Genomic DNA, 57,671 nt, shown 5'->3' on the forward strand with positions numbered 1-57,671 from the left:
CACCGACGAAACCGCCCTGCCCACCGAACTCACCGCATAGCCTCGCAACAAGATCACCGAGTGGCCGTCGATACACCACTCCAGCGGACGTGACCCGGGCCGCTGCCGGTAGCAGGCCGGTATCCTGAGCCGTCGCTTGGCGACGAGGGGGGCGTGATGGCGAACGAAGGGTTGATGTCGTTCGGGGCGCAATTGCGCGGGCACCGGCGGCGAGTCGGGCTCAGCCAGCGGGAGCTGGCCGAGCGGGCAGGACTCGGCGTGACCACCGTGCGTGACCTGGAGCAGGGCCGCACCCGGCAGCCCCAGCCGCCCTCGGTGCGGGCGTTGGCCACGGCGCTCGGGCTCGACGGGCCCGAAGCGGCCGCGCTGCGTCATGCCGCCGTCGCGGAGGAGGCGGTACGGGAGCACGCGGAGGCCGCCGAGCAGCAGGGCATGGTGCGGGTCGGACTGCTCGGGCCGCTGACGCTGCGTCGCGGAACGACTGAGGTCGCACCGGGGCGCGGCGGGCGTCGCCTGGTCCTGGCCCGGCTGGCGTTGAGCGCCAACGCCACGGTGCCGGTGCACGAACTCGTCGACCTGCTGTGGGGTGACCACCCGCCCCCCGATGCCCACCAACTCCTTCAGACCTACGTGTCACGCTTGCGCTCGGCCCTCGATCCGGCGAGGTCGGGTCGGGCTCCCGGCGCCGTACTGAACCTGGGCGCGGGCGGCTACCGGCTGGCGCTGTCCGAGCAGCAGTCGGATGTGGGCGAGTTCCGCGGGCTGGTCGGTGCGGCGCGCCGGGCTGAGACACCGGACGCACTGGTGCTGCTGGAGCGGGCGTTGGGGCTGTGGCGCGGCGCTCCGCTGGCCGATGTGCCCGAGATGTCTGCGCACCCACTGGCCACCGCGCTGGTGGATGAGCAGGTGGCGGTCGCGCTGCGGTACGCCGACCTCGCCGCGCTGTCGGGCGGGTACGGGCGGGCACTTCCCCTGCTGCGGGCGCTGGCCGCCGCGCATCCGCTGCATGAACCCCTGCATGCCCGGCTGATCACGGCGCTGGCCGGCGCAGGCCTGCAAGCCGACGCGCTGACGGCGTATGACAGCATCCGGCGGCGGCTGGCCGACGACCTGGGCATAGACCCCGGCGCGGAACTGGCCGCGGCTCAAGGCAGGGTGCTGCGGCAGGAGATCACCGCCGCCGGCGCCCACCCGGCCGATGGCCGGACCGCGCCCGACCCGCCCGGACCCGCGTACCCCGTGCCGAGGCAACTGCCGGCGCCGCCCCGGCTGTTGACCGGTCGGATGGAGGAGCTGGCCGACCTGGGCAGCCTGCACGACACGTCCACGGTGGTCATCACCGCGATCGACGGCATGGCAGGCGTGGGCAAGACCGCGCTGGCCGTGCAGGCGGCGCACCGGATGGCCCACCGGTATCCCGACGGGCAGTTGTTCATCGACCTGCACGGGTACACCGACGGGGTGGTGCCGGTCGAGCCGGGCGAGGCGCTGGGCTGGATGCTTCGCTCGCTCGGGGTTGCGGACGAGCGGATCCCGGCCGACGTCGACCAGCGTGCCGGGCTGTACCGCAGCCTGCTGGCCGACCAGCGCCTACTGATCGTGCTGGACAACGCCGTCACCGAGGCCCAGGTGACGCCGCTGCTGCCCGGGGCTTCCGGCTGCCTCGTACTGATCACCAGCCGGCGCCGGCTGTCCGGTCTCGACCACGCCCAGACCCTGTCGCTTGACGTCCTGCCGCCGTCCGACGCCGTCGCGCTGCTGCGCCAGGCCGCCGGTGAGCACCGGCTGACCGGCCAACGACCGGATCTGGCAGCCGAATTGGTCGAGCTGTGCGGCCGCCTGCCGCTGGCGATCTGGATCGCCGCCGCCCGGCTGCGGTCGCACCCCACCTGGGATCTGGAGCACCTGGTGGGGCGGCTCCGCGACCGGCAGCACCTGCTCGTCGAGCTGACGGCCGGGCAGCGAAGCGTCACCGCCACGCTCGACCTGTCCTACCAGGACCTCAGTACCGACCTGCGGCGCGCCTACCGGCGGCTGGGCCTGCACCTCGGTCCTGACGTCGACCGGTACGCGGCGGCCGCGCTGCTGGACGCCGGTGTACAGGAAACGGGCCGGACGCTGGAACAACTGCTGGAGGCCCATCTGCTGCAGGAGCCCGTCCCGGGCCGTTACCGTTTCCACGACCTGGCCCGTGCGCACGCGGTCCGCACCGCGACCGAGGACGAGGACGAGGCCGACGCGCGCAGGGCGCTGGACAGGCTGCTCGACTATTACCGGCACACCGCGGCGGTGGCCATGGACGCCGCTCATCCGTACGACCGTGGACAGCGTCCGCAGGTCCCCGCCGCGCACACCCCCTGCCCTCACCTGCCTGATCCGGCGGCGGCACTGAGCTGGTTGGACGACGAGTGGCACACCCTGCTGGCCGCCGCGAGGTACGCCGCAGAACACGACAGGCCGGAGTACCTGTTGCAGCTGGCCACCATCGTGTCCCGGCACCTTTACACCCGCGGTCGCTACCACGACGCCGAGGCGCTCCACGAGCGGGCGTTGGCCACCGCCCGTGCGACCGGCCATCGCGGAGCCGAACTGGGTGCCCTGGCGGGCCTCGGCAAGATCTACTGGCATCTGGGCCGCTACGACCAGGCCGGCGACCGCCACCAGCAGGCCCTGCGGCTGGCCCGCGCCACCGGCAACCGGATCAGTGAGCCGACCGCGCTGGTCGGCCTCGGCCTCCTCCACCTCGCGCAGGGCCGGTACGAGCAGGCCACGGACCACTACGAGCAGGCCCTGCGACTCGCCCGCGCCACCGGCAACCACGCGGCCGAACTGGACGCTTTGGCGGGACTCGGCCATATCCATCGCCTGTTGGGCCGGTACGACCGGGCCACCGACTGCTACGAGCGGGCTCTGCCGCTCGGCCGTAAGACCGGGCACATCAGCGGCGAGTTGAACGCGCTGGTCGGCCTCGGCCATATCCACGTCGCGCAGGGCCGGTACGAGAAGGCCACCGACTGCTACGAGAAGGCCCTGCGGCTCGGCCGTAAGACCGGGCATATCAGCGGCGAGTTGAACGCGTTGGTCGGCCTCGGCCACGTGAACCTCGCGCAGGGCCGGTACGAGCAGACCGCAGAGCTGTACCAGAGGTTGCACGACATCGCCCACGAAAGCGGCGCCCGCAACTGGCAGTTCGAAGCGTGGCAGGGCCTGGGTCGACTGGAGCAGGCCATCGGCCACCCGGACGTCGCCCTCACCCACCACGAGCGGGCTCTCGCACTCGCCATCGAACTCGACCACCCTGAGGACCAGGCACGCGCCCACGACGGCCTCGCTCATGCCCATGAGGCCCTGGGCCGGCACGACCAGGCCCGCACGCACTGGCAACACGCCCTGGAAATCCTCGGCCGCCTCGGCGTGGACCAGGCCGACGGGGAGACCACCCTCGCCTCCATCCGCGCCCGCCTGGCCGACGCGGCGACCGCGGGGAGTGCGTGAGGACCGGCTTCGCCGGTTGCCGTCGCCCCTGAGCGCGGCCGACGGCAGGGTGGCGGAAGAAGCGTCACCCTCCGACATGCGGACCCGCTCACCCCGGCCGGGAGATCGGCAGCGCGCCCGGCTCGGTCAGCGGCAGCAGCGGGACGCCCTCCGGGCGGTCCAGCGCGTGCCGCAGCGCGAGGGAAGCGGGGTCGTCGCCGGGGGCGGCCTCCTGGTAGCTCTCGTCGAGGAACGCGCGTACGACATCCGGTGCGACGGTCCCTGCGCCGGCCCCCGCGCACTCCGGCGCAAGGAAGAGGACGGTCAGCAGCATCCCGTACACGCGCGCCGAGCCGGGGCGCAGCGAGGGCTGGAAGTAGGGGATGTCCAGCGCCCTGGCACCGTGCCGCGCGTAGAAGCGCAGCCGGGCGGCGGGGTCGCCGTGGGCCGTGCTGGCCGAGTTGGCGAGGGGGTGCTCGATCTCGGCGAAGGTCGCGCGGGGCCGGAGGCGCTGCTGCCAGGTGCCGGTGACCTCGCCGAGCAGGAGCCCGCCCGTTCCCCCGCTCCGGCTGCCGGGCAGCACCGCGAGGTAGACCAGCAGGAGGGTACGCGCCCCGGGGGACCACTGGCCGATCGCCGCCCCGACGGCCGACCCGCCCTGGTCGACCGCGGCCGCGACGAGCAGGGTGCCGTCCGCCACGCCCGACCGCAACCACTCGGCGGTCTCCAGCTCGTCCGGTGGGAAGGACGGGGAGAGGACATCCGTGTAGAGCGACTCAAGGAGCGGACCGTTGTCCCGCACATGGACGACGCGGATCGTCATCGTCACCACGCCGCCTGACCAGCCATGCCCCGATGCTACGCCTGAGGCGGTGTCATCTGCGGGGAGGCGCGGGTGACCTGGATGCGAACAGCCGCCGACGGCAGGGCCTCAGCGCGTGCCGCCCGGGCGGCCCCCCTGGTGCCCGCCGGCCGACCACCAGAAGAAGCCGCCGATGATCACGGACAGGACCACGATGGCCGAGATGGTGACCAGCGAGCCCTGCTCTCCGAAGCCGTAGCCGCCCTGGAGGATCTGGCCGAGCCCGGACAGGCCGATGGCGGCGATCACGGCGAGGAGCGTGTCCAGTTTGGCCCGCTGGCGCTGCCCGTTGCGTGCCTCCACCGCGCTCTCCTGCTCCTGGAGTTGGCGGGCGAGTTTCTCGATGCTCAGCGCCAGCCGCTCGTCGAGAACCTCCTCGACGGTCACCTCCAGGTCCCTGATCCGCCGCGCGAAGTCGGACCACTCCAGGAGGAGTGCCAGCATCGAGGCCGCAACCGGCGAAGCGACCAGCGACGGTGAGCGGATCAGGCCGACCGCGGACCTGGTCTCGATCGCGAAGTCACGCAGCCGGATCTTCTCCCGCTCCAGGTCGTCGGCCAGCTCGCGCATGGCCTGGACGGTCGTCCTGCGGGCCTCCTCCGGGCCGGGCAGGCGTTCCTGGAGCCGCTTGACGCTCTGGTAGTGCCCGGCGAGTTCGCTCGACCAGCCGGCGAGGAGGCCTTCGAGGGAAGCGACGAACTCCGCCACCGTCTCCCGGGTGCCGGTGCCCCACAGGGGCAGCCCGAGCCCGGCTATCAGCGTGGTGTTGCTCGTGCACACCAGCCATTCCTCGGCGAGCACGCGCGCGTCCCTTGCCAGGCCGTGCTCGGGCGCGTACCGGATCCACTCCGCCATCGAGCCCACCAGGAAGGTGACCGGATTGGTCAGTATCGGGCCGCCGACGAGATTCGCGAGGTCGTGCGCGGCCCGGATCTCCCGCACCTCGGTACGCCCCCCGGAACGGCGCACCTGGGACGCGGCATTCACCGAGATCACCAGGCGGAACATCCCCGGGCGGGTGATCACGTGCACTCCCGCCTCGGCTCCCCCCAGCCGCTCGCCCAGGTCCTGCGTGAGCCGGACCGCCAGATCCGACAGCCGGGTCGGGCAGCGGTCCGCCCCCGCGGTGCCCGCCGCCACGCCGTCGAACGCGATCTCCGTGGTGCCGGATTCCGGCGCGGCGCGCAGGGTCATGGCGTAGATGTCGGCGGGTGAGGCTCCGGCGAGATCCGCCTCGAACCGCACGCAGTGGTTGCCCAGGACGGACAGCCGCAACTGCGCGCGGACCGACTGGATCCGCTCGCCGTCGAGCCGTATGACCGCGTCCGGCAGCCCGATGTGGGTGCCGTCGTAGCGGCGGCCCAGCGAGTCGGAGCCGTCCCAGACGTCGTCGAGGTTGAGGGACTGGTGCACCTCCACCGGCCGGGCGCCGCCCAGCAGCCAGTCCTTCGCCTGCTGCGCCGCGGTCAGCACCACGTCGGAGGCCGTCTTCCCCCGGATCGCGAACGGGTAGAGGTAGGCGATCCTCCCGCGGTCCACTCGCAGCCACCCCCGGGTCCCGGCGTCGGCCAGGGCGGTCAGGCTGAACCTGTGGGCCTGGAGGCAGCTGCGCGCACGCAGGTCGCCCCCGAGCAGCTCCTCGGCAGCGGACAGGGCGGCGATGGCCGGGGCCAGCGAAGTGCCCGAGTCGAGGAAGTCCGCCAGGGCGCCGGCGGCGGTGGCGAGCGCCCTGTTGTAGGTCTCGCGCGCCCTGGCCAGCCCGACGACGTACGCGGTGAACCACGGCATCGCCGGTTCGACCCGTGCCGCCAGGTCCGCCGCAAGGGCCGCCTTGTCCGCGGCCGCGGTGGCGGCCAGTGCCAGTGCGCCGGGCACCGAGCACGCCAGCGCGTTCTCCGCGCGGATCTCCGCGTCCAGGCTCTCGATCAGCGCCAGGGCCGACGCCACCGCGATCCCCTCGTCGTCATCCGCCGCCATCGGATGGGCGGCGAAGTGGTCGACCGCCGCGCCCAGCGTGTCCCACAGCAAGCCGAAGTGGTAGGAGACCTCCCAGGCCTCGGCGACCTCGTAGCGCAGGTAGAGCAGCAGGCAGGGGACGCCGCCGGGGGTGCCCGTGACCTTCGGCACCTGGACGGCCAGCTCGTCGGCGGCCTGTTCCCTCCGGCTGACCCGCCGCCGCATCGAGGGCGCCCCGGCCGACTCGTCCTCCGCATTCCACCGCGGCAGGCACCACAGCTTTTCCGGCTCCACACCGCGGGCCGCCAACCACTCACGCAGCAGCCGGGTGTCTCCCCTGGGCAACGCTTCGAGTAAGTCCCCCATCATCCGACAACCATATCCACTCCTACCCGGATATTCAGTCGCTTCGCGACACCTACCGCCCGCCCGCGCCGGGCCTCGGAGCGCCTGCTCCTCCGGGCTCACCCGCTCGGCGGGAACCCACTGCGGCGTGCGCGGCAGAATGGGGCTCATGGCCCCCCTGGAGACCACTCCGACGATCCGTGCCCGGATGAGCAGGCAGCGCAGCCGCGACACGGACATCGAGATGGCCCTCCGCAGGTCGCTGCATGCCGCAGGGCTCCGCTACCGGGTCCACCGCAGGCCGCTCAAGGGCGTGCGCCGCGAGGCGGACATCCTTTTCGGGCCCGCCCGTGTCGCGGTCTTCGTCGACGGCTGCTTCTGGCACGGCTGCCCCGAGCACTCGACATGGCCGAGGAACAACGCCGACTTCTGGCGCGAGAAGATCGAGAAGAACCGCGCGCGTGACCGTGACACCGACTCCCGTCTCGCAGAGGCGGGTTGGGCGTCCGTGCGGGTCTGGGAGCACGAGGCCGCCGCCGCTGCCGCCGAGCGGATATCCGTCCTGGTGCGGGATCGCCGCCGTCCGGCGTAGGGCGGGCGGGGCAATCGGCCCGCCGACCGACGGAGCGTATTTCTTTCGGGCCGGCGCCGGCCGCCGGCCGGCTCAGGTCGCGGCGAGTGGCCGCTCGCCGCTGGCCGCTCGCCGCGGGGGCCGGGGATCTGGTAGCGGCTCGGCGGTCCCGGTGGCCGGCGGGCAGCCGTCGCAGGGCCGCGCGAGTGTCGCCCCTGTCACGCTCGTTCGCTGCCTGCTGCCTGCTGCCTGCTGCCTGCTGCCTGCTGCCTGCTGCCGCTGCCTGCTGCCGCTGCCTGCTGCCGCTGCCTGCTGCCGCTGCCTGCTGCCGCTGCCTGCTGCCGCTGCCTGCTGCCGCTGCCCGCTGCCGCTGCCCGCTGCCGCTGCCTGCTGCCGCTGCCTGCTGCCGCTGCCTGCTGCCGCTGCCTGCTGCCGCTGCCCGCTGCCGCGGACCGCTGCCGCTGCCCGCTGCCGCTGCCCGCTGCCGCGGACCGTCGCAGGTCAGAGGAAGGCAGGCGATCCGCCTGCTGTCAGCGGCGGGGCTTCGGTCGCCGATCGGGCGGCGGCGAGGAACCCTGGAAGCATGAACGCTTCATCGGAGAACAACCCGGACGACACCTATGACGTGATCGTGCTCGGGGCGGGTCCCGTCGGGCAGAACGTCGCGGAGCAGGCGCGGGCGGCCGGGCTGACCGTCGCCGTGACCGAACGCGAGCTCGTGGGCGGTGAGTGCTCGTACTGGGCGTGCGTGCCGAGCAAGGCCCTGCTGCGGCCGGTGATCGCCGTCGCGGACGTCCGCCGGGTGGACGGTGCCCGGCAGGCCGTCACCGGGGAGATCGACACCGCCCGGGTCTTCGCCCGCCGTGACCATTACGTCACCGACTGGGACGACTCGGGCCAGGCCGCCTGGGTGAAGTCCATCGGCGCCGACCTCCACCGCGGGCACGCCAGGCTCGACGGGCCCCGCCGGGTGGCCGTCACCTCGGCCGACGGTGCGATCCGCGTCCTGACCGCACGGCACGCGGTCGCCGTCGCCACCGGCAGCGGGCCGGTCCTGCCCGACGTGCCGGGGCTGGCGGAGGCCCGCCCCTGGACCAACCGCAAGGGCACCGACTCCAGCCGGGTGCCCGACCGGCTCGCCATCGTCGGCGGCGGCGGAGTGGGCGTGGAGATGGCGACGCTGTGGCAGCGGCTCGGCGCCCAGGTCACCGTCCTGGCCCGCGGCCCGCTGCTGGCCCGCATGGAGCCCTTCGTCGGCGACATGGTCGCCCAGGGGCTCACGGAAGCCGGCGCCGACGTACGCATCGGCGTCTCGGTGACGGGACTGAGCCGGCCCGACCCGGCAGGCCCGGTGACGCTGAGCCTGGACGACGGGACCGAACTGGAGGCCGACGAGGTCATGTTCGCCACCGGGCGGACGCCGCACACCGGCGACATCGGCCTGGACACCGTGGGGCTGACCCCCGGGTCGTGGCTCGACGTCGACGCGACCTGCCTGGTCGAGGGCGTCGAGGGCGACTGGCTCTACGCCCTCGGCGACGTCAACCACCGCGCGCTGCTCACCCACCAGGGCAAGTACCAGGGCCGCACGGCGGGCGACGCCATCGGCGCCCGGGCCAAGGGGCGGCCGCTGGACGACGGGCCCTGGGGCGACCACGCCACCACCGCCGACCAGCACGCGGTGCCGCAGGTCTTCTTCACCGACCCCGAGGCCGCGGCGGTCGGCCTGTCCGCCGAGCAGGCGACCGCGGCCGGCCACAGGACCAAGGTGGTCGACGTCGACTTCGCCACGGTCCAGGGCGCCAACCTGTTCGCGGACGGCTACCAGGGCCGGGCCCGTATGGTCGTCGACCTCGACCGCGAGGTCATCCTCGGCGTGACCTTCGTCGGCCCCGGCGTCAGCGAACTGCTGCACTCCGCCACGGTCGCCGTCGCGGGCGAGGTCCCCCTCAAGCGCCTCCGGCACGCCGTCGCCTGCTTCCCCACCGTCAGCGAGATCTGGCTGTTCCTGCTGAAGGCCTACGCGGCCGGCTAGCGCGGCGACCGCGAAGCTGCGCGGCCGGGGTTCGGCAGAACGGCAGGATCGGCTCAGCGGCCGGGCATGCCGCCGTGCGGGCTGCTGACCACCAGCGATTCCGAGCCTTCGGCAAGGTAGTAGTGCCCGGGGAAGTAGTCGATGTGGAGGTGGAGTCCCTCCTCCGCGGACGCCACATCGCGCAGATTGCCGGCGAGCACCGCCCTGCCGGCGCTGTCGCCGCTGATCACCAGGATGCGCCGCTCGGGATCGAGGCGGACGAGCACCCCGGGGCCGGAGGACTTCCTCACCTCGAGCCCTGCCAGGACATCGCCCTCGGGATTGTCCGAGGCGCTGAGCAGCCCCTCGCCGTCGGCGACGGCACCTGCCAGGCGGGTCAGCTCGTCCGCCGAGGCCGTGATGTCCACTTCGCCGAAGACGGGGTCGCGGACGAGTCTCATGATGGGCGCTCCTTCACGGTCGGATCCCCATGATGCCGCCGGGCAGTGCGCGGCTGTCGGGTATGTCGCGTCGGACCCGGTCGCCCGGAGACGACGCCGATCGTCCGGCGGCGGCTTCAGGGGCGGAGGTCCGCGCTGTCGATCCACTCGGGCGAGACGAGGACGTCGCCGCCCGTGGGCGCGTCCAGGGCCTCCAGCAGGGACCAGGTGCGGGCTTCCTCGACCAGGTCGTTCCAGGGCGCCGTCCAGTCGGGCCACCGGTCGGAGTCCGGGCCCGGGACCCGGATCGTCCGCTCGCGCGTCTGCTGCCAGAACTGCGCGTAGAGGATCAACTGGCCGTGGTCGGCGAGGTCGTTGACGACCTCGGTGTACCGTGCCGCAGGCCAGCAGGGGCCGATCCTGCCGACGGCACCCGCTGGGATCCGCAGGCGGGCGGTGAGCGGGGGCACGACGGGGATACGGGCGCCGAGGCTGGTCAGGGCCCCGCGGATGGCGATCGGCTCGCCCAGATCCGGGGCGTCCCCCCGCGCCTGGCAGGCACGGTGGGCGCGGCGCAGCGGTTCGACGGCGCCGCCGATGCCCAGGACGCCCAGGGTGTGGGCCGACCACTCGCGGACGTCGGGATTGTCGCTGTCCAGCAGGCCGATCAGGGCGGGACCGCACCGCGGGTCCGCGACCTCGTCGAAGACCTCGATGGCGGTCAACTGACCGAAGACTCCGAGGGAGTCCAGCCCTTCGATGATCGCGGGGACGGCTTCCGCCCCGATCCCGACCAGCTCCGCACGGGCTTCGTAGGACACTTCGGCCTCGCAGTCCAGCCGCCTGACCAGTTCCTCGACGCGGGAGGTCGAGCCGGCCGGGGGGCATGCAGAAGGGCCGCTCGGCGGGACTCTTCGCGGATCGCTCACCTCCGCAGTCTCGGTCACCGACTCTGCTCGCGCCATGGAGATTCCGTCCGCGGGAGTCCGCGCGCCGCCCGCCCCTGCCGCATACCAGGCCGCCCGGATTTTCCGGCAAACACCCGGACTTGCGGCCGCTTCGCCGGGATCGGGCCCGCCGGCGGAGGGGGTCGGGAAGACTGGGCGGATGCCGACCGCGCGAGCTGATGTGGAACGGATGCTGGCGCGCTGCGAGGCGTCCTGGTCACCCGAGGTGGAGCGGTGGGTGGCCGCTGCGGAGGGCGGGGTGGACCGGCTGCTGCCCGCCGCGCAGGGCCTGTTGCGCGCGTCCTGGAACGACGGCGGCCGGGCGGCCGCCGTCGCGGCGGTCGCGCTGCTGGAGTCCGCGCTCGACACCGGCGCCCGAGACCACCCCCAACGGCCGCGCTGGGTACTGGACTTGTGGCTGGCCGAGCGCACCCTGTCGCTGCGCCACGACGATTTCCGGCTGTCCCGCGACATCCACCACCACCTGGGGGCGCAGACCCAGGGGCGTTCGGCCGACGACCCCGTCGCGGTCGCGGCGGTCTACCCGATGGAGCCGCTGCCGCGCTACGGCGAGCCGGTGCGGCCGGTCGAGCACGGGGCGGTCCGGCTCGCGAACGCGCTGCCGCCGGACGACGCGGCCCGCCGCAGCCTCCTGCTGCGGCTGGCGCAGGCCGCTCTCTTCCGCTTCGAATCAGGGGACGCGGCCGCCCTCCCCGACGCCTGGGACCGGGGCCGCGCCGCGTACGACGGTCTCACCGTCGACCACGTCGAGGCATGGACGGTGGCGAGTACGGCGGCGGCCGTGAGCGCCGTCTGGTTCCGCGCCCACCAGGACGACCGGAGCGCCGCAGAACTCGGGGTGCGGGCGGCGCAGTCGGCGCTCGACGCCATCGCGCACCGGCGGGACCACGGCGCGACGTCCGTCGGATACGAGTCCGGGCTGGCGCACTTCGCCATGGCGCAGGCGCTGCTGGGGGCCGCCTCGTGGGACCTGCGCGGCGAGACGATGGACGCGGTCGTCGGGCACTTGGACGCCTTCAGGGCCGACGGGCCGCCGGACGACGGCGGCACCTATGCCGTGAACATGGCGTCGGCGCTGGCCGCGCGGGCCTTCGTCACCGGCTCGCGCGACGACATCGCCCGCGCGGGCACGCTCCTGGCCGACCTGGAGCGGGATCTCGGTCCTGGCCATCCGATGCTTCCGCACATTGCCCAGAAGCGCGCCGCCTGCGCCGAGATGCCGCGGCTGATGAGGATGCTCCCGTTCAAGACCGTAGGGCTGATGCGGAAGTTGCGTCCGCACCTGGGCGCGCTGATGGTCCCCACGGCGCTTCCCCCGGTCCAGGTCTTCGCGCCGCTGCCCAGCCCCGGCTACACCTCCCCCGGCCCCGGTCCGGAGGACGTCCGCGCGCGCTTCGGAGGCGCGGGCGGGGGTGCGGGCGTCGGGGGAGCAGCCGTACCGGGACCGCGAAGCAACGGTGCCGCGCCCGCGCAGGGCGTGCGGTGGACCTGGCCGCCGGCGCCGGGGCCCGCGCCGGAAGCGGGCCTGCCGCAGCCGGCGGACCTGACCGGGCTGCCGCCGGAGGCGGCGGCCGTGCTCGGCGCGCTCACCGGCAAGAGCGGCACCCCGCTCGACCCTCGCCAACTGGAAGCCGCGGAGTCGCAGTTGCGGGCACGCCTGGCGGAGCCCGGCCTCGACGAGGGCCGGCGTGGCTGGACGGCGAACGTGCTGGTGCTGGTGCTGTCGGCAGGATTCGTCTCGGAACGCGACGTGGACAGCCTGGAAAAGGCGGTCCACGCGGGCGACGAGGCGCTGGCCACGCTGTCGCCCTCGGGTTCCCGCTACCTCGGCCTGCTCTGCACGGTGGAGGAGCAGCGGCTCGTCCTGGGCACCTTCGTCGAGGATGAGGCGACCGTCGTCAGGGCCGGCGACGCCCTGCGCTGGGCCCTGGACCGTGCTCCCGGCTCCTCGAACCTCTGGGTGCAGTGCGCATCCCTGCGCGGTATGGCGCTCGCCCAGATCGGGGTCCGGCGCCGCGACCCGGCGGCGTCACAGGAGGCGAACAGGCTGCTGGCCGAGGCGAGCCGGCTGACGGACGCCCTGGCGCGGGAGGCCGCGCCGTTTCCGGAGACGGCCGCCGAGGTGGCGCGGATGCGCGTGTACGTCGACCGCGCGGCGGCGATGGTCAAGGCGTCCGACGAGGAACTGCGCATGGACCGCTACGGGCTGGAGGAGACGGAACTTCCCTGGGACCGCGCGGCCGAGGCCGGTCTGCCGACGGCAGCGCGCTTCCACAACGCGCGGGCCGCGATGGGTACGGCGATGGAGCGCCGCGACTGGGCGGGCGCCACGGACGCGGCGGAGGCCGCGCTCGAAGTGCTGCCGCTGCTCACCTCGCGGGCGCTGGACCGCGGCGACCGCCAGAACGCCCTCAGGTCGGCCCTGCTCGGCGGGCGCTACCCCGCCCCTTCGGGACCGGGGGGCCGCCGCGAGCTGCCCGACCAGCTCGCCGGGACCAGCCTGGGCCGCACGGGGTGCGCGGCGGCGCTCGCCATGGGCGCCGTCGACCGGGCCGCGGTCCTGCTGGAGCAGGGCCGGGCCGTCCTGATGAACCAGGACCTCGAAGCGCGCGCCGACCTCACCGACCTGGCCGCCGCAGATCCGGACCTGGCGGCGCGGTTCGCGGCGGCGGCCGAGCGGCTGAGCCGCGCGGAGGAGGCCGCCGCCGACCCGGGCGGCCACCGGGGCCCTTCGCGGCCCGTGTACGGCTCGGGCGCCGGGCACGGGCAGGAATCGGGCGCCGGGCACGAGCAGCGGATCCGCGAGCAGCACGAGGCGGCCGGGCGCTGGCGGCGGCTGCTCGACGAGATCAGGGCCCGCCCCGACTGCACCGGATTCCTGCTGCCGCCGACGGCCGAGGCGATCCGCGCCGAGGCGGACGAGGGGCCGATCGTGCTGATCAACGTGGACCGGCTGCGCTGCGACGCGCTCGTCGTCACCACGGGAGCCATCACCCTGGTGCCGCTCGAAGGGATCAGCGAGGGCCTGGTGGCCCGCAAGGCGCAGGACTTCCTGGCCGCCGTCGCGGTCGACGACCTCTTCGGCGACGAGGCGGCGGCGGCACGCGAGACGGTCTTCGGCACGCTGGAGTGGCTCTGGGACGAGGTGGCAGAGCCGGTGCTGCGGGCCGCGGGCCTCGCGGAACCCGTCCCGCGGGAGACGCCCTGGCAGCAGTACCCCCGGCTGTGGTGGTCGGCATCGGGGCCGCTGGCCCACCTGCCGCTGCACGCCGCCGGATACCAGCGCAAGGGCCGCCTCGGCGAGCGGCGTTCGGTGCTCGACCGGGTGGCGTCGTCGTACACGCCCAGCATCCGGGCGCTGCGCCACGCCCGCCAGGCTTCCGCGCCGCGCCCGGACGGGGGTCCCTACCTCGCCGTCGGGCAGCCGACTGGCGAGGGGGGTGCCGAGGGCGCGTCCACGGAGGAGATCGCCCTGGTGGCCCGCAAGCTGGGCGGGGCGACGGTCCTGGACGGCGACAGGGCCGCGGTGGCCGCCGTGCTGTCCGCGCTGCCGCCGGCGGCGACCGTGCACTTCGCCTGCCACGGCGTCAGCGACCCCGCCGATCCGTCGCGCAGCCGGCTCGACCTCGCCGACGGACCGCTCGCGGTGACCGCCGTCTCCCGGCTGCGGCTGCGGCACGCCCAGCTGGCGGTGCTCCTGGCCTGCCACACCGCGCGCACGGACCGGCTCCCGGACGAGGCGATCCACCTCACGTCGGCCTTCCAGACCGCCGGGTATCCGCAGGTCGTCGGGGCGCTGTGGGAGGCCGCCGACCTCGTCTCGCGCCGCTTCGCCGACGACCTCTACCGAGCGCTGCGACGCTACGGGGGCGGCCTCGACCTGAGCCTGGCCGCCCGTGCGGTCAACGCCAACGTCAGGGAGCTGCGGGCCGTGTACTCTTCCGCCCCCGCCGCCTGGGCCGCGTACATCCACACCGGCCGATGACCCGGAAGGCGGCCGGGACACGGCCGGGAGAGGGCCGGGAAAGGGCCAGGACACGCAATCGCACTCACCGCACTCACCGCACCCACCGCACGAGAGAACCGGAGTACGACATGACCCCCTCGCATGGCGCCGCGCCACGTATCGGCAGGAGGCGGACCGAGCGACTGCTGCCCGTCCTGCGGACCGTGCGGCGATGGCGGTTGGCACCCGAGCGGTGGATCGTGGCGGACGGGCTGCTCGCGGAACTCGCCGTGGCGGTCGAGGCGGGGGACGTCGGGACGGTCGACGAGAAGACCGCGGAGTTGGAGCTGATCGGCAGACGGGTCGGCCGGATCGCCCCCGACGAGCCCCCGCCTGCCGACGACGGGAAGATGCCGGCGCCCGACACCGTACGGGACCGGGTGGTCGCGCTGGTGCACGTACTCGACCCCGAGGGGGCGCCGCCCGCCGCGAGTGCGGAACAGCGCTGAACGGGCCCGATGCTGGCGGCTGTTCCACGGGTGTCCGCAGGCCGTAGGGTGTGCGCGGACCAGGGGAGACGCGTGAACCATTCCGCCGCGCGGGCTTCGCGGGGGATGCGGGGGCGGTCCGCGAGGACCGCCGCGGGGGAGGGGGGCGACCATCGTCTCGGTACTGGCTAACATCGCGATCGGCCTGCTCACCAGTCTCGTCGGCGGTGCGCTGGTGTGGCTGTGGGAGCGGGGCAAGCGCACCCGGGTGGTGAACAAGAAGGCGGACTTCTTCGGCGTCCGGCCGGGCGAGACCTGCCTGATCGTGCTTGCCGAGAAGCACAACGCGCCTGGCAGCTCGCAGCGCGGGGACGTCCGGGCCACCGTCGAACTCGCCATGCTCGCGGGCGAACTCGGCTGCGACGTGCTGCTGGAGTCCGGCGCCTTCCGCGGCAGCAACGGCGCCAGAACCGAGTTCTGCGTGGGCGGCCCGCTCGGCGGTGCCAACGTCCGCACCGGCGGCCACCTCGCCGCCCACCTGCCCGGCGTGACCATCCACCCCTTCGGCAGCGGCCCCGACTCGGTCGCCATCGCCGTCGGCGGCGAGCGCTATCGCTACGACCACGACCACCAGGAGTACGCGCTGGTGGCAAAGTTCACCCCGGCCGAGTCCAGCCGTCCCGTGGTGCTGGTCTGCGGGCAGAGCTCGCTGGCGAACCAGGCCGCGATCCACTTCCTGCGGCGGGAGTACGCCTCGGTCGCCGAGGGGCTGGAGTCCGTCGACCGGTTCTGCCTGCTGATCAGGATCTCCGACATCGGGACGTACGCCTTCCACCGGACCACGCTCGAACGGGACGTCACGCAGGCGGCGTTCGCGCCCGCGTGACGTCCCGGGGGCACGGTCAGATGCCCGTGTACCGGACCGAGCTGTCCACCGTCGCGAGCGCGTCGACGTACCGCCGGATCTTGCGGTTCGCCTTGAGGCCCAGGGCCCCGATGTTCTTCCCGACGCCGAGCAGGATCTCCCGGTGCGAGCCGCGGTCCCACATGTTCATGTGGACGGCGGACTTCTGGATGTCGGTGCCGCCTCCACCGAGCACCGCCATCACCGCGAAGTCGGGCTGGTCGCCGTCGAGCCGGTCGAAGACCGAGCTCCTCGGCTCCTCGAACGCGGTTCCGGCGCCGCGGAACTCGCTCCACCAGCTCACGCGCATGGCGCGCTGGAAAAGGGCGGCTGCCTCCTCCATGGAGGCGGCGGTGCTTATCTCCACCGGTTGCCTTGCCATTGGTTCACTCCTGATCTGAAACGTGTCGGCGTGCATGGTGCGACGATGCCGACCGCGGTGGGACATCCCCCCGGGCCGTGCGTGATCACTTGGGCTCGAATACCTTTTCGTTGAAGCGGTACCGCTTGCCGCTGTCGATGTAGTTCTTGCAGGCGGGATTTCCGCATTCGTAGACGACCCATGTGCCCATGGGCTCGGGCCGCTGGCTTTTGACGCTCATGCGCTGCCTGCACACCTGGCAGCTGAGTCCTTTCGGCATGGTGGTGTTCTCCTTTCGCGAGTCCCGTGCCCGGTTCAGACAGTGGGCGCGGGGAGCGGGATGAAGGGGGCCAGTTCTTCGGACACCCAGTGGGCGGGCACCTGGAGCGCCTCGCCGACGCGGACGTAGAGGTCGTAGAGGGCCGGCGCCCCGAACCACTCGAAGACCGAGCGGGTGGGGTCGGTGTCGCTCGCCGCCGCCTCCACGATCACCTGGAAGCCCGCGCCCGCGGCCCGTACGAAGAGCACGTTGGAGTCCGGCGCGCTGGTGATCACCGCGATCGGCCGTGTCTCGCCCGGGGCGAGCGGGGCGATCCCTGCGGCCTCAGGCGCGGGCCTGGGCCGGCCGACGAGCCACGGCTCGTCCCCCCGGTGGCGCTGCCAGAAGGACCAGTCGTTGGCGGTCAGCCGGTTCTTGGGCACCCCGTTGGCGCGGAAGAACTCCAAGGCGGCCATCCGCACCGTGTCGTAGGCGGGGTGCGAGAAGTCGGAGCCCAGCAGATTCCACACGGTGCGCGCGGCACCGTAGAGCGCGAACCCGCCGGCCGGCAGCACCTCGGCGACCAGCGCCGAGGTGAACCTGTCCGGTTCCGCCTGCGCGAAGTCGAGGAAAGGCGCCTGGAGTTCACTCCACACCACGGTCGCGTCCAGGTCCGAGTCCAGTGGAGCGAACTCGAAACGGCCGAACCGCTCCATCCTCGGCACGACGTTGCCAGGAAGCCGGCCCGTACTCGGACCCCTTCGGAATACGGTCATGATCTCCCCTGTGCTGCACCGGTTCCCCGCGGCGGTTGCGCTTCTTCCGCTTCCGCCGCCGAAACCCGGTCTAGCAACGGGCGGGGAACGGGCACAACGATTTCCCGGCGGCACCGGACGATCTCCGGAAAACCCGCGGAAAACGCGACGGCGCCCGTGCGGGCCTGTGGAACACTTGGCCTGAAGCCGTTGCGGCGGAACGGAGTTCGCGATCATGGGTCGTCCCGAGAAACCCCTCAGCCCCGACGGACCACCGGCCCTGCTTTTCGCCTACTGGCTGCGCGAACTGCGTGACGACAGCGGAATGAGCTACAAGGCGCTGGTGAACCGCACCGGTTACGGCAAGACCACGCTCAACGACGCGATGGGCGGCCGGAAACAGCCCAGCCGCGCGGTGACCATGGCGATCGTCGCCGCGTGCGGCGGGGACAGCCGGCGGTGGGCGGCCTTCTGGAGCGAGGTGCGCAGGGCGCTCGACCCGCAGGCGGTCGGCCCGGTGGAGATCCACCCGCCGCCGTGGGACGCCAGGCCGCCCGCGCGCGGCGGTGTCCACAGCGAGCAGTGCCCGCCCGGTTGCGCGTCGACAGAACCGCACGGCTGGTACACCGCCTCCGTCCTCACCCAGCTGACGCTGGACACCCCGACCCCCGAGGCGGTCGAGCGCCGCGTCGTCGTCGCCACCTGCGACGGCCTCGCCCGCATCCCGCTGGCCTTCAGCGTCCCGCGCCACTCCGCCGACGCCGCCCCCCGGCACGGCCTCGACGTCAGCGTCCGCCGCGGCGGGCGCCTGGCCCCGGGGGAGCAGCCGTACGAGAGCTTCTTCCGGCACGAACTGGTGCTGCCCGCGCCGCTGCGGGCGGGGGAGCGCCACGAGTACGTGCTGCGGCTGCGGATTCCGCCGAAGCAGCCGATGGCGCCGCACTTCGTCCATGTGCCGCTCACCCGCAGCGAGCGGTTCGGCCTGCGCGTCCGGTTCGACCCCGCCCGGCCGCCGCGCGCGGTCTGGCGGCTCACCGGTGTGCCCACCGCCGTGATCTACCAGCGCACCCCCGGCACCGCCCTGCTCCGCCCCGACCAGGACTCCTGCGTCACCGTCGACTTCGACGGCATGCGGGTCGGCTACGGCTACGGCCTGTGCTGGCGGGACGCCTGACCCGGCCCTACGGCAGGGTCGGGGCGTCAGCCGCCTGGGCGGTCTCCAGTTTCGCGCGGACCGGCCGCGCGTCCGGGTGGTAGAGGCCGTCCAGCACGTCGAGCGCCCGCGTCCGCAGGGCACGGGACTCGTCGTGGCGGCCGGCAGCGGCATGGGTGTCGGCGAGGTGGTCGAGGGCATGGGCCTCGCGGTAGCGGTCGCCGAGCGCCCGGTCCAGGGCAAGGGACCGCTCGTAGGTGCCGACCGCCTCGGAGTACCGCCCCAGCGCGTGCTCGCAGCGGCCGATGCCGAGCAGGATGCCCGCCTCGCCCTCCAGATGCCCGAGCCGCTCGTACAACTCCAGCGCGCCGCGGGCGTTCTCCAGCGCCTCGGCGGGGCGGCCGAGGCGCTCCTGCTGCTGCGCCACCGCCGTGAGGCCGTCGGCGAGGGCGCAAGGGTCGCCGCTCCGCCCGCCCATGGCCAGCGCCAGCCGCGCCTGCGCCAGCGCCCGCCGGTGGTCGCCGGCCGACGCGTACGCCCGCACCAGCGACAGCCGCACCTCCCGTACGCCCTCCGAGTCGCCGAGATCGTGGCAGGCGCGCAGCGCCGAGTACAGCAACTCCCGTGCCTCGGCCGGCCGGTCCAGCCGGGACACCGCGTCCCCCAGCTGGCGGGTGGCGGTGCACCACGCGGCCCGGTCGCCTGCCCGCTCCGCGGCCTCGCGCGCCAGGCCGTGCACGAGCCCCCGCTGGAACCGCCGTCCTGACCTGCGCAGATGGAGCGCGCACGCGCGGGCCAGCCGCCAGGCGTACGACTCGAGTCCTTCGGTGGCCGCCGCCTGCGCGATCACCGCTTGCAGGGTGGCGAGTTCGGTCTCGAACCAGGCCACGGCGGCCGCGTGGCCGTCGATCCGCGGCAGCTTGGCCTCCGGCGCGCGTCCCGCGGTGGCCGCGGTGCCGGCGTCGCCGCCGGGGCCCGGGTCGGGAGCGGGCGGCCGCCAGGGCTCCAGGTGCCGGTCGGCGAGACGTGCGGCGGCCAGGGTGTGCCGCAGCAGGCGTTCCGTGCCCGCCAGCCGCTCGGCGGGCGGCCCGCTGCCGGCCAGCTCGCCCGCGTAGACCCGCAGCAGGTCGTGCAGCGCGTAGCGGCCGGGTGCCCGCTGCCGCAGCAGGTGCGCGCCGGTGAGCGCGTCGAGCAGCGGGCGCGGCGGATCCGCGGTCCCGGCCAGGGCGGCGCACGCCGACTCGTCGATCTCGGGACCCGGGTGGCACCCCAGCAGCCGGAAGAGCCGGCCGGCAGGCGGCGGCAGGAGGGCGTAGGACCCCTGGAAGACGGTACGCAGGTCGACGTCCGCGTCCGGCTGGCCGAGCACGTCCAACCTGGCCTGGGCCTGCCGGAGCTCGGTCACCAGGAGGTTCACCGAGCCGGTCGGGGCGGCCGCGGCCCGCGCCGCCGCGACGCTCAGCGCGAGCGGCAACCGCGCGCACAGCTCGACCAGTTCGTCGGCCGCGCGCGGCTCGCGGGCCAGCCGGTCCGTGCCGATCAGCCGCTCCAGCAGGGTCCTGGCCGCGTAGCGCGGCAGCACGTCGAGGGTGACCCGCAGCGCCCCCTCGCGCACCACCAGGCCGTCGAGCCGGTTGCGGCTGGTGACGATCGCCAGGCAGCCGGGTCCGCTGGGCAGCAGCGGCCGCACCTGGTCGGCGGAGCGGGCGTTGTCGAGCACGAGCAGCAGCCGGCGCCCGGTGAGCAGGGTGCGCAGCAGCGCGGACGCGACCGGCTCCCTGGCCGGGACCGCGCCGGGGGCCACTCCGAGCGCCAGCAGGAAGCCGTGCAGCGCCTCCGCGGCCTCCACCGGCGCGGCCGAACCGAACCCCCTCAGGTCGACGTGGAGTTGGCCGTCCGGGAAGTGCTCGCCCACCCGGTGCGCCCACTGGAGGGCCAGCGTGGTCTTGCCGACGCCCGCCGTGCCCTCGATGGTGGTCACCACGGCAGGAGGCGGCGCCAAGTCGTCCGCTGCATCGGCCAGCAGCGCGTCCAGGCGGCGCATCTCGGCCTCGCGGCCGACGAACTGCGGGTACGAGGCGGGGAGTTGCCGCGGTACGACGGGCGGCCTCGGGCCGGGCGCGGCATCCGTCGCGGAGGGTTCGGAAGGCCGCCCCCTGCCGTGTGCGGCTCGCAGCCTGCGGGCCGTCTCCGCCGCGTCCCGCAGGGTGCCGAGCCGGCCCGCCTCCCGGCCCGTCACGCCGAGCGCGTCCAGCAGCTCGCCGAAGATCACGGTGCCCGCGAGCGTGGTCCCGTTGAGATACGCGTACAGGCTGCTCGGCGAGACGTTCAGCCGGCGTGCCATTTCCGTACGGTCGACCGCCCGCCCGAGGCGCTTCTCCGCTCGCACCACGGCCGCGGTCAGTTCCGCGGCCAGCCGCTCGCGGAGTGCCCGGGCCTCGTCCGCACCGCCCGGGACAGCTCTGTCGCCCACCACGTGCCCCTCCGTACACCGCCCATGAGCCGCCCCCCCCGCAGACGCCGCTGGCCCGGCACCGCGGGGTCCGGGCCGCCGCCTTTCCGGACTTTTCCAGTCTGTTCCAGAACGGCCGGGAGCGTGGCCCGTCCTGCTGGTCCCGTGGACACCGCCGGCGGACATTCGGCGCCGGTGATGCCCTCGCGAGAGGAGAGAGCCGTGCAGACCCACTGATCCGGACCCCACGGTCGCCGCCGCCGACGCACCCGCCGGCCGCCCCGCTCCCCGCACGGGCCTTCCCCGCATGGCCCTCATACCGCGCGGGCCGGGGCGGCCCGGAGCATGCCCCGTGGAAGGCGGCGTCAGCCGTCCGCGCAGCCGAGCACGCGGGCGGCCGCGTCCGCCCACGTCACCTTCTCCGCCATCATCCGCTGGAGCGCTCCCGCCCTGACGAAGGCGTGCGGCAGGTCGTACATGATGTTGCTGATCTTCGCGGTCCAGCGGGCCACGTCCTCCTCCAGGCGCTCCTTCTGGCCTGCGACGTCCACCACCACCTGCTCGGCCCAGTCGGCGGGAAGCACCGAGCGCAGCAGCATGCCGAGACCGCTGCGCCCGCTGATCAGGGCGGGCACCGCGTTGCTCACCGCGTCGACCCCCACGAGGCCGAAGGAGTCAGCGCGGGAGGGCATCAGCACCAGGCTCGAACGCGCCAGGTCGCCTTCGACCAGCGCCAGTTCGGGGGTGTAGGGGTGCACGGTCACATCGATCGCCGGATTGTCGACGAGCTTCTCGACGGCGGAGTGCACCTGGTCCGAGGTGTCCTCCAGAGCGCCGCGGACCAGCAGCTCCCACTGCCCGAATTCCGACCTCTCCGGCGCCGCGCGGCCGAGCGCCCGGCTCGCGATGTTCAGCCCCTTGCCGTCGTCGTCCTGCATCCGCCCCATCAGCAGGAACTGCGGCACCCCGGCCGGGGTGGGGTGCGGCCCCGGGCGGCCGTCGTCGAACCCCGGGTCGATCCGCACCGAGGTCAGATCCCGGTACTTCGGGATCTGGCGCTCACGCGCGACCATGGCCTCGAGGCGCGGCCCCACCGGCAGCACCCGCCAGGCGCCGAGGGCGTGTTCGAACTCCAGCCAGGTGCGCTGAGCGGCGCGGGCACCCGGGTCGCCGCTCCTGCCGCCCTTGAACCACTCGTTCCTGTTGGGCTCGACATGCACGAAGTGCAGCCGCCGTGCGGTGACGAAATGGTCCTCGGTCTGGGCCTTGGCCGCGAGGCCGGTCAGCCTGCCGTGGCCGATGACGAGGTCGGGGACCACCCCCGGTGGCAGCGGCGCCCGGCGCATCAGCGACTCCCTGCCGGGCAGGTCCGGCCGTTCCGCGTCCACCAGGACGACGTGCTTGTCCAGCGCGTCGTCCCGCTCCGCCCGGGTGGCCCTGGGCAGCAGGACGTAGACCTCGGCGCCGGCGGCCACCAGCGCGATGCACAGCTTCCGGTTCAGGGCGCTGACGCCGCCGTTCGCCGGCAGCCACTCGTCGATCACCGAGAGCACCCTTACCGGCCGCCGCGTCCCCGCGCCATGGGCCATCGGCTGCGCCTTCCGGGCCAACTGCTCCCCCGCCACTTTGCGTTCGTCCTGGCTGCCGCCCCCGTCGGCCAGCCGCAGCAGTGCCGCGTGGTCGGAGAGGTCCCGCGTGAACCAGTGGACGAAGTCCCGGTCGTCGTCGAGCACCCGCCGGTCGGCGAGTCCGGCCATGCCGTGCGCTTCGCAGTGCCGCAGGGCCTGTTCCGCGTTCTCCCACGCGGCGCCGACCGCAGCGCGCAGCGCACTCAACCGGTCCTCGGGAGTGTCCAGCGTCCGGAAATCCGTGTCGCCGTACGGCACGCCGATGACGGCTCGCGGGCGCTCGCCTCCCTGCGGCACCCGCCGGGCGAACCGGCCGTGCGCGCGCAACTGGTGGCGCACGGCGGCCATGTGCATCAGATACCGCACGAAGACCGGCATGGCGTCGCTCCGGGAGGCCGACCAGGCCAGCGCCGACAGGTCGCCGTCCCGCCCGGTCCTTCCCACCAGCCGCAGCCGGCGCAGGCTGCGGGTGTCGTCGCCCCGGTCCTGTTCCGCCAGGTCCAGCGTGCTGGGCCCGGTGTCGGCGGTCTTGCCGAGCGACAGCACCGCGGCGCCGAGGACATCCGGGCCCGGCGCCCCGAGGATCCCGTCCATCCGCCGCTCCAGCGCCGCCCAGGTCCGCCCCGGTGCCGTGCCCAGCAGCATCGAGAGGTTCAGCACCTCGCGGTCGCGGCGCACGATCATCTGGTCGAGCCCCGCGGTGTCCTGTACGCCGGCGACCGTCACCGGGCCGTGCACCGGTGCCTCCGGCAGCTCGGCGGGACGTTCGGCCGGTGTCGTCGCCCCCAACGGCCGGTCCGCGCGCTGCGCCTGCCGGAACCGGTCCCACATCGCCCACAGCGCCGCCTGCGCCGCCTCAGCGGCCGGGCTGTCCAGCCGTACGAAGACGTGGGCGGTGACCTCCTGCTCCACCACGGGCAGTTCGGGCATTCGGAGTTCACCCTCCGCAGTCCGTGAAGCGGCCGCTACCTTGAGTGCGTGAATTCTACGGGCGGTTCGCCGGATTCGGGTATCAAGGCCGCAACTCGCGCCCGGGCGCACGTGCTGCTCGCCGACGTCCTCGAATGGCGGCGCCGCCCCGACCGGTGGGAGCGCCCCGCCGCCGCGGTCGCCGCCGTGGCCGCCGCGCTCGCGGCAGACGACGACCAGGCCCTCGACGCCGCCAACGCCAGGCTGGAGCGCGCGGCGGACCCGCGCGTCGAGCGGATCGACCCCGACGCCGTACCGCCGCCCGAGCCGCTGCGCGAACGCACCGTCGTCCTCGTCCACGACACCGCACCCGAGGACGAGCGGAGCTCCCGCCCGCCGGCCGCGGACTCCTGAGCGGCCGATGGCCTCGCGACGGCCCCGGTGGTTCCTGTGGGTGCTGCGGCAGCCCGCGCTACGGCGGGCGACGCGGGTGACCGTGCGGGAAAGATACCCGCGCCGGATCGACCGGCTGGTCGCGCGCTGGGAGGCGCTGGCCGCGACGGCAGGGCGGGAGCAGCGGGTGCGGCTGCTCGAAGCGGTGGCCGCGCTGCACGGCGAGTCGGCACGGCGGGGCGACCCGGCGGCATGGGCACGGGCCGTGGACACGCTGGAGCGCGCTGCCGTGGTGGCGCTGCCGGACGCCTCCGGTGGAGCCGCGCTGCCCGCCGCTGCCGCGGTACTCGTCGAACTCGCCGAGGCCCGGATGGAGTCGGCCGAGGCGACCGGTGACACCGGGATGGTGCGGGAGGCCGTCGCGTCGGTACGGCGGGGCGTGGACGCCGTCGGTGACGACCGGGCCACCCGGATCATGGTGCTCTCCGCCGCGGGAGTCGTCCTGCTGCGCGCGGGAAGTGCCCTGGCGGAACCCGGGCTGCTCGCCGAGGCGGCCGGTGCGGTGACCGACGCCCTTGCCGCGGGCGGCGGTTCACGGCTGAACCTGGCATACGCGTGGCGGCTGCGCTACGAATTCACCGGCGACGCCGATGATCTCGGCAGAGCCGAGCAGGCCGCCTCCGAGGCGGTGGCCGAGTGCCTGGAGCACGGGCTCGACGTGGCCGAGGAGTACGCGGAACTCGCCCAGGTGCTGCGCTACCGCTTCGCCGAGGACGGTGACCGGGAGACGGCCGAGAGGGCCACGCAAGCGGCCCGCGGCGCCCTCGCCGCCACCGGCCCCGCGGACGGCGTGGAAGGACTCCGCCGCGCCTGCCTGCTGGCGGGCTTGCTCACCGAACGCCACGCGGCCGGCCACCCCGACGCCCTCACCGAGGCCGTCACCCTGGTCCGCGCCGCACTGTCCGCCGGCGGCTCCGCCGGGGCGGCCGGGGAGCCCGGCTGCGGGGCCGGGGAGGCCGTCGCGGGCGCCGGTTCACGGGTGGCGGAGGGGGCCGCGGGTGCCCCGGGGGAGCCCGGCGGCTTCGGGGCCGCGGGTGCGGGCGCGGGTTCACGGGAGGGTGCCGCGGGTGCCGTGGGGGAGCCCGGCTTCGGGGTCGCGGGTACGGGCGCGGGTTCGCGGGAGGGGGCCGGGGGTGCCGTGGGGGAGTCCGGCGGCTTCGGGGCCGGGGGTGCGGGCGCGGGTTCGCGGGAGGGGGCCGCGGGTGCCGCGGGGGAGTGCGGCGCGGGTGCGGGCGCCGGTTCGCGGGTGGCGGAGGGGGCCGGGGAGGGGCCCGACTTCCAGGTGGCGCAGGTCGCCGCGGCCGTGCTCACCGCCTGGGCCGCCGAGCGGCAGGACACCGGTGTCTCGCGGGAGGCGGAGGCAGCGGCACGTGCCGCCGTGTCCGCCGCGGGGGAGGACGAGGAGCGGCGGGCGGTCGCTCTCGACACCCTGGCCGATGTGCTGCACGCCCGCTTCCGCCTCACCGACGAGGTCGGCCTGCTGGACGAGGCGATCACGCTGGGCGAGGCCGCGGCTGCCCTCGCCGTCGGCATACCCGCCGACCGGGCCGGCTACCTCGGCAACCTCGGCATCGCCCACTTCGACCGCTACGGCGCCACCGGCACCGCGGCCGACCTCGCTGCCGCGATCCGGCGGCACCGCCAGGCGCTCGAACTGACCGGCCCCGGCCACCCCGGCTCCGGCATGCACCTGAACAACCTCGGTCTCGCCCTCACCGCACGCGCCCGCGCCGGCGACCGGGCCGCGGCGGACGACGCGATCGGGGCCGCACGCGCCGCGGTGGAGCGCGCCGCCCCCGGCACCGACCTGGCGCACCGCCTCAGCAACCTCGGCGGCGCCCTCTACGAGCGCTACACGCGGTTCGGCGATCTTGCCGATCTCGACGAGGACATCGACTCCCAGCGGGCCGCGGTGGCGGCGGCCGAGAGCGCCGCGGGCCACCCCGACCTGCCCGGCCTGCGCAGCAACCTCGCGACCGCCCTCACCGAGCGCTACGACTGCCTGGGCACCAGGGACGACCTCGCGGAGGCCGTCGCGGAGCTGCGTACGGCGCTGGCAGGACCCGCCCGGCCACCGGACTTCGCGACGATCAGCGACGCCTACGGCATGGCACTGCACTCCTGGTACGAGGCGACCGGCGAGGAAGCCGCACTCGGCGAGGCGGTATTGCGTCTGCGTGCGGCGGTCGCCGGCAGCCTGGCCGGCGACCCTGACCTGCCGCTGCGCATCAACAACCTCGTCGTCTCGCTGCGCGCCTCGTCCGCTCGGCTGGGCGGTGCGGCGGGCGAGGCGGGGGGCGATGCCGCGGAGGAGGCGGTCGGGACGGCCAGAGCGGCGCTCGCGGCACTCGCCGAGCGCCATACCGCGACGCCGGGCGCGTCCGAGGCCGGCGGGCCGGGCCGCGCGCTGCGGTCCGCACTGGCGCTTGCCCTGCACGCGCGGGGGCGGGACGGGGACCTGGACGAGGCGGTGGACCTGTCGACCTCCCTGGTGGCGGACATTCCCGCGGACGAGCCGCTGCGGGCGCAGGAACTGGCCAACCTCGCCTTCCTCCTGGACGCCCGCCACACGCGGTCGGCCGACCGCGACGACGTCTTCCGCGCCATGACCGCGCTGCGTGCCGCGGCACTCGCCGAGGCGGGCAACCCCGGTGTGCGGATGAGGGCCGCGCGGTCGTGGGGGCGGCTGGCGGCGGAGCGCGGGCTCCCCGCACAAGCGGCGCGGGCCTTCGCACTGGCCGTCGAACTCCTGCCCGCCGCGGCCCCCCGCCGCCTCGAACGCCCCGACGCGCAGCGGTGGCTGACCGAGTTCGCCGGGCTGGCGAGCGACGCCGCCGCGATGGCGCTCGCGTGCGACGACCCCGAACGGGCCCTGGCGCTGCTGGAGTCGGGCCGCGGCGTCCTCCTCAACCGGACCCTCGGTATCCGCACCGACACCGCGGAGGTCAGAGCAGCGGCTCCCGCGCTCGCCGACCGCTTCGACGCCCTGCGCGACGAACTCGACGCGCTCGACGCCCACCGGGCCACCGGCGCGCAGCCCCACGGCGGGGCGCACCGGGAGCGACGGCGTGACCTGGAGCGCGAACTCGCCCTCGTCGTCGAGGCCGTGCGGTCCCTTCCGGTCCAGGGGGCGGCCCGCTTCCAGCGGCTGCCGGACGTCGCGGAGCTGCTGGAGGAGGCCGCGGAGGGGCCGGTGGCGGTGGTGAACATCAGCTCCTACCGCTGCGACGCGCTGCTGCTCACCGGCGGCGGGCTGCGGACCGTACCGCTGCCTGGCCTGGACGCCGACGGGTTGGAGGAGACGGTGGCCCGTTTCCACCGGGACGCCAGGACCGCCGGCGACGGCGAACTCCCCGAGGACGACCCCGCTGCCGAGGCGGCCAGGGAAAGGGTGACGACCACGCTGGACCTGCTGTGGCACGCGGTGGCCGCACCGGTCCTGGACGCGCTGCTCCCGCATCCCGCCGAACCGGCCGCGACAGCCGCGGGTGCGGGCGCGGACCCGGCCCCGAGCGCCGGTGCGGAGCGCCGACTGTGGTGGGTGCCGACCCAGGCGCTGTGCCAACTGCCCCTGCACGCCGCCACCGACCGGGACACCGGAGCGTGCGTGCTCGACGTGACCGTGCCCTCGTACACCCCGACGGTGACGGCGCTGCACCACGCGCGGCGGCGCGCCGGCGCGGAGCCCGAGGCGTACGAGGCCGCGGTGATCCACGTCGGCGGCGCCACAGCGGACGGGGTGGCGCTGCCCGCCGCCGCACGCGAAGTACGGCATGTGGCGGGCCTGTTCGGGGTCGAGCCGATGGACGCGGCGCGGGCGCCGCGTGAGGCTCTGACCGCCGCGGTGGCCACCTGCACGCACCTGCATCTGGCCTTGCACGCGAAGGCCGACCCCGACGACCCGGGCGACAGCCGCTTCCTGCTGCCCCGGCTCCATCTGACCGTCGGGGAGATCGCCGCCCTGCGCAACACGGCAGGCCGGCTCGCGTACCTGTCCGCGTGCGAGACCACCCACACCGTGGCGCACCTCGTGGATGAGGCGGTGCACCTCACCTCCGCGCTGCAACTCGTGGGGTTCGCCGAGGTGATCGGCACGCAGTGGCGGATCCCCGACCCGGTGGCGGAGTGGGCGGCCCGGCACTTCTACGCCGAGCTCGCCGGCTGCCCGGGCGACGCCTCCGTGGCGCTGGCCCGCACCGCCCGCAGGCTCCGCGACCGCTTCGCGCCCTACCCCGAGGTGTGGGCGCCCCTGCACCATGCGGGCCGGTGACATGCCGTGACACGAAGCGCCACGACCGCCGCCACGGGCACAGGCACAGAGGTGGGCACAGGCTCGGGCACGGAGGCCACGCGGGCACGGAGGCGGGCACAGGCACAGAAGCGGGCACAGGCTCGGGCACGGAGGCGCACGCGGGCACGGAGGCGGGCGGGGACACCACCGTCGGCCACAGGCCCGAGCCCGCCTGTCAGTGGTGACTGCCAGAATCCCCCCCATGTCCCACGTGATGGAACGAGGCGCCTGATGGACCTCGCACCCCGGCTGATGCGTGCACTGACCGACCCGGAGTTCGACCTCGACTTCCGGTATTCCGAGCTGTCGGAGCTGTCCGACGTGGAGCTCGGCGGTCTGCTCCCTGCGGCCTACCGGGTGGGCCGTTCCGCCCCGTATCCGATGACGCGGGTCCGCATGGCGGTCGAGGACGAGGGCAAGGGGCGGCAGCCGCGCTACACGCCCGAGGCCTGCCGCGCGATGTTCGAGGCGCTGGTCGCCCAGCAGGAGGAGCGCGACTGGTCGGACCTCGCCCGCGCGGCGGGCGCGCTGCTGCGCTGCACCGGGCCGTGGCCCGATGTCGCCGATCACGCCAGCGAGTTGATCGCCTTCCGGCTGGAGAAGGACGACACGCGCCAGCCGTACGCGCTGCTCGCGGTGGCGGGGCTCGCGGGCGACGGGGCGCTGCGTGCGGTGGTGGAGCGCGTCGACCGCGGCGGCGGCCGGCTCGCGAGCGACGAGACCGCGGTCCTCGCCGGCCTCACCCCGGCCGAGCAGGCGCTGCTGTCCGAGACCGACCTGCGCGAGTCCTACACGTCGCCGCCGCCCCTCGACGACGTGTGGCGGCGGATCGCGGACATCCCGGCCTACGCCGCCTTCGCCCGCCGCGCCCTCGAGGCGGCGGCCGACCGCGCCGACGCTGTTCAGGCCGGCACGATTCCGTACGTGGCGGACAAGGCCTTCGGCCCGCGGGAGGTCGTCGCGCTCGGGCACGCCGCGCGGGTCGCACTGCTGCGGGACGAGCCCTGGCTGCCGGGGCTGCTCGACCGGCTGCTGCCCGCCATCACGGTCGCCCCGACACCGGCGAAGACCCTCCCGTCGCAGGCGCTGCTGTACGAGTTGGTCCGTGCCGGGCAGGACTTCCCGACGCCGGAATTGGCCACCGCGATACGCACCGCCCGCGCGGCCGTCAGGCACGCGGGAGTGCCCAAGCAGCTCGACAGGATGCTCAAGCACGTCGACGCGGCGCTGGCCGGGCGGACCGATGTCGCGCTGCGGCTCCCGACGCTCGGCTTCGACGCCGACGGGGTGCTGCGCCGGGCGGCCGCGGGGTACGAGGCCGTCGTCACCGTCACCGACACCGCCGTGCTGACCTGGGCGAAGGACGGCCGGCCGCTGCGCGGCGCACCGGCGCCCGTCCGCCGCGAGCACGGCGACCTCGTCAAGGAGCTGCGCGACCTGGTCAAGCGGGTGGGGGTCCAGCTCGGCACGCTCGCACGGGCGCTGGAGGGCGGCTTCCCCGTCGGTGCCGTCCAGCCGTACGGCCGCTGGCGCACCGAGCTGGCCGGGCATCCGCTCGCCCGGGCCGTGGTGGGCCGGCTGATATGGGAGGTCGAGGCCGCTCCCGGCGAGTGGCGGGCCTTCCTGCCCGAGGCGGGCGCTCTGCCCGACGCACCAGGCGACCGCCCGGTCCGCCTGTGGCACCCGATCCGCTCGGACCCCGGCGCGACAAGGGCCTGGCGGGACCTGCTCACCGAACGCCGTATCCGGCAGCCCTTCAAGCAGGCCTTCCGCGAGATCTACTTCCTGACCCCCGCGGAGGAGGAGGCCGGGGTCCACTCCGACCGCTTCGCCGGGCAGATCGTGCACTACCGCCGGATGTTCGCCCTGTTCAGGTCACGCGGCTGGTCGAGCGGCCTGCTCGGCCCGTGGGACGGCGGCGACGAGGACGAGGCGGTACGCACCCTGGCGGCGGGGGAGTGGCGGGTGCGCTTCCGCCACGCACTGGCGCAATGGCCGTGGGAGGAGGAGTCGGCCGCGACCGGCCGGGTCTGCTTCGCGCGGCGGGAGGAGGGCGGCTGGCGGGAGGCGCGGCTCGCGGAGGTGCCGCCGCTGGTGTTCAGCGAGGCGATGCGCGATGTGGACCTCTTCGTCGGTGTGACGTCGATCGCCGCCGACTCCGACTGGAATGACCGCGGTCCCGAGCGCGCGTTCCTGGAGCGGGCCGGGTTCGGCGAGCTGACGGCGAACGCGGAGGTCCGCCGGGAGGCGCTGGAGCGGATCGTGCCGCGCCTGAAGATCGCGGACCGCTGCTCGCTCGACGGCCGGTGGCTCTCGGTAAGGGGCGACCTGCGCACCTACCGCATCCATCTGGGGTCGGCCAACATCCTGATGGAGCCCGACGACGCCTACCTGTGCATCGTCCCGGCGCGCGGCAAGGGCGGCGCGGGGGAGGGGGGCGACGGCGCGGTCTTCCTGCCCTTCGAGGACGAGCGGCTCTCGCTGATCCTCAGCAAGGCCTTCCTGCTCGCCGCCGACAGCGGCATCACCGACCCGACCATCCGCTCGCAGATCGAGCGGGGCGCCTGACGGCCGCGAGGGGGGTGCGGGTCAGCGGGCCCGGTCGGCGCGCTCGGCCTGCTTCTCCTTGATGCGCACGGCTTCCTTGCGGACCTCGGCCTGGGTGGCGCGCTCACGCTCCAGCCACTGCGGGTTCTCCTGCTTCAGCGCCTCGATCTGCGTCGTGGTGAGCGCTTCCGTGACGCCGCCGCGGGCCAGGCCCGCGATGGACACGCCCAGCTTCGCCGCGACGACCGGGCGGGGGTGCGGGCCCTCACTGCGGAGGTCCTGGAGCCACTGGGGCGGGTCGGCCTGCAGGGCGTTCAGCTCGCTGCGGGAGACGACACCCTCCTGGAACTCGGCGGGGGTGGCCTGGAGGTACACACCCAGCTTCTTCGCCGCGGTGGCGGGCTTCATCGTCTGGGCGGTCTTCTGCGACGTCATGCGGTCAAGGGTAACGAGCGCGTGTGGTGCCCCTGACCATCACGGATAGCCTTGCGGGGTGACTGGCTCGGATGTACCTCCCGCGTTCCGGCTCGCCTACGTGCCCGGCGTGACACCCGCCAAGTGGGTGCGGACCTGGCACGAGCGGCTGCCCGACGTGCCGCTCGACCTGGTACCGGTGCCCGCGGCGGAAGCGGCAGGCCTGCTGCTCGCCCGCGGGGCGGACGCGGGCTTCGTCCGGCTGCCCGTCGACAGGACCGACCTGAGCGCGATCCCGCTGTACACGGAGACGACGGTGGTGGTGGTCCCCAAGGACCACCTGGTGGCGGCGGTGGACGAGGTGACCTCGGCGGACCTGGCCGACGAGATCGTGCTGCACCCGCTCGACGACACCCTCGGCCCGCAGGCGCCCCCCGGCCGCCCGGCGCTGGAACGCCCCGCCACCACCGAGGACGCCATCGAGCTGGTGGCGGCGGGCATCGGCCTGCTGGTCGTCCCGCAGTCGCTGGCCCGGCTGCACCACCGCAGGGACCTGGTGTACCGGCCGGTCACCGACGCCCCGCAGTCCCGGATCGCCCTGTCCTGGCGGGAGGACGCGACCACCGACCTGGTGGACGACTTCATCGGCATCGTCCGCGGCCGCACCGTCAACAGCACCCGCGGCCGATCGGCGCAGAACCAGGCTCAGGCGCCGAAGGAGCCCAAGCAGAAGCCGAAGGGGAAGCCGGCCGCGAAGGGCGCAAGGTCCGGTTCCGCGGCGCCCAGGGGCGGCAAGCGCGGCAAGCCCCGCCGCCGCCCGTAGCTCCCTGCGGGCTCAGCGCAGGTGGACCAGGATCCGCCCCGAGTTGTGCGGGTCGACCTCCACCCGGGCGTAGAGCTTCCTGAGGTGCGCCTGCCCCAGGCAGGCCAGCACCCGGTCCCTGAGCTTGCCCGTCCCCTTGCCGGGGATGACCTCGAGCACGTCGACCCCCGTGGCGGCGGCCCTGAAGAGGGCCTGCCGCAGCGCGACGTCGAGGTCGCGGTTGTTGCGGAAGATCGGGTGCAGATCGAGGGTGAGCAGGGTGATCGCCTCCGCCGTGTCGCCGTGAGACCGCAGCGTACGGGAGCGGCGCGCCGCCGGGGAGGGGCCGGGGTGGCCGGGTCACGCCCCGGCGGCGAGCTCGGGGAAGAGCACCTCGGCCACGTGGTGGGTGTCGGCGTACTCCCTGACCGAGGCGATCCGGCCGTCGCGGACGACGAAGACACCCAGGCAGCGGTTGCGGTAGGCGGCACCCGTCGCGGTGGTGCCGTCCGAGGTCCACTCGGCGACGACCCGGTCGCCGTCCGCGAGGATGCCGGTGAGCGCGATGACCAGCGGGGCGCCCGGCAGCAGGCGGCCGCCCATGCCGCCGAGGAAGTCGTCGATGATGCTGTCGCGGCCCTGCCACACCTTCGATATGGGCAGGCTGCCGGGGTAGTCCCAGGTGGCGTCGGCGGCGAAGCTGTCGCGGATGACGTCGAGGTCGCCGTCGCGCACCGCCTCGACGTAGCGGGTGACGACGGCCTTCGGGTCGAGCGGTGCTGCGGTGCTCACGGCGGTTCTCCTCGTGGTCCTCGGCGGCCTGGCGGTACGGGCACTCCTGCGGTGCCGCCGGGGCCCGCGGTGGCCGGTGGGACCAGCCAACACCGCCGGCCGCGAGGGGGTCCAACAGCTTCCGGACGGGGTTGACAACCGATGGTTGTCACCGCCCGCGGGACAGCGGGCGCCGCCCTCCGCGGGCGCCGCTGAGAGCGGGGAACCGTACCCGCGCGCCGCTTCGTCCTCCCGGGAAAGCGGCACCGGGGGGCGCCATGCAGATCGTGGAAGTGACGGGGTACGCCGTACGGTCGGCGGTGTACACGATGCGCCGCAAGGACACTCCGCTGCAGTTCGTGCTCTTCCCGATGCTGCACGTGGCCTCGCCGACCTTCTACGCGCAGGTCAGGAGGCGGCTGCGCACCTGCGACCTGATCGTCATGGAGGGCATCAAGGGCCGCTCCGCGGGGGTGGGCACCCTCACCCTCGCCTACCGCTTCGCGCCCCGACGCCGGCGCAACGGCCTGGTCGAGCAGCACGACGCCGACCTGCTCCCCGCCGGTGTGCCGGTGCTCTACCCGGACGTGACCGCGGCCGAGGCGATGGCGGACCTGCGGGCGCTGCCCCGCATGACGTACGCCACGCTGATGGTCGCCGCGCCCGTGATGGGCCTGGTCTTCGCGATCCGCGGGCCGCGCGCCTTCCTGGACGAGGACCTGGCGGTCGAGGACCTGCCCTCGACGCACGAGGCGGAGGCTCTCGCCGACCACGAGGTGCTGCACGCCATGACCGACCGGCGTGACCGCCGGCTGCTCGAAGCGCTCGGCGCGATCCACGCGGAGCGCCGCGACGAGCCGATACGGGTCGCGGTGGTCTACGGCGCCGGGCATGTTCCGGCGATCGTGACGGGCCTCGTGGAGGGCTTCGGCTACCAGCCGCGCGACGCCGAGTGGCTGACCGTACTCGTGCCCCGCTGAGGCAGCGGGCGCCGTGCGAGGATGGCCGCGGAGGGACGGCGTCGTGCGCGATACGGGTGGGCGGAAGGCCAGGGACGTCCTGGCGGACGGCAGGCGGCTGCTCGGTGCCGCCCGGTCGCTGCTCGCCGACCACGAGAGCGCGACCGCAGCCGTACGGGCGGCACTTGCCCCGATCGTGGACGAACTGGCCGCACATGAGCTGGAGTCGATCCCGGCCGCACGCCTCAAGGACGTCACCCAGGGCCGGTTGCGGCTCGCCGCCATCGAGGCCGCCGGCTTCTCCTCGGTGGCCCGGGTGCTGGACGCCGGGCGGTACGGGCTGCGGCAGATCGCCGGGGTCGGGCCGCAGACGGCCGACCAGGCCTACGCGGCGGCCCGGCAGATCGCCGACGCGGTCGTCGAGACGGTCGCGGTGCGCATCGACGTGGACCGGAGGGAACCCCGCACGACGGCGCTCGTCATCGCGCTGCACCGGCTCGTGGCGGCGGGGCCCGAGTCGACCACAGCCGTCGAGGCGGCGCGGCAGGTCGAGGCGGGGCTCGGCCCGCCGCTGGCCCGGGCCGCGGAGGCGGGCGGTGCGCTGCGGCAGCTCTTCGCCGGTGCGGAACGCAGGGCCGGGACACGGGCCGCGGTCGACGCGGTGGCCGGTCTTCACGCGCAGGCAGCGAAGCGCGGGACCCCGCTGCTGCTCGGGCAGGCGTCCGTCGACCTGCTGCGGGCCCCGGCGTCCGAGGTGGAGGCGTGGGTCGACTTCGAGACCCGGCCCGCCGACTACTACAGCCTGCTGGCCGAGCTGTCAGGCGGCGGCCCCGACGTGGCGGCGGCCGAGGGCTTCCTGCCCGCCGACGTGGTCGAGCGGGTACGCGCCCAGCCGCTCGACGGCACCCACCGCCGGGTGTCGCTGCGCGGCTACCAGGCCTTCGGGGCGCGCTTCGCGCTGGCGCAGCGCCGGGTGCTGCTCGGCGACGAGATGGGGCTCGGCAAGACGATCCAGGCCCTCGCGGCGCTGGCGCACCTGGCCGCGCAGGGGCGCACCCACTTCCTCGTGGTGTGCCCTGCGGGGGTGCTGGTCAACTGGACCCGGGAGACGCGCGCCCGCAGCGCGCTGCGGGCGGTGCCGCTGCACGGGCCCGGCAGGCACGAGGCGTTCGCCGAGTGGCGGGCCGGCGGCGGTGTGGGCGTGACCACCTACGACGCGCTGCGCGGCTTCCCCGCCCCCGGCGCCGACGGCGGGTGCCGGGTCGCGATGCTCGTCGTCGACGAGGCGCACTACGTGAAGAACCCCGAGGCCAGAAGGACGCGGGCGGTCGCGGAATGGGCCGCGGACTGCGAGCGGGTGCTGTTCATGACCGGTACCCCCATGGAGAACCGGGTCGCCGAATTCCGCAGCCTCGTACGGCACTTGCAACCCGGCCTGCTCGACAGGCCGGGCGCGGCCGAAGGGGCGGGCGCCGCCGGGTCGCAGGCCTTCAGGAGGGCGGTCGCACCGGCCTACCTGCGGCGCAACCAGGTCGATGTGCTGGCCGAACTCCCCGCGCTCCTCCACACCGACGAGTGGGCCGAATTCAGCGCCGCCGACCAGGACGCCTACCGTACGGCGGTGCTCGCGGGGAACTTCATGGCCATGCGCAGGGCCGCCTACGCCGACCCGGAGAAGTCCGCGAAGCTCGGGCGGCTGCGTGAACTCGTCGCCGAGGCGGCGGACAACGGGCTCAAGGTCGTCGTCTTCTCCTACTTCCGCGATGTGCTCGGCACGGTCGCGGACGCGCTCGGTCCCGCGGTCTTCGGGCCGCTCACCGGATCGGTCGCACCGGTGCGGAGGCAGCAACTGGTCGACGCCTTCAGCGCGGTGGAAGGGCACGCGGTGCTGCTCGCGCAGATCGAGGCGGGCGGGGTCGGGCTCAACCTCCAGGCGGCGTCCGTGGTGATCCTGTGCGAGCCGCAGGTCAAACCGACCATCGAGCACCAGGCGGTGGCCCGCGCCCACCGGATGGGCCAGCTGCGCCCGGTGCGGGTGCACCGGCTGCTCGGCACCACGGGCGTGGACGAACGCCTGCTGGCGATCCTGCGGGACAAGGCGCGGCTTTTCGACGCCTACGCGCGGCGCAGCGACGTGGCGGAGGCCGCGCCCGACGCCGTCGACGTCTCCGACGTCTCGCTGGCCCGGCAGATCGTCGAGGAAGAGCAGAACAGGCTTGCCGGCAAGACCGGTTGACGACAGGGGAGGGCACATGACGGCCGTGCGATGGGGATTGATCGCGACGGAGCGGCGGGGCGTCTACCACAACAACTACGAGCCGCGGGTCCTCGAGGAGGTGACCGGAACGCGGGAGGAGGCACTGGCCCGCCTCGAACAGGTCCTCGCCGAATACATCGGCGACTCCTCCGGCATCGCCAGGCGGCGGCTGTACCGGACCGACGACGGTTTCCTCTACGTCCACGGCGACGGCATGCAGACCGACGGCACCCGCTTCTCGATCGCCGAGCTGATCAGCGACAGCAACGACGCCAAGCTGGCCGCCGCCGCGGAGAAGGAAGCGGCCAAGCAGCGCAAGGCCGCCGAACGCCGGGCCAGGCGCGAGCAGCGCCGGATGCCGATCGAGGACGACCCCGAGGACCGCTGACGCCGCCCCGCCCTGCGCGCGGGCGACGGACCTGGCCTGTGCCGGGCGGGCGTGCGGGCGGGTCGGGCTCGCGCCGGTCGGCTCGGCGGGGGTCAGGCGCGGGCTGTGCGGGCGTGGTGGCAGGCTTCTGCGTAGGCGCGGGCCAGGGGGGTCGCACCGGTGCGTGGCCACGCCAGGGCGAAGCGGCTTGGGGTGATGCCGTGTACCGGGCGGGTCGTGACGCCGCCCAGCGTGATCAGCGGGGCGTTGCCCGCCGCGACCAGGACCACACCGAGGCCCGCGACCAGTGCCTCGTACGTCTCCTCGGTGCTCGCCACCTCGGCGCCGATCCGCGCGGGTCGTCCTGCCCTGGCGTCGGTGGCCAGCCAGTAGTCACGCAGCGGCCCGGCCGCGGCAGGTATGGCGAGGAAGGGCTCGTCGAGCAGCTCGGCGAAGTCCACCGTGTCGCGGGCGGCGAGCGGGTGGCCGTCCGGCATCGCGACGAGGCGCGGCTCCTCCGCGACCACCAGCACGTCGTAGCGCTGCTGGTCGGGCAGCGGCAGCCATACGTACGCCACCTCGCTGCTGCCGTCCGCGAGGCCCGCCGTCGGGTCCTCCCAGCTGACCTGCCGCAGCCGCAGGATCGCCTCGGGGTGGTCGGCGGTGAAGCGGGAGCGGACCGCGGGCAGCAGGCCGCCGCGGCCGGGGCTGGTGCTCATCCCCACCACCAGAGTGCTGACCTGAGCGGCCTTGGCGCCGCCGACCGCCGTCCAGGCCAGGTCCCATTCGGCCAGCACCCGCTGGGCATGCGGCAGCAGGGCGGTGCCGACAGCGGTCAGTGCGACGCCCTGCCGGTCCCTGTCGAAGAGCGTCGCGCCCAACTGCCGCTCCAGCGCCCTGATCTGCTTGCTCAGCGCGGGCTGCGACACGAAGAGCCGCTCGGCGGCCCGGGTGAAGTGCAACTCCTCGGCGACCGCGACGAAATAGCGCAGGTCCCGACCGTGAACGTCCATAGCCATCGGTTATCACGGCCGGTCTTGGACGGGCAACCCGGGTGCGCCGCAGGCTTGACCCATCGGAAGACCGAGAAGGCCGACACAGAGAAACCAGGGGCAGACAATGAACAAGGTGTGGCTGGTCACGGGCGCGAACAGCGGTTTCGGGCGGGCGATCACCGAGGCGGCGGTGGCCGCGGGCGACGTCGTGGTCGGCGCCGCACGCCGGGTCGCCGCCCTGGACGACCTGGTCGCCGCGCACCCCGACCAGGTGGAGGCGCTCGCCCTCGACGTCACCGACCTCGCAGCCATCGACGCGGCGGTCGCCGACGTGCTCGCCCGGCACGGCCGGATCGACGTCCTGGTCAACAACGCGGGACGCGGCCACGTGGGCGCGTTCGAGGAGACCTCGGACACCGACCTGCGCGAGCTGTTCGAGGTCCACGTCTTCGGCCCGGCCGCCCTGGTACGCGCGGTCCTGCCGTCGATGCGGGCCCGCAGGTCGGGGGCGATCGTCCAGATGAGCAGCATGGGCGGCCAGATGTCCTTCGCCGGCTTCTCCGCCTACAGCGGCACGAAGTTCGCCCTGGAGGGCATGACGGAGGCGCTGGCGCAGGAGGTCGGCCCGCTCGGCATCAGGACGCTGATCGTGGAGCCCGGCGCCTTCCGCACCTCCCTGATGGGCAACACCTCGGCGAGTGCGGAACTCCCGGACTACGAGGCCACGGTGGGCGCCACCCGGGCGATGGTGGCCCTCGGCGACGGTGCCCAGCCGGGGGACCCGGCCAAGGCCGCGGCCCTGATCATCACCGCCCTCGAAGCGGACGCCACCCCGCTGCACCTCCCGCTCGGCGACGACGGCATCGACGCGGTGCTCGGCCACCTGGACCAGGTGCGCGAGGACATCGACCGGTGGGAGAAGCAGGGCCGCGCGACCCGCTTCGACGCGTGAAAGCCCCCTCGCCCCGTCCCGGGGCAGGCCGTCCCGGGGCAGGCCGTCCCGGGTCAGGCCGTCCCGGGTCAGGCCGCCGCGTTGCGGCGCGCCCGGACGGTGCCGGGGTGGGCGGGCCCGAAATGCCCCTCCCAGAGGGCGGCGAGGGCCGTGCGCTCCGCCGGGGTGCCGCTGACGGCGGCCAGCAGGGTGCGTGCGGTCAGGGTGGCGTAGTGGGTGGGGGCGCAGCGGGCCGAGCAGCGCTCGACGGCCTCCCGGGCGGCGGCCGGTGCGTCCGGGTGCCCGGCCGCGTGCAGGGCCTCGGCCCGCACCAGCGCCCAGGCCGGGCGGATCTCCGGGACCACGACCGGCATGGACGAGACGACCGCCAGCGCGTCGTCATGCCGGCCGAGCTCGCTGAGGGCGTGCGTCAGATGCACAGCGAAGGTCTGGAGGGCGGGGTGGTCGGCGCCGAGCAGGCTCTCGCGGGAGGCGATCTCCGCCCGTACGGCAGCCTCGGCGTCGGCGGGGCGGCCCGCGCCGATCAGCGCCAGCACCTGCGAGGCCGCCGCGGCAGCCCGCCACTCGTCGTCCATCCGGGCCGTGGCGGCGACCAGGGAGCCCGCTGCCGCCAGGGCCTCCTCCGACCTGCCGAGCATGTACAGCTGTCCGAGGGCGCTGAAGCGGGCGCCCAGCGCCGAGACGTGCTCCTCGCCGAGATCGCGGGCCGCTGCGGGGGCCATCGCCTCGAACCAGGCCAGTGACTCCGCGTGCCGCCCGGCCGCCTCGATGGCCTGGCCGATGACCTGCCGGCCGACGTAGCGCAGCCGGACGTGGACGCCGTCGGAGTACTCGCGGCCGGTGAAGTCGGCGACGGTGCCGCGGGCGAGGGCCTCCGCCTCGGCGTGGCGGCCACCGACCAGCTGCGCCTCGCTCAGCCGCAGGGCGGCGGCGCCGACCTGGAAGGCGTTGTCGCCGTGGGCCTGCCGGCACTCGGCCACGAGGAGGGTGAACACGGCGGCGGCGTCGTCGGGGCGGTCCAGGGCGAGCAGCGCTTGGCCGTGCGCCTTGCGGGCCTCGATCGTGCGGGGGTCGACCCTGCGGTGTCTCGCCGCCCGGTCCCGCGCGAGGGCGCCGAGCAGTTGCTCGGCCTCCTCCGTGCGGCCCTGTTTCAGCAGGTCCATGCCCTGCGCCAGCTCGGCGTCATGGCGCCTGCCGCGGCGGCGGGCCGAGGTGAGAAGTCCCATGGGGCCACGTTGCCATACGTGGCAGGCGGCGGGTCAGCCCGGTTGCCGCGCCCGTTGCCGGGCGGCCCCGTTGCTGGGGCCGCCCGGCAGGGGCGCGGGCCGCGGGTCAGGAAAGGCCGCGGTGCAGCGCCGAGATGAGCTCGCCGTCAGGCGTGTCACCGTCGAGGGACCAGGCCATCGCACCGCCGAGGTGCGCACCCCTGATGTAGGCCGCCTTCGCGGCGAGCACCTGCGGGTCGTCGTAGGTCCAGAAGTTCGTGCCGTCGTACAGCCACGCGAAGCCGTTCCTGGTGTCGCGGTGCACCGCGTACGTACCGGACGCCGCGAGTGCCTTCAGCGCGTGGTAGTCCTCGTTGCCGGCCTGCCAGGTGGCGGGGGCCGGTCCTGTGGAGGGCTGGAAGAGGCCTGCCGTGCCGCCGTCGGGGACGCCGGTCCAGCCCTGGCCGTAGAAGGGCACGCCGAGGACGAGTTGGCGGGCGGGGGCACCGCGGTGCAGCCAGTCACCGACCGCCTGCGTGTCGCTGAAGTCGTTCGGCACCGGGGAGTTGCGCGGTGCGCGCAGCGCGGACTGCTGGTTGGTGCCGGTCTCGTAGGGCCCGTGGAAGTCGTAGCCCTGGACGGTGCCGAAGTCCAGGTACTTGAAGATCTTCTTCACCTCGAACCCGGCGTCGATCTTCGCCGGTGCGGCCGGCAGGAAGGCGCTGAGGTCGTAGTGCTTGTGGGTGCCGCGCCCGTAGGCGTCGAGCTGGCGGCGGAATTCGGCGGCCAGCGCGGTGAAGTTCTTCTTGTCCTCGGGCCGGTAGACGGTGTCGACGTCACCGGAGGAGCCGGGCCACTCCCAGTCGATGTCGACGCCGTCGAACAGCCCTGCCGCCGAGCCGGGGCCGCCCTTGCCGTCGAGCAGCGGGAGGTTGCCCTTGATGAAGATGTCGAGGCAGGAGGCGACGAGTGCGCTGCGGGAGGCGGAGGTCCGTGCCGCGTCGGAGAAGTGCGTGGACCAGCCCCAGCCGCCGATCGAGATCAGCACCTTCAACTTGGGGTTCTTCTTCTTGAGTTCGCGCAGCTGGTTGAAGTTGCCCGCGAGCGCCTGGTCGGCGGTGTCGGCGGTTCCGTCGACGGAGGTCGCGGCGTCGACCGGGTGCTGGTAGTCGGCCCAGGCGTCGCCCTCGCCCGCGACGTTCGCCTCGAAGCACTTGCCGTCGGCGCCGATGTTGGCGAACGCGTAGTTGAGATGGGTGAGTTTGGCTGCGGTGCCGGAGGTCTGGACGTTCTTCACCTGGTAGTTGCGGGCGTAGATGCCCCACTGGGTGAAGTAGCCGACGCTCTTGTAGGAGGGTGTGGCGGGGGAGTGCCCGCCGTGGGCCTGCGCGGTGCTGCCGCCGGTGAGGGCGGGCAGGACGGCGACCAGCGAGAGTGTGGCGGCCGTGGCGGCCATACGGCCGAGAATTCGTCGACGCATGGCGGAGAAAGTATTGGTCTGGACCAATAACGGTCAAGGGGGCCGACGGAACGCGTTCCGCCGTTTCCCGGTCGCCGCCCGCCGCCGCGAGCGCCGGGGCGGACCGTAAACTCCCCGCGTGGACATACCCCCGCCGCCTCCGCCGCCGCCGCCGTCGCCCGACGACGCGCCGCCGCCCGGCCAGTCGCCCTACCAGAGCCAGCCGCAGTACCCGCCGCCGCCGAATCCGTACGCCCAGCAGCAGCCCCCGCTGCCTCCGCAGCCGGCCGAAGGGCAGCAGCCGCAGCAGCACAATCCCTACGCCACGGCCGGCCCGTACGGGACCCCCTACCCCGGGACCGCGCAGCAGCAGCCGTTCGGCTACGCGGCGCCGGGCGGCCAACTGCCGTACCCGGGGCAGCCGCAGGGCTGGTACGCACAGGAGCGCACCACCAACGGCATGTCGATCGCCGCGCTGGTGGTCGGCCTCGTGCCGTGCACGGTCGTGCTGGGGCTGATCTTCGGACTGGTGGGGCTCAAGCAGGTCAAGCGGCGCGGCGAGCGCGGCAAGGGCCTCGCGGTCGCCGGGATCACGCTCTCCAGCGTGTGGACGCTGGGCCTCGCGGCACTCATCACGCTCGCCGCGCTCGGCGTCTTCGAGGCGGGCAACACCGCGATCGCCGACCTGAAGGCCGGACAGTGCTTCAACCCGGTCGACGGCCCGCTGCCCTCCGACTCGGACGACGACTCCCACTCCTCCACGGTGGACGTCGTGGACTGCGCCGACCAGCACGACGCCGAGGTCTTCGCGGTCTGGGAGATCCAGTCGGGCTCCGGCGACCCGTACCCCGGCACCGAGAAGGTCGACGCCGACGCGCAGGCCGGCTGCCAGAAGTACGCCGGCACCTACCTGGACGGCAAGCACCCGGCGGGGATCGACAACTTCTCCATCTACCTGCCGTCGGCGGCCAACTGGGCGCATCACCAGCGCTCGGTGATCTGCTTCTTCGACCCGCCCGGCAAGGTGACCGGCTCGGTGAAGTCGGGCGGCGGCTCGACCGACGACTCGGGTGACTCCGGCGGCTCGGGGGACTCCGGCGTCGGCGTGTGACCACGGCCCGGCCGCGCGGGCGGGCGCGCGGCCGGTGCACGGCCGGGGAGTGAGCGGAGTGTGACGCTTGGGGCAGGGCTTGCGGTCGAGTACCCAGGGTTGCGAAGCTGTCGCGGACAGTCAACCCCTTGGGAAGGGCAGCCCGTGGCATTCGGTGAGCAGCCTGCGTACTTGCGCGTCGCGGACGACCTGCGCCGCAAGATCCTCGACGGCACGCTCCCCCCGCACGCCCGGCTCCCGTCGCAGGCGAGAATCCGCACCGAGTACGGCGTCTCCGACACCGTCGCCCTCGAAGCGCGCAAGGTGCTGATGGCCGAGGGCTTCGTCGAGGGCCGCTCCGGTTCCGGCACCTACGTCCGCGAGCGCCCGCGCCCGCGCAGGATCGTCCGCAGCGGATACCGCCCGGCCGGCGCTGCCTCGCCCTACCGGCAGGAGCAGGCCGACGAGGGCTGCAAGGGCACCTGGGAGTCGCGCAGCGTGCAGGACACGGCGACGCTCGACGTCGCCGAGCGGCTGCGGATCGAACCGGGGGAGCGGGTCATGCGCACCCACTACCTCTTCCGCACCGAGGGTGAGCCGACGCTGCTGTCGACCTCGTGGGAGCCCGTCGCGCTCACCGGGCGTACGCCGGTGCTGCTGCCGGAGGAGGGACCGGTCGGCGGGCAGGGCGTGGTGGCCAGGATGGCGGCCATCGACGTGGTCGTGGACCACATGGCGGAGGAGGTCGGCGCCCGGCCCGGCCTGGCCGCGGAGACCGCGGCGCTCGGCGGGGTGCCCGGCCACCTGGTGATCGAGATCCGGCGCACGTACTACGCCTCGGGTCGGCCGGTGGAGACCGCGGACGTCGTCATCCCCGCGGAGAAGTACCGAGCGGTGTACCACCTGCCCGTTCGGTGAACTGACGGCCCGTCGACTTCTGGTCGAACGGGTGGCCGGATCGATTTCTCTTCGTGTCATTGCGTACCCGCGCTGTGAACCTCGGGCGTAGGCTCGGGCATATGCGCATCGCCGTTTCCTCGGACATGGATGAGCCGCCGGCCCGGCAGGTCGTCGATGACCTGCGCCGACGCGGGCACACGGTGGAGGTGTACGGCGCGCTGCGCGACGGCGACCGGGCCGACTGGGCCTGGAGTGCGGAGGCGGCGGCGCGCGCCGTCGCACGCGGCGAGGCGGAGCAGGCCGTCGTCTGCTGCTGGACGGGCGCCGGCGCGTCCATCGCGGCGAACAAGGTTCCCGGCGTGCGTGCCGCGCTGTGCGCCGACGCGTACGCCGCGCGCGGGGCGCGGGTCTGGAGCGACGCGAACGCGCTGGCACTGAGCCTGCGCACGCTCTCCGGCGGCCTGCTCACCGAGATCCTGGACGCCTGGTTCGCGGCGGGCGCCGACCAGGAGCGCGACGACCAGGACCGCGCCAACGTCGCGCACCTCGGCGCGATCGAGTCCGCGACCCCCACCCCCACCGAGAACGCTGCTTCCGGCATCCACGCCGGCAGTGCAAGTGAAAGGGCATGACCTGATGACGTCCGACCTCGTATGGGTCCTCATACGCCAGGACGACGGTGCCAACCGCTACCGCGTGGGCCGGTACGCCACCAGGGCGGAGGCGGAACGCATCGCCGACCAGCTCGACGGCCGCAGCCGCGCCCAGGAAGGCGGCGGCGGGCAGGAGCGCCGCTACGTCATCGAGCGCATCGCCCCGCGGATGGTCCAGGCGTGACGCCTGCCCCGCTGGTGGTGGGCGGCGCCGTCGTGTCCGCGGGCCGGCTGCTTGCCGCCCGCCGCACGGCACCCGCCGCCCTGGCGGGGCGCTGGGAGCTGCCGGGCGGCAAGCTGGAGCCTGGCGAGACGGCGCCCGGCGCGCTGGTGCGCGAGCTGCGCGAGGAACTGGGCGTCGAGGTCGAGCCGCTGGAGCGGGTGCCGGGGCGGTGGCCGGTGGCGGGCGGCGCGCTGCTGCTCGAAGTGTGGACGGCCCGGCTGCTGTCCGGCAGCCCGCGGCCGCTCCAGGACCACGACGAGCTGCGCTGGCTCGGCCAGGGCGACATCGACAGCGTCGACTGGCTGCCGCAGGACCGCCCCGCGGTGCGGTGGGTGGCCTCCAGGCTCGGTACGGCCTGAGCCCTGAGGCCTGAGGCCTGAAGTCCGAGGCCCGAGGCCCGGGCCCGAGGCGTGACCCGCCCGCCGGCGGTGTCGGCGCGCCCCTTGGCGGGGCCGGTGCCGAGGCCGGTCGTGCGGCCGTCAGATACCCGCCCCGGCCCGTTCCCGACGTCCCGTGCGGCGGGTCGCGGGCGGGCGGCGGGGCCCTCCTCCCGGCGGCGGCGGTAAGGGCGCGGGGAACGGGTCTATGGGGGAATATCGGGTAAGAGAGGATAAATCCCTGTTGGTGGCCGGGCGGATCCGGCCCGACCCGGTCGGGGAGGCGAGGCATGACCGCCAGCGGCGACACCCCGGCGGCGGACGAGCCGCCCCCGGAGCGCGCGCAGCCCCCGCCGCCCGGCGGCGAGGACGCGGGTGGCGCAAGGACCGGCGCGGGGACCGTACTCGACACGCTGCGGGTCGCCGTCGTCATGCTCGACACGACCGGCCGCGTCCTGCTGTGGAGCCCGCTCGCGGAGGAGATGCTCGGGTGGGCGGGGGAGCACATCGTCGGGCGCCGGGTCGGCGGGCTGTTCGGACCGGGGGAGCGCACCCCCGGCGGGGAGTCGCCCCCGCGCCCCGTGCCGTCGCCGGGGCAGGGCGAGCAGATCCTCGGTGAGCTGCTGCGCAGCGGCCGCTGGGACGGGATCCTCTCGCTGCGGCACCGCGACGGGCACTCCGTCCAGGTCGAGGCCAGGGCGTCGCTGCTGGTGGACGGGGACGGGCGGCCTTTCGTGCTGGCGTCGATGGTGGAGACCAGGCGCCTGCAGACCCTCGAGCACGACCTCGCGGCACTCGACTCGCTCTTCGACGCCTCCCCGCTCGGCGTGGCGATCTTCGACAACGAGCTGCGCTACGTCCGCGTCAACGACGCCCTGGCCAGGATGAACGGCATCTCCGCCGCCGACCACATCGGCCACACGGTCCACGACGTGCTGGGCGTGAAGGCCGCCGAGTCGCTGACCGCGCTCCAGCGGGACGTGCTGAACACCGGCCGGCCGGTGATCGACCTGGTGGCGCCCTCGCCCGACGGCCACGGGCACAGGTCGCTCTCCTACCACCGCCTGGTGGACCGGGCGGGCCGGGTGCTCGGGATCAGCGCGACCGTGATCGACGTGACCGAGCGGATCCAGGCCGCGGCCAGGACGGAGCGGGCCAGGCGGCGGCTGACGCTGCTCAACGACGTCGGCTCGCGGATCGCCGGCCAGCTCGACGTGCGGCGCAACGCGGAGGAGCTGGCCTCCGCCCTGGTGCCGACCTTCTGCGACTACTCGGGCGTGGTGCTGCACTCCCAGCTCACCGACGGCGGTGAGCTGCCCACGGCCCCGTACGGCGACAGCACGCCGATGCGGCAGACCGGGGTGGGGGCGATCACCTGGAGCCCCGACGTGGTGCGGATGATCAGGCCGGGCCAGGCCGTGTCCTTCGACCGCAAGTCGCCCTTCGGCCAGGTGCTGGTCACCGGGCAGCCCAGGCTGCTCGCGTCGCGCGCGGAACTGGCGAACCTGACCTTCCCCGACGACCCCAAGGTGCGCGCCACCCTCGCCGTCGGCATCGAGTCGATGCTGGTGCTCCCGCTGCGGGCCCACGGCGTGGTGCTGGGGATGGTGGTGGCCAGCAGGGCGGGGGGCCGCGAACCCTTCGACCAGGAGGACCTGGCGCTCGGCATGGAGCTGGCCGACCGGGCGGGCGCCGCACTGGACAACGCACGGCTCTACGTGCGCGAGCGCGAGGGCGCCCTGATGCTGCAGCGCGCCCTGCTGCCGCGCTCCACGCCCGCCGCGCCCGGCGTCGACGTGGCCTACCGCTACGTGCCGGGCAGCAGCGTCGCCGAGGTGGGCGGCGACTGGTTCGACGTGCTCCCGCTGGCCGGCGGACGGGTCGGCTTCGTCGTCGGCGACGTCATGGGGCACGGCCTGCCCGCGGCGGCCACCATGGGGCGGCTGCGGACCGCGGTGCGCACTCTGGCCGGTCTCGACATGCCGCCCGACGAGCTGCTGCGCCGGGTCAGCGAGCTGGGCGACGACCTCGCGCAGAGCCGGTCCGAGGGCTGGATGGCCACCGCCGTCTACGCCGTCTACGACCCCTCGACCCGGCGCTGCGCCATCGCCCAGGCCGGGCACCCGCCGCCGGTGCTGATCGAGCCCGATCCCGGCCCTGCCGGCAGCCGGGCCCGGCTGCTGGACCTGCCGCCCGGTGTGCCGCTTGGCATCGGCGGCGTCCGCTTCGAGACGACCGAGCTCGACGTGCCCGACGGCACCGTCCTGGTGCTCTACACCGACGGCCTGGTCGAATCCCGGCGCCATGACATCGGCACCGGCCTCGAACGGCTGCGCTCCACCCTGAGCCGCCCGCTGGACTCCCTGGAGGACGCCTGTGACGACCTGCTCGCCACCATGGAACCCGGGCGCGAGCCCGACGACGTGGCCCTGCTGATGGCCCGCCTCGGCACGCTGCCGAGCGGATCCACCACCGCGTGGACCTTCCCGGCCGAGGCCAGCGCGGTGCGGCTGGCCCGCCGCCGGGTCCGCGACGCGCTCGCCGAATGGGACCTGCACGAGCTGACCGATGTGACGGTGCTGCTGGTCAGCGAGCTGGTGACCAATTCGCTGCGGTATGCGCACGGGCCCATCGGGGTGCGGATGGTGCGCGGCTCCTCGCTGCTGGTCGAGGTGTCCGACCCGTTGCCCGACCCGCCACAGGAGCGGGTCGCGACCGAGGAGGACGAGGGCGGCCGCGGGCTGCAACTGGTGGCGGGCGCCTCACGGCGCTGGGGCACCAGGCACGGGCCGCTGGGCAAGACCGTGTGGTTCGAACTGGCACTCCCGTGACAGCTGTGGCGACCGCTCCCGTGTCCGCCGCCCCCGCAGCCCCGTTGTGATCACCGAAATGGTTCACGGGGCGTCTGCCGGGTATTCCGAAGAGACGAGAGCGAAAGGTGCGACCGAGGTGTTCAGGGGACCTCCCCCATGCCCCACGAGCTGAGATGATGCTGTGATCGACAAGACCGTGTGCTGGACGGTCCGCATGCTGAATACTCAGCTCCAACCGGTCCATGTGTGCTGAGCTGGAGGGGTCGGGCGAGTGAGCGACATGCCAGCAGGGGCGGTTCCGCCAGGAGACGGCACGGACGCGGCGGCGCAGACCGCGGTCTGGCAGTCAAGTCCGCCCGGCTCCATCTACGACTACATACGAGTCGCCTCCTTCTCGCTCGGCCCCGACGGACGCATCGAGCAGTGGAGCGAGCGCGCCGCCGAGTTCTTCGGCGTCTCCGCGGACGACGCGGTGGGCCGCGACCCCATCGCCGCCTTCGCTCCCGCCCATGTGCAGGACCGCGGCCACGAGCGGCTCGCCGACATCCTCAACGGCCGCGAGTGGACGGGACTCGTGCCGTACAACGACGCGTCGGGCGCCGAGGGCCTGGCCGAGGTGTACGTCATGCCCGCCGACCGCGGCGCCCTGTGCATCGCCGTCGACGTGGCCACGCTGCGCCAGATCGAGACCGACCTGGCGGCCTCGCAGGCGGTCTTCGGGCAGTCCCCGATGGGCTTCGTGCTGTTCGACAACCAGCTGCGGCTGATCCGGGTCAACGACCGCTTCGCGACCGTCTTCGGCCGCCCGGCCGAGGAGCACCGCGGGCGCGGCCCGCACGACTTCCTGTCCCGGGTCGAGGCCGACCGGCTGACCGCCGCGCTGCGCCAGGTGCTGGAGACCGGCGACGCGGTCCTGGACATGCCGCTGGTCGGGACCGTGCCCGGCGACCCCGGCCGCCGCCGGTGGTCGATCTCCCTCTACCGGCTGCACAGCTCCTCCGGACGGCCGATCGGCGTCGCGGGCCTGGCGATGGACGTCACGGGGCGGCAGCGCGCCGAGCGGGAGGCCGCGCACGCCCGGCGCAACCTGGCGCTGCTCAACGAGGCGGGCGCCCGCATCGGCACCTCACTTGACCTGGAGACCACCGCACGCGAACTGCTCGATGTGGCGGTGCCGCACTTCTGCGACCTGGCCTCCGTCGACCTCTACCAGGCGCTGCTGTCCGGCGCGGAGGAGCTGTCCGGCACCACGGACGGCAGCGGCGAGCTGCGCAGGGTCGCCTTCGCCAGCTCCGTGTCCGACGCGCCCGTCGCGATGGCGGGCGACGACGACGACGTCTCCGCGGACGACGGCCCGGTGTCCGTCGGCTCCGTGCACCGCTACCGCTTCAGCTCCGCCAGCGCCCGCGCGCTGCGCACCGCGCAGCCGCAGGTCCTCGACGGCGACGGCGGCCAGGACCTGGGCGGCGCCCTGGTGCAGTCCACCCTCGTGGTGCCGATGGTCGCCCGCGACACGGTGCTCGGCCTGGTGCAGTTCTCCCGGGCCAAGGGCAGCGAGCCCTTCACCGAGCGGGACCGGATGCTGGCGGAGGAGCTGGCCGCGCGCGCCGCCATCTTCATCGACAACGCGCGCCTCTACCGCCGCGAGCACGAACGCGCCCTGATCCTCCAGCGCAGCCTGCTGCCCCCCGACGACCCGGAGGCCGCGGGCCTCGACATCGCCTGCCGCTACCTGCCGGGCAGCATGGAGACCGAGGTCGGCGGCGACTGGTTCGACGTCATCGAACTTCCCGGCCACCGCACCGCCCTGGTCGTCGGCGACGTCATGGGCCGCGGCCTGCGCGCCGCCGTCGCGATGGGCGAGCTGCGGACGGCCGTGCGCACCCTGGCGATGCTCGACCTGGAGCCGGGCGAGGTGCTGAGCGCCCTCGACGAGGTCGTACGCGGCCTCGGCGCGCCCACCCCCGGCCGCACCCGCAGGACGAAGGAGCACGGCGAGTCCGACCTCACCGAGGTCTACCTCGCCACCTGCGTCTACGTCGTCTACGACGCCGTCACCCGCCGCTGCGCCATCGCCAACGCGGGCCATCTGCCGCCCGTCGTCGTCGAACCCGGCGAGCAGCCGCTGCTGCTCGAACTGCCCAGGGGGGTACCCCTGGGCGTCGGCGGCGAGCCGTTCGAGGAGAGCGAGGTCGAGCTCCCCGAGGGCGCGCTGCTCGCCCTCTACACCGACGGCCTGGTGGAATCGCGCAGTCTGCCGCTGGACGAGGGCCTCGACGCCTTCCGGCGGTCCCTCGACGGGCCGGACCGGCCGCTGGAGGACATCTGCGACCACGTGCTCGCGACCCTGGACACCGCGCACGGCGAGGACGACATCGCGCTGCTGATGGCCCGTATCCAGGGCCTGCCCGCGGAGCAGGTCGGCGACTGGACGCTCAAGCCGCAGCCCACCTCGGTGGCCAGGGCCCGCGAACTGTCCCGCGAGCAGCTGCTCGCCTGGGACCTCGGCGACCTGGTCGACACCACGGAATTGCTGGTCAGCGAGCTGGTCACCAACGCGCTGCGGCACGGCTACGGCGACATCAGGCTGCGGCTGCTGCTGGACCGCACCCTGGTCTGCGAGGTGTGGGACAGCGCCTTGGTCCAGCCGCGGCGCAGGCGGGCCCGCGACACCGACGAGGGCGGCCGCGGTCTCCAGCTGGTCACCATGCTCAGCGAGAGCTGGGGCAGCAGGCGCACCCACCGGGGCAAGACCGTGTGGTTCGAACTCGCCCTGCCAGGACGCCAGTCCCATGCGGCGACCCCGACCGTGGACGAGCTGCTGAGCATGTTCTGACCGGTCGCGGCGGGCGGGCGGCTCAGGCCGCGCCCGCCTTGAGCCGGGCCAGCCGGGCGTCGATCTCGGCGCCGTCCCCGAGCGCGTCGAGCGACTCGAACTGGGCGTCGAGCGACGAAGCCGCCAGCTCCTCCTTGCCCTTGGCCCGTGCCTCCTCGCGGCGCACCTTGTCCTCGAAGCGGCCGAGCTCGCTGGTGGGGTCGAGCACGTCGACGCTCCCGACGGCGTCCATCATCCGGTTCTGCGCCCGGGCGGACTCGGCGCGGGCGACCAGCTCGTCGCGCTTGGAGCGCAGCTGCGACAGTTTGGCCTTCATCCGGTCGAGGCCGGTCTTGAGCTTCGCCACCACCTCGGTCTGCGAGGCGATGGCCGGGGCGGCCGCGGCCGCCTCCTGCTCCGCCTGGAGCTGCCGGCCCAGCGCGATCCTGGCCAGGTTGTCGAAGCGGTCGGCCTCGGCTCCGCCACCGCCGGTCCGCAGCTCGTCGGCCTTGCGGCTGGCGGCGAGCGCCTTGTCGCCCCACTCCTTGGCGGCGGCCACGTCCTCCGCGTGGTCCTGCTCCATCAACCGCAGGTTGCCGATGGTCGCGGCGACCGCCTCCTCGGCCTCGGCGATGTTGCCGGCGTAGTCCCTGATCAGCTGGTCGATCATCTTCTGCGGGTCCTCCGCCTGGTCGAGCAGCGCGTTGATGTTCGCCTTCGCGAGCTGCGTCACCCGGCCGAGCACGGTCTGCTTGCTGGTCATCGGTCTCTCCCTGGTGGGTGGGTCTGCCGGAGGTACGAGGGGGCGCGGCGGACGCGGGAAGGCCCCGCACCCGCGAGGCCGGGGGCCGGGGCCGGGCACATTCCGGGGCGGGGCCGCGGGGTCCTGCGCCGGGCAGGCCTAGAAGCGGCCGCCGCCGCCCATCCGGCCGCGGGTCTCGCCACCGCCGAAGCTGCCGGGCCCCGCACCGCCGAAACCGCCCCCGCCGCCGTCGCCGATCCGGCGCATCCCGCCCAGGCTGCCGTAGCCGCCGCGCCCGCCCCCGCCGCCGCCGAACAGCTCGCCGAGGATGATCCCGCCGAGCATCGCCCCGCCCATGCCGCCCATCCCCGCACCGCCCCCGCGACCGCCGTACGCACCGGCGCCGAAGCCGCCGACGTCCTCTTGGGCCAGCCGCTGGGCCTCGCGGGCCAGCCGGTCGGCGTCCTGGGCGTGCGCGAGGGCGGCGGAGGCGTCGGTGGCGGCCGCCGCCTCGGCCTGCGCCAGCCGGCGCTCGGCCTCCGCGAGCCGGGTACGCGCCCGGCTGCCGATCGCGCCCCGGTGGGTGGTGATCACGTCGTGGGCCGCCGCGACCTCGCTGCGGGCCGCGAGCAGCGCCTGGTCGAGCAGCCCGCGCGCCCGCCGCTCGCCGACCTCCTGCTCCCGCGCCCCGGCCAGCGTCTCGTCCAGCCCCGCGTCCGCCTCCTCCACCCGCCGCAGCCCGGCTATCGGGTCGTGGCGTCCGGCCGCCAGCTCGCCGCGTACGTCGGCGACCACCGCTTCGGCCCGCGCGATCCTCCCGCGCAGGTCGGCCTTGCCGGGGGCACCGGCGCCGGGCGGTGTGCCCTCCGCGCCCGCGCCCAGCAGGCCGCGGGCCTCCGCGAGGTCGGCGTCGGTCTCGGCGAGGGCCGCCCGCAGGCTGCCGTCCGCGGCCCGCAGCTCGTCGGCTCGCCGGGTGACCGAGTCGGCGAGCACGGTGGCCTGGTCGAGCGCGCCCTCGGCCGCCCGGACGAAGACGGCTGCGCGGCCGTGGTCGGTGCCGATCGCGGCACGGGCCTGGTCCAGGCTGGCCTGGGCGAACTCCAGCCGGTCGCGGGCCTCCGCGGGGTGCCCGGCGACCGGCTCGATGGCCGAGTCGGCGTAGGCGGCGGCCAGCGGTGCGAGCGCGGACTCCGCCGCCGCGATCCGGCCCGGCAGCGCCGCCGCCTTCGCCTCGGCCCGCTCCAGCACCTGCGGGGCGTTCGCCTCCATCGCCCGCAGCCGGTCGAAGGCCTCTGACTCCGCGTCCAGCCGCCGGTTGGCCTGCGTGCAGCGGGACAGGATCTCGTCCAGCATCTGCCGCCTGGCCGCGTCGTCCTCGGGGAAGGCGTCGTCCAGCTTCTGCCGCAGCCTGAAGGCGGCGGTCAGCTCGTCCCTGGCGTAGCCCACCGCCTCGGTGAACGGCTGCGCCGCCGCGTCGCCGAACTGCGCCGCCGCGAAGCCGACGTCCTCCTGGCTGGTGCGCACCGCGTCGTCGGTGGCCACCAGCAGCTGCCTGGCCTGCGCGTCCAGCTCCGGCAGCGGGGTCGGCTTCGGGGCGTAGCGGCGGGCGCGGCCGCCGGGGCCGGGACCTGCGCCCGCGACGGGCTCGGGCCCGGGGCCGCGGGCGGCCGCCGTACGCCGTCGGCGGATGGCGTAGACCGTCACCATGCCGACGGCGGCCACCGCGACCACCGGGATCCACAGGTCGGCGGCGCCGTTGCGGGCCGCGGTCCCGCCGCCCGGGTCGGCGGCGCCGGGGGTGATGGTGGGGGCGCTGACCGGGCGGCCCGCCAGCACCGCGTCGTAGCCGTTGGCCGCGCCCACCGCCGCGCCCGCCCAGTCGTTCTCCCGCAGCGCGGGTTCCACCGCGGTGGAGCTGACCTCGTCGACCTGGGCCTGGGTGAGCCCGGAGTCCTGGTCGGCGGAGACCGCGTACTGCCGGTCGTGGGTGGCGACGGCCAGCAGGATGTCCTGCCGGCCGAGCCCGTTCCTGGTCGCGGTGGCATTGGCCCAGTCCTGCGGGCTGCGGCCGGAGAAACCGTTGACGTAGGCGACGAACAGCTGGAGGTGTCGGGTGTCGAGGAGGTGGTCGAGCGCGGCGTTGACCTGGTCGGTGCGGCCTTCGAGGGCGTCGACCCGGTCGGTGATCTGGCCGTTCCTCGACAGCGTGATCGGGTCGTCGGCCCGGGCCTGGCCCGGGTGCGGGAGCAGCACCGCGAGCCCGAGCGCACCCAGCGCCGCGCACCACCGTGGGACTCGCCGCCTCATGAGCACCGCGCCCTTCGCCGAGCCACGTCTCCACCGCGTGGCTGTTATCGGAGGCTATGTGCGTGATGTGCGGTACGCGACTTATGTGCGGCGCCCGGTCGTACCGCGGCAGCGGCGCGGCGGGCCGTACCGGCCCGGGGCGCACCCGGGCCGGTAGGGCAGCCGACGGACTCTAGTCCTGGCGGCGCCTGATCTTGCTGCCCAGCCAGACCAGCGGGTCGTACTTGCGGTCGATGGCCCGCTCCTTGAGCGGGATCAGCGCGTTGTCGGTGATCTGGATGTGCTCGGGGCACACCTCGGTGCAGCACTTGGTGATGTTGCAGTAGCCCAGCCCGTGGTCCTCCTGCGCCGACGCGGCCCGTACCAGGCCCTGGTCGGCGGCGGCGTCCAGCGGGTGCATGTCCAGCTCGGCGATCCGCATCAGGAAGCGCGGCCCGGCGAAGGCCTCCTTGTTCTCCTCGTGGTCGCGGACCACATGGCAGGTGTCCTGGCACAGGAAGCACTCGATGCACTTGCGGAACTCCTGCGAGCGCTCCACATCGACCTGCTGCATCCGGTACTCGCCGGCCGGCACGCCCTTCGGCGGGACGAAGGCGGGGACCTGCCTGGCCTTGTCGTAGTTGAAGGACACGTCGGTGACCAGGTCGCGGACCACGGGGAAGGCCCGCAGCGGGGTCACGGTGACCGTCTCGTCCGGCTCGAAGACCGACATCCGCGTCATGCACATCAGCCGCGGCCGCCCGTTGACCTCCGCGCTGCACGACCCGCACTTGCCGGCCTTGCAGTTCCAGCGGACCGCCAGGTCGGCGGCCTGGGTGGCCTGCAGCCTGTGGATGATGTCGAGGACGACCTCGCCTTCGTTGACCTCGACCTCGTAGTCCTCGAGGCCGCCGCCGTCGGTGTCGCCCCGCCAGACCTTGAAGTGCGCTGTGTGGGTCACCGGTCAAGCTCCTCGTCCGTCAGGTATTTCAGCAGCTCTTCCCGTTCGAAGAGGGCCAGCAGATCGGCCCGTATGGGGTCCGTCGGCCGCTGCCGCAGCCCGATCCGCGCCTGCTCCGCCCCGGCTGCCTCGCCACCCGCGGCCAGCTCGCACACCAGGTTGAGCTTGCGCCAGCCGCGGTCCATGTCCGGATGGTCGTCGCGGGTGTGGCCGCCGCGGCTCTCGGTGCGCTCCAGCGCGGCCCGCGCCACGCACTCGCTGACCAGCAGCATGTTCCGCAGGTCGATCGCCAGGTGCCAGCCGGGGTTGAACTGCCGGTGCCCCTCCACCCCCGCCCGCCGCGACCTGGCCCGCAGCGCGGCCAGCCGTTCGAGCGCCTGCTCCATCTCGGGGCCGCGCCTGATGATGCCGACCAGGTCGTTCATCACCTGCTGCAGCTCCTGGTGCAGGGTGTACGGGTTCTCCGCGGGGCCTTCGCCGCCCTCGGCACCCTCACCGCCCGCGCCGTCCGCGCCGTCCGCGGAGTCCGCGCCGTCCGCCGCTGCACCGCCGCCCGTACCCGAGCCGGCCGCGAACGGCCGCAGCGCCTCCGCCGCCGCCGCGTCGATCTGCTCCTGCGGCGCCACAGGGCGCTCGTCGCCGAGCCCGGCGGCGTACTCGGCCGCGTACAGCCCGGCCCTGCGGCCGAAGACCAGCAGGTCGGACAGCGAATTGCCGCCCAGCCGGTTGGAGCCGTGCATACCGCCGGCCACCTCGCCCGCCGCGAAGAGCCCCGGCACCCCGCGGGCCGCCGCGGTGTCCGGCTCCACGTCGACCCCGCCCATCATGTAGTGGCAGGTCGGACCGACCTCCATCGCCTCAGCGGTGATGTCGACGTCGGCCAGCTCCTTGAACTGGTGGTGCATCGACGGCAGCCGGCGCCTGATCTCCTCGGCGGGCAGCCGGGTCGACACATCCAGGTAGACCCCGCCGTGCTCGGTGCCGCGGCCCGCCTTGACCTCGGAGTTGATCGCGCGGGCCACCTCGTCGCGGGGCAGCAGCTCGGGCGGGCGGCGGTGGTTGTCAGGGTCGCTGTACCAGCCGTCGGCCTCCTCCTCGCTCTGCGCGTACTTCTCCTTGAAGACGTCGGGGACGTAGCCGAACATGAACCGCTCGCCGTCGCTGTTGCGCAGCACCCCGCCGTCGCCGCGCACCGACTCGGTGACCAGGATGCCCTTGACGGACGGCGGCCAGACCATCCCGGTGGGGTGGAACTGGATGAACTCCATGTTGATCAGCGGCGCCCCGGCGAGCAGCGCGAGCGCGTGCCCGTCGCCGGTGTACTCCCACGAGTTCGACGTCACCTTGAACGACTTGCCGATGCCGCCGGTGGCCAGCACGACCGAGGGCGCGTCGATCACGAACAGCCGGCCCGACTCGCGGACGTAGCCGAAGACCCCGGCGACCCTCCCGCCGGAGGCCCCGTCGGCGGGTGCCCCCGCCTCGTCGGGCCCGGCGTCCTTGAGCACCCGGGTGACCGTGCACTCCTGGAAGACCTTCAGCTTCGCCTCGTAGTCGCCGGTCTCGGCGAAGTCCTCCTGCTGGAGCGAGACGATCTTCTGCTGGAGGGTGCGGATCAGTTCGAGGCCCGTACGGTCGCCGACGTGCGCGAGGCGCGGGTACTCGTGGCCGCCGAAGTTGCGCTGCGATATCCGGCCGTCGGCGGTGCGGTCGAAGAGCGCGCCCCAGGTCTCCAGCTCCCACACCCGGTCGGGGGCCTCCTTGGCGTGCAGCTCGGCCATCCGCCACTGGTTGAGGAACTTCCCGCCCCGCATGGTGTCGCGGAAGTGCACCTGCCAGCTGTCGTGCGAATTGACGTTGCCCATGCTGGCCGCGATGCCGCCCTCGGCCATCACGGTGTGGGCCTTGCCGAAGAGGGACTTGCAGATCACCGCGGTGCGCATGCCCCGCTCGCGTGCCTCGATCGCGGCCCGCAGCCCCGCGCCGCCCGCGCCGACCACGACCACGTCGTACGCGTGCCGTTCGACTTGTGTCATCTCAGAAGAACCTCGGATCGTCGAATACGCCGCTGGCCACCAGGTACACATAGAGGTCGGCGAGCCCGACGCTGATCAGCGAGGACCACGCGAACAGCATGTGGCGGGCGTTGAGCACGCCCACCCAGCCCCACAGCCGGTAGCGCACCGGGTGGGCGGAGAAGTGCCGGAGCTTGCCGCCGATGATGTGCCGGCAGGAGTGGCAGGACAGGGTGTACGCCCAGATCAGCGCGATGTTCAGCAGCAGGACCAGGGTGCCGAGCCCCGCGTGGCCCCAGGCGCCGTTCTCGTCGCGGAAGGCGAGCACCACGTCGTAGGTCAGGATGGCCGCCACCGGGAGTGCCAGGTAGAAGAAGTACCGGTGGATGTTCTGCATGATCAGCGGCAGCCGGGTCTCGCCGGTGTACTTCGCGTGCGGCTCGGCGACCGCACAGGCCGGCGGGGACGCCCAGAAGCCGCGGTAGTAGGCCTTGCGGTAGTAGTAGCAGGTCAGCCGGAAGCCCAGCGGGAAGACCAGCACCAGCAGGGCGGGGGACAGGCCCCACCAGTCGCCGAACAGGTGCCAGTCGGCGCCGCCCTTCATGTCCACGCAGTTCGACGCGAGACAGGGCGAGTACAGCGGCGACACGTAGGGCGTCGAGTAGTAGTCGCCGTTCGCGAAGGCGCGCCAGGTCGCGTAGACGATGAAGACCGACAGGACGACAGCGGTGACCAGCGGTGAGAGCCACCACCGGTCGGTCCGCAGGTGCCGGGCGGATATCGCGGCCCGCCCGGGTGCGAACACACCGCGGGCGGCGGGGGTGGTGGGTGTTGTTCCGGTGGCCAAGGAGGACTCCGTACGGGAAAGGACCGGGGGCGTGACGCTGCCGGCGCGCGCCCGGGGCGCACGGCGGTAGGACGCGCGATTACGGCGCGTGCCGGTGCGGCGAGCCGAGCCCCTCGTCCTCGGCGTCCGCCCACAGCCCGCGGTCGTACGGCGCGTCCGGGATGGTGACCATCTCGACGCTGCGCTGCCCCGCCGCGGCCGGCGCCGAATCCTGGAGCAGCGCGAGGCTGTCCCGCAGATGGGCGGCGGCGCTGCGCACCCTGCGCATGTCGAGGGTGTCGCCGCTGTGCTCGTCGAGGCGGGCGACGCAGCGCATCAGGTCGTCGAGCCGGCGCTGAACCGACGTCAGGTCATCGTGCAGGGACATGGGAAGTCCTCACCATCTGCCGCCGTGATGAACGCAGTACGGGGCGGTGCTGCGGATGCGAGTGTTGCGCGTCACACCGCGCCTTGTGAAGACGGCTGCACGGAATACCGCGGCGCGGCAGGGCCTGTGGGCCGGACGGGTGGAGTGCGCCCCGCCCGTCGGCGGGTCGGTGCCGCGCCGTCTGCGGCGTCGTCTGGAGTGGGGGTGCGATTAACCGGACCACCGGTAAAACGGCCCATCCGACCAGATGAGTATGTCCCCGGCGTATGCCGCGCCTCCGGCCGGCCGCCTGGGCCGCGGAGGAGCGACCTCATGAACCGCAGTGCGGACCCGACCGCTGTCACCCCGGCGCCGCGGGCGCGCGCGGTGCGTATCGCCGTGGCGCTCACCGCCGGCGCCACCCTCACCCTCACTGCCTGCTCCTCCGGCGGTGGCGGCAACCACGCCGCCGGCACCGCGGGCACCGACGTGGCGGCCGTGGCCAGGGCCGGCGTACGCGACGGCGGCACCCTGCACTGGGCCACCGACGGGGTGCCGCGCACACTCAACGCCTTCCAGGCCGACGCGGACGCCGACACCGGGACCGTCGCCGGTGCCACGCTGCCGGTGATGTTCCGGCTCGACA

The 57,671-nt window shown here is 74.2% G+C and carries 44 protein-coding genes (1 of these 44 running past the window's edge); 23 read left to right on the forward strand and 21 right to left on the reverse strand.

Annotated features, from left to right (window positions below; genetic code table 11):
- Positions 1–156 precede the first annotated feature (156 nt).
- Positions 157–3,495, forward strand: a complete 3,339-nt coding sequence (locus ACGFMP_RS22585) for a tetratricopeptide repeat protein (protein ID WP_393674662.1) — start codon at positions 157–159, stop codon at positions 3,493–3,495.
- Between the two features lie 88 nt (positions 3,496–3,583).
- Here ACGFMP_RS22585 and ACGFMP_RS22590 read toward each other — a convergent pair whose 3' ends face one another.
- Positions 3,584–4,297, reverse strand: coding sequence for an N-acetyltransferase (locus tag ACGFMP_RS22590; protein WP_393674975.1), 714 nt, complete (start codon positions 4,295–4,297; stop codon positions 3,584–3,586).
- A 108-nt stretch (positions 4,298–4,405) separates the two neighbouring features.
- Positions 4,406–6,661: a hypothetical protein gene (locus ACGFMP_RS22595; protein ID WP_393674664.1), complete on the reverse strand. Its 2,256-nt coding sequence runs from the start codon at positions 6,659–6,661 to the stop codon at positions 4,406–4,408.
- Positions 6,662–6,806: 145 nt separating this feature from the next.
- Between ACGFMP_RS22595 and ACGFMP_RS22600 the strand changes: the two genes are divergently transcribed.
- Both ACGFMP_RS22600 and ACGFMP_RS22605 read left to right on the forward strand, forming a co-directional pair.
- The gene (locus ACGFMP_RS22600; RefSeq protein ID WP_393674666.1) at positions 6,807–7,229 is read left to right on the forward strand and encodes a very short patch repair endonuclease; all 423 of its coding nucleotides are present in this window, start codon (positions 6,807–6,809) and stop codon (positions 7,227–7,229) included.
- 562 nt (positions 7,230–7,791) lie between these two features.
- Positions 7,792–9,243, forward strand: a complete 1,452-nt coding sequence (locus tag ACGFMP_RS22605; protein ID WP_393674668.1) for a dihydrolipoyl dehydrogenase family protein — start codon at positions 7,792–7,794, stop codon at positions 9,241–9,243.
- Positions 9,244–9,296: 53 nt separating this feature from the next.
- Here ACGFMP_RS22605 and ACGFMP_RS22610 read toward each other — a convergent pair whose 3' ends face one another.
- Both ACGFMP_RS22610 and ACGFMP_RS22615 read right to left on the reverse strand, forming a co-directional pair.
- Positions 9,297–9,683 carry a hypothetical protein gene (locus tag ACGFMP_RS22610; protein ID WP_393674670.1) on the reverse strand — a complete coding sequence of 129 codons (387 nt, stop codon included), beginning with the start codon at positions 9,681–9,683 and terminating at the stop codon, positions 9,297–9,299.
- A gap of 116 nt (positions 9,684–9,799) precedes the next feature.
- Complete coding sequence (locus ACGFMP_RS22615) at positions 9,800–10,627, reverse strand: HEAT repeat domain-containing protein (protein WP_393674672.1); 828 nt, start codon at positions 10,625–10,627, stop codon at positions 9,800–9,802.
- 142 nt (positions 10,628–10,769) lie between these two features.
- Between ACGFMP_RS22615 and ACGFMP_RS22620 the strand changes: the two genes are divergently transcribed.
- The 3 genes from ACGFMP_RS22620 to ACGFMP_RS22630 all read left to right on the forward strand — a co-directional run bounded on the left by ACGFMP_RS22620 (position 10,770) and on the right by ACGFMP_RS22630 (position 15,950).
- Entirely contained in the window at positions 10,770–14,615 is a 3,846-nt protein-coding gene (locus tag ACGFMP_RS22620) for a CHAT domain-containing protein (RefSeq protein ID WP_393674674.1), read from the forward strand.
- Between the two features lie 110 nt (positions 14,616–14,725).
- Positions 14,726–15,085 carry a CATRA system-associated protein gene (locus ACGFMP_RS22625; protein WP_393674676.1) on the forward strand — a complete coding sequence of 120 codons (360 nt, stop codon included), beginning with the start codon at positions 14,726–14,728 and terminating at the stop codon, positions 15,083–15,085.
- A 214-nt stretch (positions 15,086–15,299) separates the two neighbouring features.
- The gene (locus ACGFMP_RS22630) at positions 15,300–15,950 is read left to right on the forward strand and encodes a hypothetical protein (protein ID WP_393674678.1); all 651 of its coding nucleotides are present in this window, start codon (positions 15,300–15,302) and stop codon (positions 15,948–15,950) included.
- Between the two features lie 16 nt (positions 15,951–15,966).
- Here the strand turns inward: ACGFMP_RS22630 and ACGFMP_RS22635 are convergent, their stop codons facing one another.
- The 3 genes from ACGFMP_RS22635 to ACGFMP_RS22645 all read right to left on the reverse strand — a co-directional run bounded on the left by ACGFMP_RS22635 (position 15,967) and on the right by ACGFMP_RS22645 (position 17,364).
- Positions 15,967–16,350, reverse strand: coding sequence for a hypothetical protein (locus tag ACGFMP_RS22635; RefSeq protein ID WP_393674680.1), 384 nt, complete (start codon positions 16,348–16,350; stop codon positions 15,967–15,969).
- Between the two features lie 85 nt (positions 16,351–16,435).
- Positions 16,436–16,609 (reverse strand): hypothetical protein, encoded by a 174-nt coding sequence (locus ACGFMP_RS22640; RefSeq protein ID WP_393674682.1) that lies wholly within the window; start codon positions 16,607–16,609, stop codon positions 16,436–16,438.
- 35 nt (positions 16,610–16,644) lie between these two features.
- Positions 16,645–17,364: a hypothetical protein gene (locus ACGFMP_RS22645; RefSeq protein ID WP_393674684.1), complete on the reverse strand. Its 720-nt coding sequence runs from the start codon at positions 17,362–17,364 to the stop codon at positions 16,645–16,647.
- Positions 17,365–17,578: 214 nt separating this feature from the next.
- Between ACGFMP_RS22645 and ACGFMP_RS22650 the strand changes: the two genes are divergently transcribed.
- Entirely contained in the window at positions 17,579–18,517 is a 939-nt protein-coding gene (locus ACGFMP_RS22650) for a helix-turn-helix domain-containing protein (protein ID WP_393674686.1), read from the forward strand.
- 7 nt (positions 18,518–18,524) lie between these two features.
- Here ACGFMP_RS22650 and ACGFMP_RS22655 read toward each other — a convergent pair whose 3' ends face one another.
- Positions 18,525–20,969 (reverse strand): tetratricopeptide repeat protein, encoded by a 2,445-nt coding sequence (locus ACGFMP_RS22655; RefSeq protein WP_393674688.1) that lies wholly within the window; start codon positions 20,967–20,969, stop codon positions 18,525–18,527.
- A gap of 344 nt (positions 20,970–21,313) precedes the next feature.
- The gene (locus tag ACGFMP_RS22660; RefSeq protein ID WP_393674690.1) at positions 21,314–23,506 is read right to left on the reverse strand and encodes a CATRA conflict system CASPASE/TPR repeat-associated protein; all 2,193 of its coding nucleotides are present in this window, start codon (positions 23,504–23,506) and stop codon (positions 21,314–21,316) included.
- A gap of 48 nt (positions 23,507–23,554) precedes the next feature.
- Here ACGFMP_RS22660 and ACGFMP_RS22665 point away from each other — a divergent pair, with 48 nt between their 5' ends.
- From ACGFMP_RS22665 to ACGFMP_RS22675, 3 genes are all read left to right on the forward strand, one after another.
- Positions 23,555–23,899: a CATRA system-associated protein gene (locus ACGFMP_RS22665; RefSeq protein WP_393674692.1), complete on the forward strand. Its 345-nt coding sequence runs from the start codon at positions 23,555–23,557 to the stop codon at positions 23,897–23,899.
- A 7-nt stretch (positions 23,900–23,906) separates the two neighbouring features.
- Positions 23,907–28,208, forward strand: coding sequence for a CHAT domain-containing protein (locus ACGFMP_RS22670; RefSeq protein ID WP_393674694.1), 4,302 nt, complete (start codon positions 23,907–23,909; stop codon positions 28,206–28,208).
- 252 nt (positions 28,209–28,460) lie between these two features.
- Positions 28,461–30,797, forward strand: a complete 2,337-nt coding sequence (locus ACGFMP_RS22675; RefSeq protein ID WP_393674696.1) for a DUF4132 domain-containing protein — start codon at positions 28,461–28,463, stop codon at positions 30,795–30,797.
- A gap of 21 nt (positions 30,798–30,818) precedes the next feature.
- Here ACGFMP_RS22675 and ACGFMP_RS22680 read toward each other — a convergent pair whose 3' ends face one another.
- On the reverse strand, positions 30,819–31,211 hold the full coding sequence (locus ACGFMP_RS22680) for a DUF5997 family protein (protein ID WP_393674698.1): 393 nt from the start codon (positions 31,209–31,211) through the stop codon (positions 30,819–30,821).
- 58 nt (positions 31,212–31,269) lie between these two features.
- Between ACGFMP_RS22680 and ACGFMP_RS22685 the strand changes: the two genes are divergently transcribed.
- On the forward strand, positions 31,270–32,013 hold the full coding sequence (locus tag ACGFMP_RS22685) for a LysR family substrate-binding domain-containing protein (RefSeq protein ID WP_393674700.1): 744 nt from the start codon (positions 31,270–31,272) through the stop codon (positions 32,011–32,013).
- 12 nt (positions 32,014–32,025) lie between these two features.
- Here the strand turns inward: ACGFMP_RS22685 and ACGFMP_RS22690 are convergent, their stop codons facing one another.
- Positions 32,026–32,307 (reverse strand): Smr/MutS family protein, encoded by a 282-nt coding sequence (locus ACGFMP_RS22690; RefSeq protein ID WP_393674976.1) that lies wholly within the window; start codon positions 32,305–32,307, stop codon positions 32,026–32,028.
- A gap of 45 nt (positions 32,308–32,352) precedes the next feature.
- The gene (locus tag ACGFMP_RS22695) at positions 32,353–32,784 is read right to left on the reverse strand and encodes a nuclear transport factor 2 family protein (protein WP_393674702.1); all 432 of its coding nucleotides are present in this window, start codon (positions 32,782–32,784) and stop codon (positions 32,353–32,355) included.
- A gap of 257 nt (positions 32,785–33,041) precedes the next feature.
- On the opposite strand from ACGFMP_RS22695, the gene ACGFMP_RS22700 reads away from it, so the two are divergent.
- Genes ACGFMP_RS22700 through ACGFMP_RS22710 form a run of 3 tightly spaced genes read left to right on the forward strand, consistent with a single transcriptional unit; the run spans position 33,042 to position 36,367 of the window.
- Complete coding sequence (locus ACGFMP_RS22700; RefSeq protein WP_393674704.1) at positions 33,042–33,743, forward strand: hypothetical protein; 702 nt, start codon at positions 33,042–33,044, stop codon at positions 33,741–33,743.
- A 43-nt stretch (positions 33,744–33,786) separates the two neighbouring features.
- Entirely contained in the window at positions 33,787–35,958 is a 2,172-nt protein-coding gene (locus ACGFMP_RS22705; RefSeq protein WP_393674706.1) for a DEAD/DEAH box helicase, read from the forward strand.
- A 16-nt stretch (positions 35,959–35,974) separates the two neighbouring features.
- Positions 35,975–36,367, forward strand: coding sequence for a hypothetical protein (locus ACGFMP_RS22710; RefSeq protein WP_393674708.1), 393 nt, complete (start codon positions 35,975–35,977; stop codon positions 36,365–36,367).
- A 92-nt stretch (positions 36,368–36,459) separates the two neighbouring features.
- Here ACGFMP_RS22710 and ACGFMP_RS22715 read toward each other — a convergent pair whose 3' ends face one another.
- Positions 36,460–37,365 (reverse strand): LysR family transcriptional regulator, encoded by a 906-nt coding sequence (locus ACGFMP_RS22715; protein WP_393674709.1) that lies wholly within the window; start codon positions 37,363–37,365, stop codon positions 36,460–36,462.
- A gap of 100 nt (positions 37,366–37,465) precedes the next feature.
- Here ACGFMP_RS22715 and ACGFMP_RS22720 point away from each other — a divergent pair, with 100 nt between their 5' ends.
- Entirely contained in the window at positions 37,466–38,293 is an 828-nt protein-coding gene (locus ACGFMP_RS22720; RefSeq protein WP_393674710.1) for an oxidoreductase, read from the forward strand.
- A gap of 68 nt (positions 38,294–38,361) precedes the next feature.
- Here the strand turns inward: ACGFMP_RS22720 and ACGFMP_RS22725 are convergent, their stop codons facing one another.
- Positions 38,362–39,519 carry a hypothetical protein gene (locus ACGFMP_RS22725; RefSeq protein ID WP_393674711.1) on the reverse strand — a complete coding sequence of 386 codons (1,158 nt, stop codon included), beginning with the start codon at positions 39,517–39,519 and terminating at the stop codon, positions 38,362–38,364.
- Between the two features lie 106 nt (positions 39,520–39,625).
- Entirely contained in the window at positions 39,626–40,978 is a 1,353-nt protein-coding gene (locus ACGFMP_RS22730) for a glycoside hydrolase family 18 protein (protein WP_393674713.1), read from the reverse strand.
- A gap of 118 nt (positions 40,979–41,096) precedes the next feature.
- Here ACGFMP_RS22730 and ACGFMP_RS22735 point away from each other — a divergent pair, with 118 nt between their 5' ends.
- The 7 genes from ACGFMP_RS22735 (at position 41,097) to ACGFMP_RS22765 (ending at position 49,849) form a co-directional block, all read left to right on the forward strand.
- Positions 41,097–42,068: a DUF4190 domain-containing protein gene (locus ACGFMP_RS22735; RefSeq protein ID WP_393674714.1), complete on the forward strand. Its 972-nt coding sequence runs from the start codon at positions 41,097–41,099 to the stop codon at positions 42,066–42,068.
- A gap of 144 nt (positions 42,069–42,212) precedes the next feature.
- On the forward strand, positions 42,213–42,965 hold the full coding sequence (locus tag ACGFMP_RS22740) for a GntR family transcriptional regulator (protein WP_393674716.1): 753 nt from the start codon (positions 42,213–42,215) through the stop codon (positions 42,963–42,965).
- A 101-nt stretch (positions 42,966–43,066) separates the two neighbouring features.
- The gene (locus tag ACGFMP_RS22745; protein WP_393674717.1) at positions 43,067–43,579 is read left to right on the forward strand and encodes an RpiB/LacA/LacB family sugar-phosphate isomerase; all 513 of its coding nucleotides are present in this window, start codon (positions 43,067–43,069) and stop codon (positions 43,577–43,579) included.
- 4 nt (positions 43,580–43,583) lie between these two features.
- On the forward strand, positions 43,584–43,784 hold the full coding sequence (locus ACGFMP_RS22750; RefSeq protein ID WP_393674718.1) for an SPOR domain-containing protein: 201 nt from the start codon (positions 43,584–43,586) through the stop codon (positions 43,782–43,784).
- Positions 43,781–44,182, forward strand: coding sequence for a (deoxy)nucleoside triphosphate pyrophosphohydrolase (locus tag ACGFMP_RS22755; protein WP_393674719.1), 402 nt, complete (start codon positions 43,781–43,783; stop codon positions 44,180–44,182). The genes ACGFMP_RS22750 and ACGFMP_RS22755 overlap by 4 nt, the downstream gene beginning before the upstream one ends.
- 308 nt (positions 44,183–44,490) lie before the next feature.
- Positions 44,491–47,031, forward strand: coding sequence for a SpoIIE family protein phosphatase (locus tag ACGFMP_RS22760; protein ID WP_393674720.1), 2,541 nt, complete (start codon positions 44,491–44,493; stop codon positions 47,029–47,031).
- Positions 47,032–47,293: 262 nt separating this feature from the next.
- Positions 47,294–49,849: a SpoIIE family protein phosphatase gene (locus ACGFMP_RS22765; protein WP_393674977.1), complete on the forward strand. Its 2,556-nt coding sequence runs from the start codon at positions 47,294–47,296 to the stop codon at positions 49,847–49,849.
- Positions 49,850–49,871: 22 nt separating this feature from the next.
- Here ACGFMP_RS22765 and ACGFMP_RS22770 read toward each other — a convergent pair whose 3' ends face one another.
- The 6 genes from ACGFMP_RS22770 to ACGFMP_RS22795 form a co-directional block, all read right to left on the reverse strand.
- Entirely contained in the window at positions 49,872–50,591 is a 720-nt protein-coding gene (locus tag ACGFMP_RS22770) for a PspA/IM30 family protein (protein ID WP_393674721.1), read from the reverse strand.
- A gap of 138 nt (positions 50,592–50,729) precedes the next feature.
- Positions 50,730–52,877 (reverse strand): TPM domain-containing protein, encoded by a 2,148-nt coding sequence (locus tag ACGFMP_RS22775; protein WP_393674722.1) that lies wholly within the window; start codon positions 52,875–52,877, stop codon positions 50,730–50,732.
- Between the two features lie 172 nt (positions 52,878–53,049).
- Entirely contained in the window at positions 53,050–53,817 is a 768-nt protein-coding gene (locus tag ACGFMP_RS22780) for a succinate dehydrogenase/fumarate reductase iron-sulfur subunit (RefSeq protein WP_393674724.1), read from the reverse strand.
- Positions 53,814–55,853, reverse strand: a complete 2,040-nt coding sequence (locus ACGFMP_RS22785) for a fumarate reductase/succinate dehydrogenase flavoprotein subunit (protein WP_393674725.1) — start codon at positions 55,851–55,853, stop codon at positions 53,814–53,816. Before ACGFMP_RS22785 ends, ACGFMP_RS22780 begins: the two co-directional genes overlap by 4 nt.
- 1 nt (position 55,854) lies before the next feature.
- The gene (locus ACGFMP_RS22790; RefSeq protein WP_393674726.1) at positions 55,855–56,679 is read right to left on the reverse strand and encodes a hypothetical protein; all 825 of its coding nucleotides are present in this window, start codon (positions 56,677–56,679) and stop codon (positions 55,855–55,857) included.
- Between the two features lie 79 nt (positions 56,680–56,758).
- Positions 56,759–57,046: a hypothetical protein gene (locus ACGFMP_RS22795; RefSeq protein WP_393674727.1), complete on the reverse strand. Its 288-nt coding sequence runs from the start codon at positions 57,044–57,046 to the stop codon at positions 56,759–56,761.
- Between the two features lie 312 nt (positions 57,047–57,358).
- Between ACGFMP_RS22795 and ACGFMP_RS22800 the strand changes: the two genes are divergently transcribed.
- Positions 57,359–57,671, forward strand: the 5' end (the start) of a protein-coding gene (locus ACGFMP_RS22800; RefSeq protein ID WP_393674728.1) for an ABC transporter family substrate-binding protein. Its footprint extends 1,481 nt past the window's final position; the window shows 313 of its 1,794 coding nt (coding positions 1–313); its start codon is at positions 57,359–57,361; its stop codon lies off the right edge, out of view.

Origin of the sequence: Streptomyces sp. NPDC049040, assembly GCF_043197715.1 — a bacterium.
Classification (GTDB): domain Bacteria; phylum Actinomycetota; class Actinomycetes; order Streptomycetales; family Streptomycetaceae; genus Actinacidiphila.

What these genes read in the sequence shown, in the direction of transcription:
- ACGFMP_RS22585 (WP_393674662.1), top strand. Translation starts at nt 157, where the DNA reads ATGGCGAACGAAGGGTTGATGTCGTTCGGGGCGCAATTGCGCGGGCAC.
- ACGFMP_RS22590 (WP_393674975.1), bottom strand. Translation starts at nt 4,297, where the DNA reads ATGACGATCCGCGTCGTCCATGTGCGGGACAACGGTCCGCTCCTTGAG.
- ACGFMP_RS22595 (WP_393674664.1), bottom strand. Translation starts at nt 6,661, where the DNA reads ATGATGGGGGACTTACTCGAAGCGTTGCCCAGGGGAGACACCCGGCTG.
- ACGFMP_RS22600 (WP_393674666.1), top strand. Translation starts at nt 6,807, where the DNA reads ATGGCCCCCCTGGAGACCACTCCGACGATCCGTGCCCGGATGAGCAGG.
- ACGFMP_RS22605 (WP_393674668.1), top strand. Translation starts at nt 7,792, where the DNA reads ATGAACGCTTCATCGGAGAACAACCCGGACGACACCTATGACGTGATC.
- ACGFMP_RS22610 (WP_393674670.1), bottom strand. Translation starts at nt 9,683, where the DNA reads ATGAGACTCGTCCGCGACCCCGTCTTCGGCGAAGTGGACATCACGGCC.
- ACGFMP_RS22615 (WP_393674672.1), bottom strand. Translation starts at nt 10,627, where the DNA reads ATGGCGCGAGCAGAGTCGGTGACCGAGACTGCGGAGGTGAGCGATCCG.
- ACGFMP_RS22620 (WP_393674674.1), top strand. Translation starts at nt 10,770, where the DNA reads ATGCCGACCGCGCGAGCTGATGTGGAACGGATGCTGGCGCGCTGCGAG.
- ACGFMP_RS22625 (WP_393674676.1), top strand. Translation starts at nt 14,726, where the DNA reads ATGACCCCCTCGCATGGCGCCGCGCCACGTATCGGCAGGAGGCGGACC.
- ACGFMP_RS22635 (WP_393674680.1), bottom strand. Translation starts at nt 16,350, where the DNA reads ATGGCAAGGCAACCGGTGGAGATAAGCACCGCCGCCTCCATGGAGGAG.
- ACGFMP_RS22640 (WP_393674682.1), bottom strand. Translation starts at nt 16,609, where the DNA reads ATGCCGAAAGGACTCAGCTGCCAGGTGTGCAGGCAGCGCATGAGCGTC.
- ACGFMP_RS22645 (WP_393674684.1), bottom strand. Translation starts at nt 17,364, where the DNA reads ATGACCGTATTCCGAAGGGGTCCGAGTACGGGCCGGCTTCCTGGCAAC.
- ACGFMP_RS22650 (WP_393674686.1), top strand. Translation starts at nt 17,579, where the DNA reads ATGGGTCGTCCCGAGAAACCCCTCAGCCCCGACGGACCACCGGCCCTG.
- ACGFMP_RS22660 (WP_393674690.1), bottom strand. Translation starts at nt 23,506, where the DNA reads ATGCCCGAACTGCCCGTGGTGGAGCAGGAGGTCACCGCCCACGTCTTC.
- ACGFMP_RS22670 (WP_393674694.1), top strand. Translation starts at nt 23,907, where the DNA reads ATGGCCTCGCGACGGCCCCGGTGGTTCCTGTGGGTGCTGCGGCAGCCC.
- ACGFMP_RS22675 (WP_393674696.1), top strand. Translation starts at nt 28,461, where the DNA reads ATGGACCTCGCACCCCGGCTGATGCGTGCACTGACCGACCCGGAGTTC.
- ACGFMP_RS22680 (WP_393674698.1), bottom strand. Translation starts at nt 31,211, where the DNA reads ATGACGTCGCAGAAGACCGCCCAGACGATGAAGCCCGCCACCGCGGCG.
- ACGFMP_RS22700 (WP_393674704.1), top strand. Translation starts at nt 33,042, where the DNA reads ATGCAGATCGTGGAAGTGACGGGGTACGCCGTACGGTCGGCGGTGTAC.
- ACGFMP_RS22710 (WP_393674708.1), top strand. Translation starts at nt 35,975, where the DNA reads ATGACGGCCGTGCGATGGGGATTGATCGCGACGGAGCGGCGGGGCGTC.
- ACGFMP_RS22715 (WP_393674709.1), bottom strand. Translation starts at nt 37,365, where the DNA reads ATGGCTATGGACGTTCACGGTCGGGACCTGCGCTATTTCGTCGCGGTC.
- ACGFMP_RS22720 (WP_393674710.1), top strand. Translation starts at nt 37,466, where the DNA reads ATGAACAAGGTGTGGCTGGTCACGGGCGCGAACAGCGGTTTCGGGCGG.
- ACGFMP_RS22725 (WP_393674711.1), bottom strand. Translation starts at nt 39,519, where the DNA reads ATGGGACTTCTCACCTCGGCCCGCCGCCGCGGCAGGCGCCATGACGCC.
- ACGFMP_RS22730 (WP_393674713.1), bottom strand. Translation starts at nt 40,978, where the DNA reads ATGCGTCGACGAATTCTCGGCCGTATGGCCGCCACGGCCGCCACACTC.
- ACGFMP_RS22745 (WP_393674717.1), top strand. Translation starts at nt 43,067, where the DNA reads ATGCGCATCGCCGTTTCCTCGGACATGGATGAGCCGCCGGCCCGGCAG.
- ACGFMP_RS22750 (WP_393674718.1), top strand. Translation starts at nt 43,584, where the DNA reads ATGACGTCCGACCTCGTATGGGTCCTCATACGCCAGGACGACGGTGCC.
- ACGFMP_RS22760 (WP_393674720.1), top strand. Translation starts at nt 44,491, where the DNA reads ATGACCGCCAGCGGCGACACCCCGGCGGCGGACGAGCCGCCCCCGGAG.
- ACGFMP_RS22765 (WP_393674977.1), top strand. Translation starts at nt 47,294, where the DNA reads ATGCCAGCAGGGGCGGTTCCGCCAGGAGACGGCACGGACGCGGCGGCG.
- ACGFMP_RS22770 (WP_393674721.1), bottom strand. Translation starts at nt 50,591, where the DNA reads ATGACCAGCAAGCAGACCGTGCTCGGCCGGGTGACGCAGCTCGCGAAG.
- ACGFMP_RS22775 (WP_393674722.1), bottom strand. Translation starts at nt 52,877, where the DNA reads ATGAGGCGGCGAGTCCCACGGTGGTGCGCGGCGCTGGGTGCGCTCGGG.
- ACGFMP_RS22785 (WP_393674725.1), bottom strand. Translation starts at nt 55,853, where the DNA reads ATGACACAAGTCGAACGGCACGCGTACGACGTGGTCGTGGTCGGCGCG.
- ACGFMP_RS22795 (WP_393674727.1), bottom strand. Translation starts at nt 57,046, where the DNA reads ATGTCCCTGCACGATGACCTGACGTCGGTTCAGCGCCGGCTCGACGAC.